The sequence below is a fragment of the Streptomyces sp. NPDC001902 genome (genome assembly GCF_042891295.1).
GTDB lineage: Bacteria > Actinomycetota > Actinomycetes > Streptomycetales > Streptomycetaceae > Actinacidiphila.
Genome location: NZ_JBIATA010000002.1, coordinates 91363 through 148442 on the forward strand (window position 1 = coordinate 91363; position 57080 = coordinate 148442).

The following is a 57080-nucleotide window of genomic DNA, read 5'->3' on the forward strand; positions in this document are numbered from 1 at the left end:
CTTCCAGATCCATCCCCGGCTCCAGCATCTCCGCCGGATAACCCGTCTTCTCCGCCACCACCTCAAGCAACGCCTCCAACACCGCAGTGTCGGCAACAGCGGGAGCAGGTGCGGGCGCAACGGTCTCCACAGGGGTGACCTCGGGCACGGCCTGGGGCGCGGGCGCGGCCGGCGGGGGTGCGGCGTCGCCGCGGAGGGTGTCGATCAACAGGCGCGTCGCGCGCTCGTGGGCGGTGGTGATGGAGCTGCCGTGCTGCTCGATGAGCCGCAGGGCGGCGTCCGTGTCGGGGTGGCCGCCCGCGCGGACGGTCCGTTCCAGGGACGTGATCGCCTCGCGGACGGTCGCGACGTGGGCTTCCAGGATCTCGGCCTGGAGCCCCAGGCCCTCACGGACGACGTCGCCCAGCGCGTCGGACGGGGCCGCCTCCGGAGCCGCGGCGGGCTCCGCCCTCCGCGGCGCGACGGTGACACCCGGCTCCGACAGGGCCTCCGCGTACGCCTCGCGCCGTGCGTCGGAGACGTAGTTGACGCCGCGCAGCGGGATCGTGAGCCCCTTGCGGACGGGTGCGTCCGGGAGCGGCTCGGCGTGGTCGTCGATGCCGGTGACCGGGAGGCCGAGGACGGCCAGTTCGACGGCGGCCCGCTTCAGCGAGATCTCGCCGTCCTTGCTGGGCCCGCCGTCGACCGCGACGCAGACCACGTCGCCGCGCCCGTCGAGGATGCGGTCGATGAGGTCGGACAGCACGCGTTTGGGCCCGAACTCGACGAAGACGCGGTAGCCGTCGGCGTACATCTCCTCGATGCGGGTCTGGAACGCGACGGGCTGCAGCAGCTGCTCGACGAGCGTGTCGCGGTTGGCGTCCGCGTCCGTGCCGTACGCGGCGCCCGGGGTGTTGGCGTAGACGGGGATGCCCGGCGCGCCGAGGCCGACGCGGTCGACGGCCTCGCGGAAGGCCTCGGCGGCGTGGGCGACGAAGCGGGTGTGGAAGGCGGCGGAGACCGGGAGCCGCTTGGCGGGGATCTTGCGGGCGGCGACATCGGCGACGAGGCGGTCGATCTCGGCGGTGGGGCCGCCGACGACGATCTGGCCGGGAGCGTTGATGTTGCAGATGGCGACACTGCGGTAGGTGGCGACGAGCCCCTGCACCTCACCGAGTTCGGCGCGTATCGCGGCCATGGCGCCCGGGTCGAAGTCGGCGGCGGCCGCGCGCGGCGGGGCCATGGCCAGGCCGCGGGCGCGGGCCAGTTCGGCGAAGCCGTCGTCGTCGAGGGCGCCGGCCGCCCACAGGGCGGTGAGCTCGCCGAAGGAGTGGCCGACGGCCCCGTCGGGGGCGAATCCGAGCTCGCGGAACCAGGCGAACTGCCCGGCCGACAGGGCGCCGATGGCGGGCTGCGCGAAGTCGGTGCGGCGCAGCGCCTCCTCCTGGGCCGCACGCGTGGCGTCGTCGAAGGCGGGCGGCGGGAAGACGACCCGGCCGAGGGTCTGCGGGCCGGTGCTGATGCGGTTGGCCCTGTCGTACGCGGCGAGGACGGGCGGCAGGGCGAGGGCGGCCCGGCGGCCCATGCCGACGTACTGGCTGCCCTGCCCGGCGAAGACGGCGGCCGTCTTCGTCCCGGACGGGAGCCCGGCGCGGCGGTAGGTGATGCCCTTGGGGTGCTGCCAGGAGGACGCCTCGGGCTTGGCGCGCAGCAGCTCCACGGCCGCGGCCCGCAGTTCCTCGAACTGGGCGTCGTCGCGGGCGACGATACCGAGCCGCGCGTCGCCCGTGGGCACCCGGCCGGCCGGGTCGGGGGCGGCGCCCTGCTCCAGGCGGCGGGCGAGCGCCTCGGGGTCGGCGGCGTGCCACAGGCCGGTGCGGGCCACCGGGCCGAGCACCGTGCGGGCCGCGGCGGGGTCGTGCTCCTCCAGCACCATGTGGAAGTTGGTGCCGCCGAAGCCGAAGGAGGAGACCGCGGCGCGCCGCTTGTCGCGTGAGGGGTCCAGGACCCAGGGGCGTGCCTGGGGGCTGACGTAGAAGGGGGTGCGCACGGGGTCGACGGCATCGCTGGGCCGGTCGACGTTGATGGTGGGCGGCAGCACCTTCTGGTGCAGGGAGAGCGCCAGCTTGATGAGGCCCGCCGCGCCCGCGGCGGCCTTGGTGTGCCCGATCTGGGACTTGACGCTGCCGATGGCGGCGTAGCCGAGCTGACCGGAACCGGGCTGCTCCGTGACGAACGACCCGAGGGCGGACAGCTCGGTGTGGTCGCCCACCGCCGTGCCGGTGCCGTGGGCCTCGAAGAGCTCCACGGAGCCGGCGGGCACGGCCGCGTCCTCGTAGGCGCGCCGCAGCGCGAGCTGCTGGCCCTCGGCGCGCGGGGCGTAGATGGACTTGAAGCGGCCGTCGCTGGAGGTGCCGATGCCGCGCAGCACGGCGTAGACCCGGTCGCCGTCGCGCTCGGCGTCGGCGAGCCGCTTGAGGGCGAGCATGCCGATGCCCTCGCCGATCAGCGTGCCGTCGGCGGACTCGTCGAACGGCTTGATGACCTGGCTCTTGGAGAACGCCGGGGTCTTGCTGAAGCACATGTACATGAGGATCGTGTTCTCGGCGTCGCAGCCGCCGGTGATCATCAGGTCGGCGCGGCCCTCGATCAGCTCGCTGACGGCGAGCTTGACGGCGGCCAGCGAGCTGGCGCAGGCGGCGTCGACGGTGCAGTTGGTGCCGCCGAGGTCGAAGCGGTTGGCGATGCGCCCGGCGACGACGTTGCCGAGCATGCCGGGGAAGGAGTTCTCCTCCCACGGGACGTACGCCTTCTTGAAGCGGCGGGCGATCTCCTCGGCGTCGGCCTCGCTCAGTCCGACGCTGCGCACGACCTCCTTCAGCACGGGCGTCTGCAGGCGCGCGGAGAGCGGCTGGGTGAGGGAGTTGGCGCCGGTGACGCCGAGGATGACGCCGGTCCGGCTCGCGTCGTACCAGTCCGCGCCGTCCGTGCCCGCGTCGCGCAGCACGTCGCGCGCGACGGTCAGCGACAGCAGCTGCAGGATGTCAGTGACCTCCAGGGTGTTCGGGGGCAGGCCGAACTCCATGGGGTTGAAGGCGACCTCCGGCAGGAAACCGCCGCGCCGGGCGTAGGTCTTGTCCTCGGCGGCGGGGTCCGGGTCGTAGTGGTCGTCCACGTTCCAGTGGCTCGCGGGGACGTCCTCGATGCAGTCGCGGGCGTCCACGATGTTGTGCCAGAACTCGCGCAGGTCGCGCGACTTGGGGAACAGGCCGGCCAACCCGACGATGGCGATCGGTGTCTCGGCCAGACGTGAGTGATGCACGACGGTCCTCTCGGTCATGGGCGCCGGGTGGCGGGGGCGCGGATCCACGAGTGCTCAGGCGACGGCCGGGTCGGCCAGCAGTCCGGCGAGCACGGCGACGGCGGTGGGTTCCCCGAGCATCGTGTAGTGGTCGCCGGGGACGCCCAGCTGCCGCACGGGGCGGGTGCTGAGCCGGCTCCAGCCGAGGTCACCGCGGTCCGGGAGCAGGGAGCGCTCCGGCTTGACGAGGGTGACCGTGCGGTCGAGCGGAGCGGGTTCGTACGGTGCGGTGCAGCGGTTGTTGCGCAGCAGCCCACCGTGGTACGCGGCGTAGAGCTTGCGCAGCCCGGCCAGTTCGGTGCCGGGGGGCAGTACGCCCTGGGCGGTGGCCGCGGCAAGCAGCGCGGGCAGGCCCTCGTCGGTGTCGGCGACCGGCGGGACGCGCAGGACGACCGGGCGGCCGCGCTTGGCGCCGAGGTACATGGCGAACCAGTCGAGGAGCATCGCGGGGTTGAGCAGTTCGTCGGCGCGCTTGAAGGCGGGGACGGGGGCGATGCTGTCGAGGAGGACGAGTTCCTCCAGCCGGGTGCCCTGTCCCGCGGCGTCGAGCCGGGCGGCGATCTCGAACCCGACGACGCCGCCGAAGGACCAGCCGACCAGGGAGAACGCCGCGTCCGCGGGCGCGGAGGCGGTGAGTTCGGACAGGCAGCGCTCCGCCAGGCCGGCGATGGAGACCGTGTCCGCGGCCGCGTCCGGGTCGAGGGCGGCGGCGAAGAACTCCGGGATGGTGCCGAGGTCGAGCAGCCACAGCGCGGTGTCCGCGGGCAGCCGGTCGGCGAGCGGCTGCCACGCCGTGGGCGCCAGTGCACCCGGGTGGACGGCGTAAAGGCGGCGGGCCGCCCCGCCGGCCGGTTCGCGCAGCGGCGTGAGGACCGGGCGGGGGGCGGTACGGTCAGGCCGCTGCGACATGGCGGGCGTTCTCCTCGGCGATGTGCTCCGACAGCGCGGCGATGGTGGGGTGGTACCAGAGCGCGGTCGCCTCCAGCTCGAAGCCGAGCCACTTCTCCAGCTCGCCGGCGAGGATCAGCGCCTCGGTGGAGTCGAGGTCGAACTCGTCGAAGTAGCGGTCGACGTCGATCTGGGCCGGCTCGACCTCCAGCCGGACCGCGAGCTTCTCGACCAGCCAGGCCTGCGCTTCCTCGGCGGTGACACGCTGCATGGGGATTCCCTCACTTCACTTCTTGATGTCGCGGGCGATGGACTCGGCGGCCTTGAGCCCGGAGACGTACCCGGCCTCGTGGGAGCCGATCAGGTCGTGGCCGATCCTGGGCGAGTGGAAGTACGAGCCGGCGAGCTTGATCCGGCCGGTGTCGTTGACGGCGTAGATGGTGCGCTGCATGGAGCGCACGTCCAGGTCGATCACCGGGTGGGTGAACGGCAGCTCGCGGATGACCAGTTCGTCGCGGGGGACGACCGGGCAGTCGAGGGTGACGAAGTAGTCCTCGCGGGCGGTGAAGCCCTGCAGGGAGTTCATGTAGTACGCGACCCAGGTGCGGGTGCGGCCGTCGACGGTCTTCAGGCCGTAGTTCCAGCTCTGCCAGCGGGCGCGCTCCGGCGGCATGCCCGACGGGTCGGTGTGCAGGACGGCCCGGGTGGAGCTGTAACGGACCTTGCCGAGGATGTCGGCCTGCAGCGCGGTCGGCCGCTCCAGCATCGCCAGGGTCTGGTCGGCGTGCGAGGCGAGCACCGCGTAGTCGTAGCGCTCCTCGCCGTCGGCGGTGCCGATGACGACGCCGCCGTCCGGGCCCGCCTCCTCCCGGACCCTGGTGACCGGGCTGCCGGTGCGGACCGTGCCGTTGACCGCGGCGACGACCCGGCGGACGTACTCGACGCTGCCGCCGGAGACGGTCTTCCACGCCACCGAGCGGCCGCCGAGGCCGCCCGGGTCGTGCGACATGAAGAAGGCGATGACGGTGGTGGCCGGCATCTCCCAGATCAGCTCGGCCGGCACCGACCAGACGGCGGTGGCGAGCAGCACCACGTAGCCGTACTTGAAGGCGTCGGAGTAGCCGCCCCGGTCCAGGTACTCGCCGAGGGCCATGTCGGTGCGCTTGCGCAGGAAGTCGCGGGGGGCCTCGCGGTGGAAGCGCTCGGCGTCCCGCCACAGGGGCAGGAAGTCGGCCGGGTAGCGCCGCGCGATCTCCTCCTCGGTGAGCTCGAACTCGGCGGTGCCGTAGTCGAGTCCGCGGTCGAGGTCGAAGAAGTCGAAGCCGCCGGTGTGGTCCAGGGCCGTGGCGCCGATCTCCTGGAAGAAGGCGCTCAGCTGCGGGTACGTCCGGGAGTTGAAGACCACGAAGGCGGTGTCGATCCCGATGGTGCGGCCGTCCTCCTCCACCTCGACGGTCAGGGCGTGGCCGCCGGGCCGGTCCTCCTTCTCGTAGACGGTGACTTCGACGTCGTCGGGCAGGTGGTACGCGGCGGACAGGCCGGATATGCCGGCCCCGACGACAGCGACACGGGTGGTCATGACAGGCAGCCCCTCGGCTCGAGCAGTTCTCAGGAACCGGTCGCGTTGGGCGACGGCGGCTGGAGCGCAGAGGGCTGGGACCTCTGAAGGCGTGAAGTCGTCCGTGTCCCGCGCGGATCGGCGCGGCGGGCGGCGCACTGGGAACGTAGGGCGGCCCGGGCCGGAGGGTCAAACACCGCATCATCGACGGTTTCCGGCCCATCGGGGCCGCCGATGCGCCCCGTCCCGGGTGTCCGGATCGGTGCCCGGGGGGCACCGGGGGCGCGAACAGGCCAACTGCCGCGCGGACCGGCCTATCGGCCTCCCGGAGGTGTCCGGAAGGCCCGCGGGAGGGACTCATGTGGGTGGCGGGGGTTCCCGCCGTGACGGCGCGCACCGGCCGCGCACCCGTACCGAAGAGGAGAGAGCTGCCATGCCCACCATTCCCTGGATGCCCGGGGCCGCCGCCAAGGAGTCCGCCGGCTCCGGTGAGGCCGTGGTCATGGCCTCCAAGCTCCAAGTGAAGTCGCTGCTGAGCGTGCCCCGTTTCTTCCTGCTGTCGCTGGTGGTGTGGAAGCAGGTGCGGTCGGCGCCCGGCGTGGTCGGTGCCTCGCTGCGGGCGGAGCCGCTGAAGAGGACCTTCTGGACGCTGTCGGCGTGGCGGGACCAGGAGGCGCTGGACACCTTCGCCCGCACCGACCCGCACGCGCGGATCGTGGCGCGGCTGCGGAAGGTGATGGACCGCTCGGTGTTCGTCTTCTACCCCACCGCCCGCGACGCCCTGCCCGTCGCCTGGGACGACGCCACCCGGCGCCTGGCGGAGAAGGAGCGCGCCCAGTGAGCACCGTGACGGGCGCCGCGTCCGCGCAGGCGCCGCAGAAGCCGGTGATCCCGCGCGGCCGGCTGGTGCTGCTCGCCGCCTGCCTCGGGCTGTTCATGTCGTTCATCGAGGTGACGGCGGCGATCTCCACGCTGCGCGCCTTGCAGGTCGACATGCAGGTCGCCCCCGCCGACCTGAGCTGGGTGTCCAGCACCTACACCCTGGTGGTGGCCGCGTGCGTGCTGTCGGGCGGCGCGCTCGGCGAACGCTACGGGCGGCGGCGGGTGTTCCTGACCGGCGTGGTCGCGCTGGCGGCCGGCTCGCTGGTCGTGGCCACCGCTGGCAGCTTCCCGCAGGTGCTGGTGGGGCGGGCGGTCAGCGGTGTCGGCGGGGCGCTGGTGCTGCCCACCTCGCTGGCGATCATCACCACCACCTTCTTCGTCGACCTGCCGCGCATGCTGCGCTCCATCACGGTGTGGGTGTCGGTGTCCGGACTCGGCCTGGCCCTCGGGCCGCTGCTCGGCGGCGCCCTGCTCGACCGCTTCGACTGGCCCGCGGTCTACCTGGTCAACACCCCGCTGGCGGTGGTCACGGTGGCCGTCACGCTGTACGCGGTGCGCGAGTCGAAGGTGCCCGACCGGCCGCTGGACCTGCCCGGCCAGGGCCTGTCCGTGCTGGGCCTGGGCACGCTGGTGTACGGGATCGCGGTCGGCGGCCGCGCCGGGTACGACGACCCGGTGGTGGTGGCGGCGCTGGCGGTGGGCGTCGTGTCGCTGGTGGCGCTGGTGCTGGTGGAGCGCCGTACGGACGTGCCGATGCTGGACGTGCGCATGATGGGCTCGGTGCGGGTGTCGGCGGCGCTGGTGGTGGCCGCGGCGGCGCTGTTCGCGTTCGTCGGCGTCATCTTCCTGCAGGTGCTGTTCCTGCAGCGGGTGCAGGCCGTGGCGCCGATGGCCACGGGCGTGCGGCTGCTGCCCGCGATGGTCTTCTTCGTGCTGTCCACCCTGGTCGCCCAGCGGATCGCCGGGCGGGTCGGCGCGGCCCGGCTGCTGGCGGCCGGTTCGCTGGTGACGGCCGCCGCCGCCGTGGTGCTGGTGCGGCAGCAGCCGGACAGCGCGTACGCGATCACGGCGGTGGGCCTGGCCCTGGTCGGTCTGGGCAGCGGGCTGGTCGTCGCGCCGTCGACGGCGGCCGCCTTCGCGGTGGTGCAGCCCGCGCAGATGGGTGCCGCGTCGAACGCCGTGACCGCGTTCCGGCAGATCGGTTCGGTGCTGGCGACCTCGGTGCTCGGTGCCGTCCTGGCGGTCCGTTTCATCGGTGCGCTCCCGGAGCGGCTGACGGCCGCCCATGTGCCGCCGCCGGTCGCCGACGCGGTCGTGGCGGTGGCGCGCAGCGGCGGAAGCGGCAGCGGCCGCTCCGCACCCGCGGTGACGGACGCGATCGGCGCGTCCTTCACGGTCGGCATCCACACCGGCCTGTGGGTCGTCGCCGGGGTGTCCTTCGCGGCGGCCGTGCTGGCCGCGGTGTTCCTGGCCCGCAAGCCGGCCGCGGCGTAGCGCGGACCCGGGCCCGCTGACGGCACACGGCGCGGTGGGGGCGGCGCCCCCACCGCGCCACCGGTCAGCGGCGGAAGCGCCGCACCGCCGCGACGAGCACCGCGCCGGCCACGAGGGCGACGCTCGCGACGCCGCCCACGCTGGTGAGGACCTCGTCCCGGGGGCCGGTGTCGGCGAGTGCGGGACCGCCTTCGGAACCGGACGCGGTGCTGTCGGCGGCCTCGCGGATCATGCGCACGACGGCGTCGGGGTGGGAGAGCATCGCGACGTGCGAGGAGTCGACCTCGACGGTGTGCGAGCCCGCGCGCTTGGCCTCGAAGCGTTCGAGGGCCGGGTTGATGGCGTGGTCGGCGGAGGCGACCAGCGCCCACGAGGGGATGGTCCGCCACGCCGCGCCGGGCGCCTTGTCGGTGAACGCCCGCAGGGCGATGGGCCGTTGCTCGGCGGACATCAGCCGGGTCGCCGCCACGGGCAGGTCCGCGGCGAAGACCTTGCGGAAGACGGAGTCGCGGATGTAGATGTCCGTGCCGCTGCCCGACCCGTCCCGGTACGGCACGGGACGCTGCGCCGAGGCGAGGTCGCTCGGTGCGAACTTGGCCGAGAGCGCGCCCAGGGTCTCCCCCGCGTCCGGCATGAACGCCGAGACGTAGACCAGTGCCTTGACGTTCGGGTTGCCCGCCGCGGCACCGCTGATCACCGCGCCGCCGTAGGAGTGGCCCGCGAGCACGATCGGGCCGTCGATGCTCTTCAGCACACTGGCCACGTAGGTGGAGTCGCCGACCAGGCCCCGTAGCGGGTTGGCGGGGGCGACGACCTTGTAGCCGGCGTTCTCGAGGCGCTCGACGACCGGGCTCCAGCTCGACGCGTCGGCGAAGGCGCCGTGCACCAGCACCACGGTCGGCCGGGCACCGCGGCCCGCGGCGGCGCCGTCGGCGACCGACGAGGCGAGGGCGGGGGCGGCGGCGAGCGCCGTCGAGGCGAGGGCCGCGACGAGCGCTCCCGCGCGGGCTATGTGGCGTCGGTGCAGCGGAGCGGGGGAGGACGGCCCAGCCATGCTGTTCTCTCTTCCGGCCGGAGGGGCTGCTGTCGCCTCCCAGCCTTGGCCCGCCGCGGCCGTCCCGCTCGTTCCCGGGGGACGGACGAGTGACGGCGGGTCGTCCCTCCTTCGCGTGCGCTCCGCGGACGTGAAACACCGGCGTCATCGAACACGGATATGATCCGCCTCACACAAGATCCCGGACGGCCGGAAAAGGTGCGCTCCCGCATGCCTTCCTGCCGCGCCGCATGCATGAGGGGAGCGTCCGATAGCCCTCCGAATATGGCTCAGCAGCGCGGGGGTGGCCACCACCCAGGTGATGCGGATGCTGCGCGGCAACCCCGACTCCGTGGACGTCCGCGTCTACGGGAGCAATGTCGATCCCTCGGCACCCGCCCTGGCCGCCTGCGACGTGGCCGAGGTGGAGCCCCGCCACGTCGGCGACGACGCGTACGCCGAATTCGCCCTCGACTTCTGCCGCAGGCACGGCATCGACGTCCTCGTCCCGCCGCGCCGGCTGACCGCGCTCGCCGGGCGGGCCGGCGACTTCGCCGCCGCGGGGACCCGGCTGATGTGCTCGCCACCGGCCTCGGTCAAGGTGCTGACCAGCAAGAGCCGCACGTACCAGGAGGCGCTCGCCGCCGGCATCCCCGTGCCGCCGTGGCGGGTGGTCCGGGACGCCGACGGCCTGCGGGACGCGGTGGACGAGCTCGCCGCGACCGGCGAGACCGTCTGCATCAAGCCCGCCGGCGAGTACTCGGCCTTCGGCTTCCGCATCCTGGAAGACCGGCCGATGGACATCCGTGACCTGCTCGCCCCCGCCAGGCCGATGGCCTCGGTCGAGGCGGTCGCCCAGGCGATGAAGCGGGCCGCCGACGAGGGCGAGCACGTGCCCAGCATGATCGTCATGCCGTACCTGGAGGGCCCCGAGGTCAGCGTCGACTGCCTGTCCGCCCCCGGCGGGGAGCTGCTCGCCGCGATCCCCAGGGCCAAGGAGGGCCGCTACCGGCTCCTGCTGGACGACCCCGCCATCACGGAGATCGCCCGTCGCCTCGTCAGGCACTTCGGCCTCGCCTACCTCTCCAATGTGCAGCTGCGCCACCGCAAGGGCGAGCCCGTGCTCCTGGAGGCGAACCCGCGCCCCTCCGCCGGGATCTTCCAGACCGCCTTCACCGGCGTGAACCTGCCCTGGGCCGCCGTCCGCCTGCTCACCCAGGGCGACGCCGGGCTCCGCGCCGCCCCCCGCCTCGGCGGCCGCGTCGCCGTGACGGAAGCGGTCACCGAGGTCCCGGACGTCCCTCGCCTCCCGGACGTCCCGGACGTCCCGGAGGTCAACGTGGCGTGAGCCGGGGCCGGGGGGCACGCTGGAGGGAGGAAGGCAGGTGGCAGCTCATGAGCAGACTCGAAGAGCAGATCGACCTGAACGTGCCGACCGAGGTGGCGTGGCAGCACCTGCACCGCCTGGAGGAGTACCCGCAGTTCGTCGCGGGTGTCCGGGAGGCCGGCGCCACCGGGGACGGCAAGGCCCGGCTCGGCGTGTCGGGGACCGGTGGCGGCTTGCTCGACGCGGAGTTCTCCGACCGCACCAAGGCCCGGAGCGACACCCGGGAGATGACCTGGCGCACCAGCGGCGGTGCCGAGATCACCGGGACGTGCTCGGTCCTCCCGATCGACGAGCAGCACAGCCGCGTCCAGGTGCGCATGGAGTACGACCCCGCCGAGATCCGCGACGCCTTCGGCGGCCCCAAGGGCTTCGCCCAGGTCAGCGCGATCGAGCGCACGGTCCGTGACGACCTCGAACGCTTCAAGGACCTCGTCGAGCGCGAGCACTAGCCGGCACTGCGCGCGGTCCGTGCGGCCCGCCACGCACGGACCGCGACGGGCCGCAGGCGTGTGGCGCTAGAGGCGGACCCCGTGCCGCCGCAGGTAGGCGACCGGGTCGACGTCGGAGCCGTAGCCCTCGCCGGTGCGCACCTCGAAGTGCAGGTGCGGGCCGGTGGTGTTGCCCGTGGAGCCCGAGCGGCCGACCTGGCGGCCCGCGGCCACGGTCTGGCCTGTCCGTACGGTCAGCGAGGACAGGTGGCCGTACTGGGTGTACATGCCGTCGTGGTGCCGGATCACGACCTGGTAGCCGTAGGCGCCGCCCCAGCCGGCCTCGACGACCGTGCCCGCGGCGACCGCCTTGACGGAGGTGCCGGTGGGCACGGCGAAGTCCTGGCCGGTGTGGTAACCGCTGGCCCAGTGGGATCCGCTGCGGTGGTACGGGGTGCCGAGCGCTCCGCCGACCGGTGCGACGAAGGTCCGCGCGGCGGAGGCGGGCGCGGCGTGCCGCTCGGCGGGCTTGGCGGTCTTCGCGGGCTTGGCGGTCTTCGCGGGCTTGGCCGGCTTGCCGGACTTGGCGGGCTTGGACGCCTTGGCCGGCTTGGGGTCCTTCGCGGGCTCCGCTCCCGGCACGGACAGTTCCTGTCCGGGGAGGATGAGGTCGGGGTCGGCTCCGACGACCCGGCGGTTCACGGCGTAGAGCCGCTGCCAGCCGCCGTGGACGTCCTGCTCGTCGGCGATCCCGGAGAGCGTGTCCCCGCTGACGACCGTGTAGGAGTCGTCCCGCGCCGCGGGGGCACGGTCCGTCCCGGGCTTCTCCTTGCGTTCGGTCTTCTTCGCCGGGGCCGCCGCACGTCGCGGCGGGTCCTGCGCCTGCGGTCCGCCCCGGGTGAGCCCGGCGCGCTGCGAGCAGACGGGCCACGCCCCGGGACCCTGCCCGTCCAGGACCCGCTCGGCTATCGCGATCTGCTCGGACCTGGTCGCCAGGTCGGCCCGGTCGGCGAACTTCCCACCGCCGTAGGCCTTCCACGTCGACTGGGCGAACTGCAGCCCGCCGTAGTAGCCGTTGCCGGTGTTGATGTGCCAGCGGCCGCTGCTCTCGCACTGGGCGACCTTGTCCCACGTGCCGGTCGTGGCCGCGCCCGCGCCCGTGGCCGCCACCAGCGGCAGTGCGAGTCCCGCTCCGGAGGCGGCGGTGACGGCGACCGACACCGGCGAGAGCCGGCTCGGCGGCTGGGGTCTGCGGTGGCGACCGCGCACGGGCCGTACGGGCATGGGGGGACCACCTCTCGGCTCCGGACACACGGCCGTACAAGTACGACAGAGGGATCTTGTCGCCGCAAGGGTGCTTTTGAGACTCTGTCGTCCCAAATCGTGCGGCCCGGAACCGGGTTGGCGCGGTGGCGCCCCGTCAGGACGTGCGGGGCGGCAGCGGGAGCGGCAGGCCCGGCAGCCCGTCGAGGCTGACCGCGACGTACGGCTTGCCCACGCAGTAGTCGCTGAAGGACTCCTCGGTCTCGCGGGAGAAGCGCTGGGTGTGCAGGGGCCGTTCCTCCCGGAAGTCCATGGAGGGGACGGCGAATCCGCAGCTGTCGCTGATGCGTTCGGCGCTGACGAGGATGACGGCGCGCAGGTCGGTGCGCGCCCGGATGTCGTCGGAGAAGTGCGGGAGCAGGTCGTCCCAGCGCGGGTCGTCGCGGAAGACGGGCTCGCCGCGCCCGTGCACCCGCACGATGGTCGGGGGCCCGGTGAAGGCGCACCACATCAGGGTGATGCGCCCGTTCTCCCGCAGGTGGGCGATGGTCTCGGCGCCGCTGCCGCCGAGGTCGGCGTAGGCGAAGGTGTGGTCGTCGAGGAGGGCGAAGGAACCGTCGAGGCCCTTGGGCGACACGTTGACGTGCCCGTCGCCGGACAGGGGCGCGGTGGCGGTGAAGAAGACCTTCTGCTCCTCGATGAACGCGCGCAGGCGCCCGTCGATGCGTTCGTACGTCTTTCCCATGCCTGTGATTCTGCGGCGGCGGCCCGGCTTCCGTCGCACCTTTTCGGCCGTGGACGGGTCAGCGCCGCCGGGGACGGCGGGGGCCGTCGTCCGCTCCGTCCCGGACGACGATGCCCAGCGCGGCGGCCAGCGCCGGGGCCAGGTCGAGCAACTGGGCGCTGCCGATGACGGCGCCGCGCAACGAGTCGTGCCCGTCGGCGAGGTCGAGGCGGGTGGCGCCGCGCAGGTCGGTGGCGTCGAGCTCGGCACGGCCGAGCCGCAGGCGTTCCAGGGCCGTGCCGGGGAAGGAGACGTCCTTCAGGCGGGCGCCGCCGAGGTCGACGTCGCGCAGCACGCAGTCCTCGAAGACGACCTCGTGCAGCCGGGCCGAGCGCAGGTTGACGGAGTCGAACTTGCAGCGCCGGAAGACCACCCGCCGCAGCACCGCGCCGAAGGCCTCGACACCGGCGAGCACGCAGGAGTCGGCGGTCGCGTCCATCCAGTTCGTCTCGGCCGCCGAGGTGCCGACGAAGCGGTCGCCCTGCAGCCAGACCTCATTGAAGCGCGCCCGGCGCAGGCTGCCGCCCTCGAAGACGGTGTCGGTGACCGCGCACTCCAGGAAGACGGCGCCGCCGGCGTCCTGTTCGCCGAAGGTGAGGCCGTCGAAGTGCACGGTGTCGTACCGCTCCTCGACGCCCAGCCCGGGCTCGTCGAACGGCTCCAGTGCCTGCGCGTACGGCAGCTCGGACAGGGACTGCGGCGCCTTGAAGGTCATGGCGGCCACGCTAGTGGCCCCCTGTGACAACGCCACCTCCCACGAATATGAACGATTTATCCGGGATGTCTTGCTACGTTGCGTCCCATGACCGCCCCCGCCCCCGGGACCTCGCCACCGGCCCTCGCCGTGCCCGCCGTCCGGCTGCCCCGGCGCCGTGGCGTCGAGCTGGCGCTGCTGGTCGGCGCGGTGCTGATCCCGGTGTACGGCTACTGCGCCGTGGGCCTCGCGCACGACGGCGCCGTACCGCAGGGGGCGGCCGGCTACGGCGCGGCGCTCGGCGGGCTGGCGCTGGTGGCCCATCTGGCGGTGCGCCTGCGCGCCCCGTACGCGGACCCGCTGCTGCTGCCGATCGGGGTGCTGCTCAACGGACTCGGCCTGGTCCTGATCTACCGCCTCGACCTGGAGACCCCCGACGCCGCCGCCCCGGCGCAGCTGGTCTGGTCCGGGCTGGGCGTCGCCCTGTTCATCGCGGTCGTCCTGCTGCTGCGCGACTACCGCGCCCTGGCCGGGTACGCGTACCTGGGCGTCGTGGCGGCCCTCGTGCTGATGATCGTGCCGAGCCTCTTCCCCGCCGTGAACGGCGCCAGGATCTGGATCCGGGTCGCGGGCTTCTCCTTCCAGCCCGGCGAGTTCGCGAAGGTGCTGCTGGCGGTCTTCTTCGCGGCGTACCTCGCGGACAACCGCGCCGCGCTCGCGTACGCCGGCCGGCAGGTCCGGCGGTTCCGCCGGCTGCAACTGCCGACCGGCCGGGTGCTGGGCCCGGTGCTGGCGGTCTGGACGATCAGCCTCGGCGTGCTGGTGGTGGAACGCGACCTGGGGACCTCGCTGTTGTTCTTCGGTCTCTTCGTGATCCTGCTCTACGTCGCCTCCGGCCGCACCGGCTGGATCGCGATCGGGCTGCTGCTGTCGGCGGCGGGTGCCTTCCTCGTCGGCTCGCTCGAACCGCACGTGCACTCCCGGGTAGCGGACTGGCTGCACCCCTTCGCCAGCATCGAGGCCGGGCAGGGGCCGGGGCAGCTGGCGCAGTCGCTGTTCGCGTTCTCCGCCGGAGGGCTGCTCGGCACGGGCCTGGGCGAGGGGCACTCGATCCTGATCGGCTTCGCGGCCAAGTCCGACTTCATCCTGGCCACGGCGGGCGAGGAGCTGGGACTGACGGGGCTGACCGCGCTGTTCCTGCTGTACGGACTGCTGGTGGCCCGGGGCTACCGGACGGGGCTGGCGGTCCGCGAGCCGTTCGGCAGACTGCTGGCCGTGGGGCTGGCCTCGATCGTCGCGCTGCAGGTCTTCGTGATCGCGGGCGGGGTGACGGACCTGATCCCGCTGACCGGGATGGCGATGCCGTTCCTGGCGCAGGGCGGTTCGTCGGTCGTCACCAACTGGGTGATCGTCGCGCTGCTGATCCTGCTCAGCGACACCGCCCGCCGCCCGCCGCCCGGCCCGGACACCGGGCGGACCGCCTGCCGGGCCACCAGCGGCGGGCCGGCCGCGGCGTGACCCCGTACGCCCGCCGGTCCGCGGCACTGTGCCTGCTGCTCCTCGTCGCCCTGCTGGTGAACGCCATCCGGGTCCAGGTGGTGCGGGCCCCCGCGTACGACGCCAACCCCGCCAACCGGCGGGTGCCGATCGACCGTTACGCACAGCCGCGCGGCGACATCCTCGTCGGCAGCCGGCCCGTGACCGGCTCCCGGTCCACCGGCGCCCAGCTGGACTGGGTCCGCACCTACGCCGACGGCCCGCTCTACGCGCCCGTGACCGGCTTCTCCTCCCAGACGTACGGCACGGCCCTGCTGGAGGCCGCCGCGGACGACGTCCTGTCCGGCTCCGCCCCCGGGCTGTCGGCGCTCCCGCTGTGGAACGCGATCAGCAGGGCGCCGCAGCGCCCGGGCGACGTCCGCACCACCATCGACCCGGCCGCCCAGCAGGCCGCGTACAAGGCGCTGGGCGGCAAGAAGGGCGCGGTCGCCGCCCTCGATCCGGCGACCGGCCGGATCCTGGCGCTGGTCAGCACGCCCTCCTACGACCCTGCGACGATCGCCGGCACCGGCCCGGAGGCGCTCGGCGCCTGGCACCGGCTCGTCACCGCCGAGGACCAGCCGATGCTCAACCGGGCGCTGCGCCAGACGTACCCCCCGGGTTCGACCTTCAAGACGGTGACGGCGGTCGCGGCGCTCGCCTCCGGGGTGGTCACCGACGTCGGGAAGCCCACCGACTCCCCGGACCCCTATCGCCTGCCGGGCACGACGACGACGCTGGGCAACGAGTCGGCGTCGGCGGGCTGTGAGGACGCGCCGCTGCTCCACGCGTACGTCGTCTCCTGCAACACCGTCTTCGGCAAGCTCGGCGACGACGTGGGGCTGCGGGCTATGCGCGAGACGGCCGAGGCCTTCGGCTTCAACGACCCCTCCATCGGGGTCCCGTCGCACCCCGCGGTCAGCGTCTTCGACCGCCGCATGGACCGGGCGCAGCTGGCGCTGTCGTCCATCGGGCAGTACGACACCCGGGCCACCCCGCTGCAGATGGCGATGGTCGCTGCGGCCGTGGCCAACGACGGCACGCTGATGTACCCGCACCTGGTGGACCGGACCACCGACGGCGCCGGCCTCCCGCTGGAGATCACCGGTGAACGGGCCTACCGGCAGGTGATGGACGCGACCGTGGCCTTCGTGATGCAGGACATGATGGTCGCCGTGGTGCGGCACGGCACGGGCCGCAACGCCGCCCTGCCCGGCGCGGTGGTGGGCGGCAAGACGGGCACGGCGCAGCACGGTGAGGACAACCGCGGGAACCCGTTCGCCTGGTTCATCTCCTGGGCGAAGGAGGGCCGGGGGGCCCCGGCGAAGGTCGCCGTCGCCGTCGTCGTGGAGGACGCCGCCGCGGACCGCGCCGACATCAGCGGCGGCGGCAAGGCGGCCCCGGTCGCCCGCGCCGTGATGCGCGCGGTGCTGGGACGCTGATCCCGTGCCCGGCCGCGGTCAGTCCTGGGCGCCCAGCGCGATCGCCTGCTCGACCTCGGCGGCCCGCTCGGTCTCCTCCTGGGCGAAGCGCTCGGCGTCGAGCTTCTCGGCGATCTCCTCGTCCTGCGCCATCAGCAGGTCGAGGTTGGAGTCGCCCATCTCCAGGACGCCCATGTCGACGTAGGCGCGCTGCAGCCGCTCGCCCCACAGCCCGATGTCCTTCACGCACGGCACGATGCGGCTGAACAGCAGCTTGCGGAAGAGCTGCAGGTACTCCGAGCGCTCACTCAGCTCCTCGGCCTCCTGCCGCGGGATGCCGAAGTCCTCCAGCACCTCGGCGCCGCGCAGCCGGTCGCGCATGAGGTAGCAGCCCTCGATGACGAACTCCTCGCGCTCGCGCAGTTCGGCGTCGGACAGCTGCTTGTAGTGGTCGCGCAGCGCCATCCGCCCGAAGGCGACGTGCCGGGCCTCGTCCTGCATGACGTAGGCAAGGATCTGCTTGGGCAGCGGCTTGTCGGTGGTGTCGCGCAGCATGCCGAAGGCGGCCAGCGCCAGCCCCTCGATGAGCACCTGCATCCCCAGGTACGGCATGTCCCAGCGGGAGTCGCGCAGGGTGTCGCCGAGCAGGGCCTGCAGCGAGTCGTTGATCGGGTAGACCATGCCGACCTTCTCGCGCAGGAAGCGGGAGTAGATCTCGGCGTGCCGGGCCTCGTCCATGGTCTGGGTCGCGGAGTAGAACTTGGCGTCGAGGTCGGGCACCGACTCCACGATGCGGGCGGCGCAGACCATGGCGCCCTGTTCCCCGTGGAGGAACTGGCTGAACTGCCAGGAGGCGTAGGCACGGCGCATGTCGCGCTTGTTCCGCTCGGACATCTTGTCCCAGTAGGGGGTGCCGTAGACGGTCATGTTCTGGTCCGGCACGCCGAGCGGGTCGTACGGGTCGACCTCGATGTCCCAGTCGATGCGGGTGACCGCGTCCCACTGCTTGTCCTTGCCCTTCTGGTAGAGGGCGAGCAGCCGGTCGCGCCCGTCGTCGTACTCCCAGGAGAAGCGGGCGGCTCCGGAAGCCGGGATCTCCCACAAGTTGTCCTGCGACGGCATTGGCGTCTCCTCGACTCTTGACGGGCTTGCTGACACACAGTCTCATAAGAGCATGACCGCTGGCACCCCTCTTGCAACGCGTGAAAAAGTGGCGGAGCGGCTGCTCGACGCCTCCGCGAAGCACTCCTTCGACCCCGACACCGAGCTGGACTGGGACGCCCCGTTCGAGGACGGCACGTGGTTCTGGCCGCCCGAGCTGTGCTCCCTGTACGACACCCCGCTGTGGAAACACATGTCGCAGGAACAGCGGATCGAGCTGAGCCGGCACGAGGCGGCGTCGCTGGCCTCGATCGGCATCTGGTTCGAGATCATCCTCATGCAGCTGCTGCTGCGGCACTCCTACGACCTGGACCCCACCAGCGGGCACGTCCGCTACGCGCTCACCGAGATCGCCGACGAGTGCCGCCACTCGAAGATGTTCGCGCGGCTGGTGACCCGGCTCGGCACACCCGTCTACAAGCCCTCGCGCACGGACCACAACCTCGGGCGGGTGCTGAAGACCGTCTCCACCACACCCGGTTCCTTCACGGGCACCCTGCTCGCCGAGGAGATCCTCGACTGGATGCAGCGGCTGACCTTCCCGGACGAGCGCGTGCAGCCGCTGACCCGTGGCGTCACCCGCATCCACGTGGTCGAGGAGGCCCGGCACATCCGCTACGCCCGTGAGGAGCTGCGCCGCCAGATGAGCTCGGCTCCGCGCTGGGAGATCGCCTTCACCCGGATCTCCTCCGCCGAGGCCGCACGGGTGATCGCCCGGTCGCTGATCAGCCCCCAGGTGTACGCCTCGGTCGGGCTCGACCCCCGGCACGCCGCCGAGCTGGCCCGCACCAGCCCGCACCGCCGCGACGTGATGCGGCAGGCGGCGCGGAAGCTGATGGACTTCCTGGAGGAGATCGGCATGTTCGAGGGTCCGGGCGTACGGCGCATGTGGCGCAGCTCGGGACTTCTCGGGTAGCACGGCGCGCGGGCGGATACGCTGACGTTCATGAACGGCAGTTCGACGCCGGCGCCCGCCGCCGCCCCCGCCTACCGCCGGCTGAGCGTCGAGCAGCGCCGTACCCAGTTGCTCGCCGCCGCCGTGGACCTGTTCGGGCACCGCAGGCCCGAGGACGTCTCGGTCGACGACGTGGCCGCGGCCGCCGGGGTCTCGCGTCCCCTGGTCTACCGCTACTTCCCCGGCGGGAAGCAGCAGCTGTACGAGGCCGCCATGCGCAACGCCGCCGAGGAACTGCGGACCTGTTTCGTTGAGCCCGCGGAGGGCGAGATGACCCAGCGCCTGTCCAACGCGCTGGACCGCTACCTCTCCTACGTGGACGAGCACGACGCGGCGTACTCCGCCCTGCTGCGCGGCGGCAGCGTCGCGGAGACCAGCCGGACCGACGCCATCGTGGACGGTGTCCGGCGCGGCGCGGCCGAGCAGATCCTGATGCACCTGGGCGCGCCGCACCCCGGACCGCGGCTGGCGATGATGGTGCGCTCCTGGATCGCCAGCGTCGAGGCCGTCTCGCTGACCTGGCTGGACGAGGGCAAGCAGCCCCCCGCCCAGGAGCTGCGGCGGTGGCTGGTGGACCACTTCATCGCGCTGCTGCTGGTCAGCTCCACCACCGACCAGGAGACCGCCGAGGTCGCACTGGCCGCCCTGGAGCGGGAGAGCGCGGGCAGCCCCGCCGGGGACCTGGCCCGCCGGGTGACCCCGCTGGCCCAGGCAGTCGCACATCTGCTCCCACCTGCCGTTTCCTGAACGTGGCCCCCTCCCCAGGGCCTACCCTGACCCCGTGAGGCATGAGGACACGGAATTCGTCGGCGGGCCGCTGGACGGCCGGGTGCTGGGGGTGCTGACCGGCATCACCGGCCAGCCCCCGAAGGTGTACGAGGTACCGGTGCCGCAGGAGGACGGCGCACCCCCCGTCGTGCACGTCTATCATCGCGAGCCCAGTCCCGGCCCGCGCGCGCAGCGCCGTACGCGCTGGGTCTTCGTCTACGACCCGGAGGGGAACCGGCCGGAGAAGCCGCGCTGGCCCTGGTCGAAACCGCGGACGTGAGCCGCCGGGGCGGTCGCGCGGGCGGACCGCCGCCGGACGGGTGATCCGGGTGACCGGCCACGGGGATGGTCCGGACCATTGACAGGATTGGTCCAGACCTGTTTGCTGCGAGTTGTCATGCGCACTTCTTCTCGCCCCCGAAGGAGCGGCCCCCATGAGACACCTCGTCGCCGCGACGGCGACCCTCGCCTGCACCGCCGTCCTCGGCGGGCTGGTCGCCCTCGCCCCCACGGCGCACGCCGGTGAGTTCCTGGTCAACGGAGGCTTCGAGTCGGGCAACCTGTCCGGCTGGAGCTGCGACTCCGGCACCACCCAGGTGGTGACCGGGCAGGCGAAGAGCGGCAGTCGCGCCCTCGCCGGCACCCCGAGCGGCACCGGGACCGCGCAGTGCAAGCAGACGGTGGGCGTCGCCCCGAACACGGCGTACACCTTCTCGGCGCAGGTCAAGGGGAGTTACGTCTACATCGGCGTGGACGGCGGCACCAGCACCTGGACCCCGGGCACCGGCGGTGCCTACCAGCAGCTGAACGTCAGCTTCACCACCGGCCCGACCCAGACCAGCGCGACGGTCTACGTCCACGGCTGGTACGCGCAGCCCACGTACTACGCCGACGACCTGTCGCTGACCGGGCCCGGCGGCCCGACGCCCAGCCCGACCCCCACCGACCCGACGCCGACCCCCACGCCCACTCCCACTCCCACGCCGACCCCCACGCCGACCGATCCGACGCCGTCCTCCCACGCCCTCGTGGGCTACCTGCACTCCAGCTTCGCCAACGGCTCCGGCTACGTCCGCATGGCAGACGTCCCCGCCAGCTGGGACTACATCGACCTCGCCTTCGGTGAGCCCACCTCCACCACCTCCGGCGACATCCGCTTCAACCGCTGCCCGGTCGCCGAGTGCCCGAACGTGGAGTCCGACGCGGAGTTCAAGGCCGCGATCAAGGCCAAGCAGGCGCAGGGCAAGAAGGTGCTGATCTCCATCGGCGGCCAGAACGGCCAGGTCCAGCTCACCACCACCGGCGCCCGCGACGCCTTCGTCAGCTCCGTCGGCAAGATCATCGACACCTGGGGACTGGACGGCCTCGACATCGACTTCGAGGGCCACTCGCTCTCCCTCAACGCCGGTGACACCGACTTCAGGAACCCGACGACCCCGGTCGTGGTCAACCTGATCTCCGCGCTGAAGACCCTCAAGGCCAGGTACGGCGGCGCCTTCGTGCTGACCATGGCCCCCGAGACCTTCTTCGTCCAGCTCGGGTACCAATTCTACGGCCCCGGCCCGAACGGCGCCCAGGACCCGCGGGCCGGCGCGTACCTGCCGGTGATCCACGCCCTGCGCGGCGATCTGACGCTCCTTCACGTCCAGGACTACAACTCCGGGCCGATCATGGGACTGGACAACCAGTACCACCAGATGGGCGGCGCCGACTTCCACATCGCCATGACCGACATGCTGCTCACCGGCTTCCCGGTCGCGGGCAACACCTCCCGGGTGTTCCCGCCGCTCTCCCCGTCGCAGGTGGCCGTCGGTCTGCCCGCCAGCAGCAACGCGGGCAACGGCTGGACCACCCCGGCCGAGGTGAACAAGGCGCTCGACTGCCTTACCCGGAAGGTCAACTGCGGCGGCTACGCCACCCACGGCACCTGGCCCGCGCTGCGCGGCCTGATGACCTGGTCCGTGAACTGGGACAAGTACAGCAACTGGGAATTCCAGCGGAACTTCGACACCTATTTCGGATGACGCCGGACGAACGGGTGGCTCCGCGACCGGCGGAGCCGCCCGTTCCGGCCCGTCCCTCTGTCGTAGCCGACCCGATCATGTAAGGATCTACCCGCAGGTATCGGTGGAACAGGCGGAGGTGACGGGATGTCAGCAGCACACCGGCCCAAGGAGTGGGTGCGCAGGGCACTCGTCTGCGGGACGCTGCTGGCCGCCGCGGCGCTCGGGATCCCCGCCCAGGCCTACGCCGCTCCCGACGATCCGGCGCCGGACGACCGGACGCTCGTCGTGCTGCTGGAGCAGCTGCAGGACCTCTACCACAAGGCCGAGCAGGCCACCGAGACCTACGACCAGGCCAAGGCCGAGCTCGAGGAGAACCAGAGCAAGGCCGACCGCCTCGACCACCAGCTCGCCGAGGAGCGCACCGCGCTCAGTGACGCCCGCGCCCTGGCCGGGCAGCTGGCGCGGGAACAGTACAAGTCCGGTGGCGTCTCCCCGTACCTCAACCTGCTGCTCAGCAACGACCCGCAGGACGCCTTCACCCAGGGGCACATGCTCGACCGCGCCGCCGGCAGCCAGGCCGAGCTCGTCGCCCAGCTGGAGAACGGCGAGAAGCGGATCGCCGCGCTCAACCGGGCCCAGCAGCACGCGCTGGACGGCTCGGAGCAGCTGGAGGAGAAGCAGCGCGAGGCCAAGGAGGACATCGAGCGGCAGCTGGCCGACGTCGAACGGATCCTCGCCGGACTGACCGGCGCCCAGATCGAGGACCTCCAGCAGCTGGAGCAGCAGGGCATCGACCAGGCGCAGGCGGCCTTCCTGCGGTCCGGCCGGCTCGGCAGCACGGCTCTCGCGCCGTCGAAAGCCGGCAACCGGGCGCTGAGCTTCGCCTACGCCCAGATCGGCAAGCCCTACGTCTGGGGTGCCGAGGGCCCGAAGGCGTACGACTGCTCGGGCCTGACCTCACAGGCCTGGGAGCACGCGGGCACCACCATCCCGCGCACCAGCCAGGAGCAGTGGAAGCAGCTGCCGCACGTCCCGCTGAACCTGCTGCGCCCCGGCGACCTGGTGGTCTACTTCCCCGGCGCCACCCACGTGGCGATGTACATCGGCAACGGCATGGTCATCCAGGCCCCTCGCCCGGGTGGCTTCGTCAAGATCTCCCCGATCGCCGCCAACCCGGTCCTCGGTGCCGTCCGGCCGGACTCCGACGACCCGTCGATGAAGCACTACGTCTCCCCCGTCGCCCCCAAGTCGGCCCACGACCCGACCCCGCTCGGCGGCGCCTCGAACTCCTGAGGCCGCGGTGTGACCAGGACCTCAGCGGCATCGGACAGACCTGTCTGTTAGTTTTGCCGTGAGGGGCCCGCCGGGCCCCGGCGAGGACCACGGTGAGCACCATGCCCACGACGGCGAAGCGCCCCCCGGCGCGCGAGCGCATACTGACCACGGCCGAGGCGCTGTTCGCCGCGCACGGCCTGCGCGGGGTGGGGATCGACCGGATCATCGCCGAGTCGGACGTGGCCAAGTCCACGCTCTACGTCCACTTCCCCTCCAAGGACGAACTGGCCGCCGCGTACCTGCGCAGGGTCGACGACTCCTGGCGGGGCAGGCTGCGCGCCGCCGCGCTGGCGGCCGGGGACGATCCCCGCGAGCAGCTGGTGGGCCTGTTCGACGCCGTCTCGGCCTCGTACGAGCGCCACGGCTTCCACGGCTGCCCCTTCATCAACGCCGCCGCGGAGAGCGAGCCGGGCAGCCTGCCGCACGAGGTGACCTTGACGCACAAGCGGGCCGTGCGGGCATGGGTGCGCGGGCTGGCCGAGGCGGCCGGCGCCGCGGACCCCGACGAGCTGGCACTGCAGCTGACCCTGCTCGTCGACGGCACCCTGGCCGCGGGCAAGCTCGAACAGGACCCGGCGATGCCGGCCGCAGCCAAGGCCGCGGCGCGGGCCGCGGTCGAGCGGGCCTGCCCGCCCACCGTCTGATCCCGGCCCCGCCCTCGTCCGCGCCATGAGGACGAGGGCGTTCCTTCGACCCGAATCAAACAGACCTGTCTGTTCGAAAGGACATCCGATGACCTCCTCCCGCCCCCCGGTGGCCACCACCATGCGCGCGGTCCTGCTGGAAGAGTTCGGCAGCCCCCTCGTCCTCGGCGCGATCCGCACCCCCGCACCCGGCCCCGGCCAGGCGCTGGTCCGGATCGCGGCCTCCGGGGTGAACCCCCTGGACACCAAGATCAGTGCCGGGAAGGCCGCCCACGCCCGCATCCGGCCGCCCGCCGTGCTCGGCCTCGACCTGGCCGGTGTCGTCGAGGAGGTCGGGGCGGACGTCACCGGCCTCGCACCCGGGGACGAGGTCTTCGGCATGACCGGCGGGGTCGGCGACCTCCAGGGGTCACTGGCCGAGTACGCGGCCGTGGACGCCCGGCTGCTGGCCCGCAAGCCCGCCGCGCTGACGATGCGTCAGGCAGCGGCGCTCCCGCTGGTCTTCATCACCGCCTGGGAGGGGCTGGTGGACCGGGCGGGCGTGCACGGCGGACAGAAGGTGCTCGTCCACGGCGGGGCCGGCGGCATCGGGCACGTGGCCGTCCAGCTCGCCCGGGCCCGCGGCGCCGAGGTCTTCGCCACCGGCTCGCCGCGCAGCCTGGAGACCATCGCCGCCCTCGGGGCGACCCCGATCGACCGCACCGCCACCCCGGTCGACGCCTACGTCGCCGAGCACACCGGCGGCGAGGGCTTCGACGTCGTCGTCGACACCGTCGGCGGGGAGACGCTCGACGCCTCCTTCACCGCGGTGCGCACCTACACCGGCCATGTGGTGAGCGCCCTCGGCTGGGGCAGCCACAGCCTCGCGCCGCTGTCCTTCCGCGGTGCCAGCTACTCCGGGGTCTTCACACTGCTGCCGATGCTCACCGGCCGCGGGCGCGAGCACCACGGCGGGATCCTGCGCGAGGCCGCCGCCCTCGCCGAGGCCGGGGCGCTGCGGCCGCTGGTCGACCCGCGCCGCTTCACCCTGGCCACGGCCGCCGAGGCGCACGGCGTGGTCGAGCGCGGCGAGGGCCGGGGCAAGGTCGTCGTGGACGTCGCCGGGTGACGGTGCCCGGCGGTCAGCGGCGGTAGCAGTACGAGTCCGAGGAGGCGTCGCCGCCTTCCAGGCGCGTCTGGTGCACCCGAAGTCCCCGGAAGTCCGGGCCGTGCGGGAAGAAGCCGCTGTCGACGCGGAGCCCGCCGCGTGAGGTGTCGGCGTCGAGCTTGACCATCCACGGGTCGATGCCCTCGGGGTAGAACTGCGCGTCCCAGGCGGCGTAGAGGGAGTTCGTCACGTACACCCGCCGGCCGTCGCGGCTGAGCTCGACCATCTGCGCTCCGCCGGTCAGCGGGACGTCCGGCTCGGCGGGGTGCGTCTGCCGGCCGGTGATGCCGCCCAGCCGCACGGACGCGGTCCGCCTCGGCCGGAGCGGGTCGCCCACGTCGTACTGGTGGAGGTCACCGGTCCCCCACGCGGAGACGTACAGCCAGCGGTCGTCCACCGACAGGTCGATGTCGGTGATCAACGGGGGCACGGCGCCGAACGGCCGCAGCGCGGGGGGCAGGTCCTCCGCGCGGGCGGGCTCGGCGGGCAGGCTGATCACCTTGCGGACCGTGAAGTCGCCGCCCTCCCGGGTCCACAGCCACACCGACGCCGACAGGTCCTCGACGTCGACGACGGTGTTCACGAACCCCCAGGTGGCTTCGGGGTCGTGCGAGAGACGCAGCTCCAGCACCATCTGGTTCTCGTCCCCCAGGTCGACGCGCTGCAGGTGCCGGCCCGTGTCCAGGTCCCAGAAGTGCACCGCGTGCCCGTAGCGGCGGTCCAGCAGCAGTTCGGGCACGAGCCCGCCCTCGATCATCGAGGGGCTGCCCCACTCGCTGGTCACGGCGATGGTCTCGCGCAGGTGCCACCAGACGTCGTAGGCGAGCGACTGCGGTCCGCGCTCGCTCTCCCAGGCCCGCAGCACGTCGAAGGTCTCGTGGTCCAGCAGTGCGACGCCGCCGGGCCCGTCCGCGCCGTCCGCGCCGCCGAGGCAGGACAGGAACACCCCGTCGGGGCCGCAGTGGAGGGTGTGCGGCCGCGAGTAACCGGCCCTGGCGGCGAGCTCCCCGGCCTCGACCACCTTGACCAGGCGCGGGCGGGTGGGATCGGGGCCGGTGTCGAGGACGTGCAGCCGGGAGGAGCGCAGACCCGGGACGATCAGGTAGCGCCGCGCCGCGTGGTGGTGGCCGGCGTGGGCCAGCGCGCTCGAGCACGCGTTCCAGCCGAAGTGGTGCAGTTCGTTGCCCCGGCCGGGCATCTCCACATGGGCGGCCACCTGGCCGTACACCGGTGATCCCGGATCGGTGACGACGGTGAACAGCGCGTCCGGGCGCTCCCCGGCCGGGTCGAAACCGACGACGTAGGCGAGCTTCTCGGCGGGCGCGGCGACGGCGTCCGCCGGGGTGCGGTACAGGGTGGGGTCACGGTGGCCGTCGCGGTCGTGCTCGGTCGTCGTCATGGCTGTTCCCTCTCCCGTACGGGAGCCCGGACCAGGGGCCTTGCGGCGGACGACCGGGCCCGGCCGTGCGGGATCTGTGTGCGGACGCCGGACAGATGTCCCGTACGACGAGCGTTTCACAGCCCCGCAGAGGTGCCAAGGCGGGACCCCGGGCGCCCGGACGGCCCGCCCCGCACCGGGCCCGGTTGCCGGGACGCGGGCGGCACTGGACCGGACGGCGGGGCCGGCAATAGGTTGCGGCCTCGTGACCTACGACGACGCCACCGTCATGTCCCCACCCGTGCGGCCGGCCGAGGGCGAGCCGGTCTTCGTCCCGAAGGCGACGACCGTCCTCGTCGTGGCCGCGCTCGGGGCCTGCGTACTGGTGAACGCCGCGCTGCTCGTCGCCCGGTTGCTCCTCGACCGCGCCGCCGGCGGCTCGGCCGCCGCCCTTGCGCGTGGCGACGAGGTCGTCACCCTCACCGGTCTGAGCCATCTCGCCTTCGTGCTCACCGGAGTCGTCTTCCTGCGCTGGCTGTGGCAGATGCGGGTGAACGCCGAGGCGCTGGCCCCCGGCGGCCACCGGATGCGACGCGGCTGGACCACGGGCGCGTGGCTGATACCGCTGGTCGGTTTCGTCCTGCCCAAGCGGATCATCAACGACATCTGGGCCGCCAGTTCCCCGCCCGGACGCCCCCGGCGCACCAGTGTGCTGCTGACCTCGTGGTGGCTGCTCTTCGTGGCGGCGCAGCTCCTCGCCTCCCCCTCCGCCACCACGGGCCCGTCCGCGGCGCAGACGGCCGGCGCCGCGCTCTACGTCCTGGCCGGGGCGCTGTGCATCGCCGTGGTGCTGCGGCTCGCCGCGATGCAGCGGACGCGCCTGCGGGGCTGAGGGCGGCGGGCCGTCCGGCGCCGGCGGCGTGCACCGCCGGCGCCCCTGGGGCCTGCCGTCACATTGACGTCGGCCGCCCGGAGGGCGGGCCCCGCGGTTCCCCAGCTCCGCTGGGAGGCACCCCCAAGTGCGGTGCATCGCAAGGCGGAGAGTCGTCCTCGTAGTGGGCTACCCGGACGACTCGACAACTCCCCCTGGCCGAAGGCTGGGGGGGGTGGCGTGCCTGGGGGCACCTCCCAGCGCCAGCCGGGGGAGCGGCGCGGGGCAGGCGGCAATGTGAGGACGGGCCCCAGGCCGTCAGGCCCCGGCGGCCGAGGCCAGGTAGGCGGAGGTGGCCCCGGGGTCGTAGAAGTACGACTCGTAGTCCGACGGATCGTCGAAGCCGTTGGCGAAGCGGTTCGCGACCGCCGGCAGTTGCCCGGCGGCACCGATCAGGCCCAGGACGTGCTCCGGCGGCGGGCCGAGGAGGGCGTTGGTCCACTTGGTCACCGGCTCGGCGGTGGCCCAGAAGCGGGCGAAGGCGGACTCCATCCAGTCCCGGTCGAAGGGCTTGTCGCCGTGCTCGACGATGGCGTCGAGGTAGGCGGCCGCGCACTTGGAGGCGCTGTTGGAGCCCTGCCCGGTGATCGGGTCGTTGGCCACGACGACGTCGGCGACGCCCAGCACCAGCCCGCCGGAGGGCAGTTCCGCCACGGGGTGCCGGACCACCGGCGCGAAACGCCCGGCCAGGGTGCCGCCGGCGTCCGTCAGCTCGACGTCACGGGCGCGGTCGTGCTCCCACGGCAGGTGACGCTCCATCAGCTCCAGGGTGATGTGCAGGTGTTCCTGCGGGTCCTTGACGCCGCCGAAGACGTCGAGCGGACCGCCCGGGAGCCCCTCCCAGAAGAGGATGTCGCAGGGGCCGGAGGTGGTGAACGCCGGGATCACGATCAGTTCGCCGGCGCCGGGCACCATGTTGAGCCGCACCGCGTGGAAGTCGGGGTGCTCCGGACGCGGGCCGAGGCCGTGCACGTAGGCGACGGCCAGCGCACGTTGCGGGCTGTCGTACGGGGAACGCTCGGCGTCCCGGCCGAACATGGAGACCAGCTCGCCCTTGCCCGCCGCGACCATCACCAGGTCGTAGGCGCGGGAGAAGTAGTCCAGGTCGCCGACGGTCACGCCGTGCACGACCAGCTTGCCGCCGCGCTCGACGAAGGTCTCCAGCCAGCCGGCCATCTTCACCCGCTGGTCGACGGACTGCGCGTACGCGTCGAGCCGTCCCACCCAGTCGACGGGCCGTGATCCGTCGGGGGCGGCGACGGAGACCCCCAGGCCCTCGATCCGCGGGGTCTGGTCCTCCCAGAAGCCGAGGCCGAGGTCGCGCTCGTGGCCCAGCGCCGTGCCGAACATGCACTGGGTGGACATGACACGCCCCTGGCGTATCTCGTCCGCCGTGCGGTTGGACATGACGGTGACCTCGTATCCCCGGGACTGCAGGCCCAGGGCCAGTTGGAGCCCGGACTGGCCGGCTCCCACGATCAGTATCTTGCGCAAGGCGGCATGCTCTCTCGTACGGTGCGGCTGGGATGCGTCCGGCGGGCGTCCCCACGACCCCGCCGGAAGACTGCTACTCCGGCTGGGCGACGAGGGCCTGCTTGACCAGGGCCAGCAGTACCTGGATCACCGACTGTCGGTCGCGGGCGTCGCATATCACCACCGGGATCTCGTCCGGCACGGCGAGCGCCTCGCGGACGTCGATCTCGTCGTAGGCGGTGGTGCCCTCGAAGCGGTTGACCGCCACGGCGTAGGGCAGGCCGCTGCTCTCGAAGTAGTCCAGTGCCGGGAAGGCGTCGGCCAGCCGGCGGGTGTCGGCGAGGACGACGGCGCCGATCGCCCCGCGCACCAGGTCGTCCCACATGAACCAGAAACGCTGCTGGCCGGGGGTGCCGAACAGGTAGAGCACGAGCTCCCGGTCGAGGGTGATCCGGCCGAAGTCCATCGCCACCGTGGTGGTGGTCTTGTCCGGGGTGGAACCGAGGTCGTCGATGTCCTCACTGGCACTGGTCATCACCGCCTCGGTGGTGAGCGGGGTGATCTCCGAGACCGTGCCGACGAAGGTGGTCTTGCCCACGCCGAAGCCGCCCGCCACCACGATCTTGGTCGAGGTGGGGGCCTGGCTCACGTCCAGCTGCCACTCCTGCAGGCCGTCTTCTTCCGCGAGGGACGACATGTCAGAGCCTGCGAAGTCCACCGAGAACCCTCTCCAGCAGTGCGCGATCGGGGGCGCCGGGCCCGTGCCCGGTCCCGTACACGCGGATCCTTCCCTGATCGGCCAGGTCGCTGAGCAGCACCCGGACGACCCCGAGCGGCATGCGCAGCAGCGCCGAGATCTCCGCCACCGAGCGCATCCGGCGGCACAGCTCCACGATGGCCCGCATCTCCGGCATGACGCGCTCGGCCCAGCTGCCCGAGGTCAGCTCCCTGCGTTCGGTGGAGGCGTCGATCGTCGCGACGAAGGTCTCCACCAGCAGCACGTGGCCGAAGGACGTACGGCCGCCGGTCAGCGCGTACGGGCGTACCCGGGCGGCCCTGCGCCCGGCACCCCGTACGGGGAGGACGGCGGCCGCCCGGGCCGCGGCGATCACCGGACGGCGCATCAGCGGCCCCCCTCGATCGCCTGGCGCAGCTCCGTGCGGAGCGCCGGGGTGAGCACGTGGCCGGCCCGGCCCACGAACAGGGCCATGTGGTAGGCCACCACGCTCATGTCGCACTCGGCGTCCGCGTGGACGCCGAGCAGCGAACCGTCCCCGATCGTCATCACGAACACGCTGCCGTTCTCCATCGCCACCCCCGTCTGGCGCACGCCGCCACCTTCCATCAGGCGCGCGGCGCCGTCGGTCAGCGAGGCGATGCCGGAGACCACCGTGGCCAGGTCGGCGGAGGTGCCCGCCGGGCCCTTGGGGCGTCCGGCCGCGCCGTCCTCCGCGCCTTCGTCAGCCGCGTCGGCCTCGTCCTCGGGCTCCGAGGTCAGCAGCAGCAGTCCGTCCGAGGACACGACGGCCACGGAGCGGACCCCGGGCACGTCCTCCACGAAATTGCTCAGCAGCCACTGGAGGCTACGTGCCTCGTGGCTCAGGCCCCGTTCACTCTGGGTGTCCGTACCGGCCGACATCAACCGCGTGCCTCCTCGACGCCTTCGGCTTCGACTTGTTGGTGTCCCCCCGAACTGCCTTCTGCCGCGGCCGCGTCCGCGGCCGTCCTCGGCGCGGGCACACCGCGCCGGATCTCCTGCGTCTCGGCCTCGGCCTCCGCCCGGCCGTCGCGCAGACCCCGGGCGAAGCCGCCGAGCTTGCGCCGCAGCTCCTCCGGGTCCACCCCGCCGCCCTGCCGGGCCCGCCCACGGAGCTGCGGTTCACCCGACAGCCCCGTGGACCGCGGCACCCGCTGCGGGAGCCCCTTGGCGGTCAGCGCCACGCCGTCCTGCATCTCCACGGAGGCCGGAGCCGGTGCCGCGGGCGGCGCAGCGGGCGCCTCTGCGGCTCCGCCCGGTGCCGACGCGGTATCCGGGGCCGGTGTCGGGGCGGGGGCGGGCTGGTCGGCGCGGGCGTGCTCGATGGCGTCGCCCCCGGGACCGGGCGCCTCATCGGGCGCCGGCTCCGCCACGGGCTCCACGGCCGCCGGTGCCGTCCGCTCCGCCTTCCCGGCCTGCTCGTCGCGTGCGCTCCGCAGCGCCGTGCCCGGCTGCCACGGCTCGCCCGCGACGGCCGCCTCCACGGGGGTCTGCGGGCCGTCCGGGTCTTCCGCCGGCGCGGTGAGCGCCGCGGGGACGACCACCACTGCGGTGGTGCCGCCGCGCTTGGCGTCGCGGAGCTGGACGCGGATGCCGTGCCGGGCGGCGAGCCGGGCGACGACGTAGACGCCCATGCCGGTGGCCTCGCCGCCGGAGGCCTGCTCCGGGGGATCGGCCTGCGTCAGCAGCGCGTTGAGCTCATCCAGCCGGGCCGTGGGGATGCCGATGCCCTGGTCCTCGACCGACAGCATCAGCTCGCCGCTCTCCAGCATCCAGCCGGACAGCTCCACCTCGGTCTCCGGCGGGGAGAACGCGGCCGCGTTCTCCAGGAGCTCGGCGACCAGGTGGCTCAGGTCGTCGGAGGCGAAGCCGGCGATGCGTCCCGCGGGCAGCTGCTGGATGCGGACGCGCTCGTACTTGTCGATCTCGGAGACCGCGGCGCGCGCCACGTCGACCAGCGGGACGGGCTTGGGCTGCGCGTGACCGTGTTCGGCTCCGGCGAGCAGCAGCAGGTTCTCGCTGTTGCGGCGCATGCGGGTGGCCAGGTGGTCCAGCTTGAACAGCTGGGCGAGCTCGTCCGGGTCGTGGACCAGTTCCTCCAGCCGCTCGATCAGCGTGAGCTGGCGCTCGACCAGACCTAGGGTGCGCAGCGTCAGGTTGACGTAGGTGCCGTGGACGTTGCCCTGCAGGTCGCCCAGGCGCGTGGTGAGCGCCTCCTGCCGGCCGTGCAGCAGGTCGCGTTCCGCGGCGAGGGCGTCCCGTACGCCCTGGAGCTTGGTGTGTTCGGCGTCCTGCGCGGCGACGCGCTCGCGCAGCCCGGCGACCTCGGCGCGGAGCGCGTTGACCGCCCGGGCCGTCGCCGCGAACTCGTCGGAGCCGACGATCCTGACCTGCTCGCCCGCGGGGACGTCCCCGCGGGCGAAGCGGCCCAGCGCGGCGGCCGGCCGGGTGATGGAGCGGGCCGTGGAGACGCCGACGCCGAGGACGAGCAGGAAGCACACGGAGGCGAGGGCGACGTGGAGTTCGAGGGCCGTCACGTCGTCGTCCCGCAGCGCGGCGAGCCGGTCGGCGGCGGCGGCGGCGAGCGAGGACTCGACGCCGCGCATCATGTCGATCCGCGCGGAGAGCGCCGCCTGGACCGCTCGCGGCTTGAGCGCGCGGTCGGCGGCGGACAGCGAGGAGCTGTTCAGCAGCTGCTTCAGGCGCTTGTCGGCCTGGTTGACGTCGGAGCCGGTGACCGTCTGGTCGTACTGCTCGACCGCGGCCTGCGAGGCCCCGCCGCGGAAGTCGGCGAGCGCGGACCGCTCGCTGACGGCGGCGGTCTGCGCGGCAGTGACCAGGGCGGACTCCTCGCCGCCCGCGGTGAGCGCGCCGACCAGCAGGCCGCGCTGGACGGAAGCCTGGTCGACGGCGCGGGCGAGTCCGGGCAGCGCGGTGGTGTCGGCGGAGGCGCCGCGGGCGGGCAGCGAGCGGGCGACGGCGGCGCCGACCCCGTTCAGCGCCCGGATCGCCGGGTCGTAGGCCGCGACGGCCGCCTCGGCGGAGCCGGGGCCGGAGAGCACCTTCTGCCGGACGGCGGGGAGTTCCCCGAGCTGCCGGACGACCTCGGCGGTCGCGTCGGCGAAGGCCGGGGCGTCGTCGGTGTCGGTGTCGGCCGCCGCCGTCAGCACCTCCTGGACCTGGCGGTCGACCCGCTCCCGCTGGGCCTCGGAGACGCCCGTGCCGCCCTCGGTGGAGCGGCCGCCGGCCACGAAGACGGCCATGCCGTCGCGTTCGTCGGCCAGGGCGTGGGACAACGAGACCGCCTGGGCCTCCAGCCGCGCCATGCCGACCAGCCGCTGGGACTCGGCCAGATCGCGCACGCCCGTGGCCACGCCCGGGGCGGAGGCGGCCAGGACCGTGACGGCGCAGATCAGCAGGGCGCCCAGCAGTCTCTGCCGTACGCGCTTGGTCCGCGGGTTACGTCGTGTTCGCACCGGTGCTCGCTATCCCGTCTCGCCTGGTCCACTGGTCCCGAGATGACGACACATCGGCCGAGCGCCGAGCACGGCAACGTCTGGCCTCATCCCGGCATCGTCCCGACCTTCTCAGGCCGACCCGGAATGCAGATGTGCGTCCCCCGCCCCGACACTCGAACGAGTGAATCGCAACGACAAGTTGACGTTCAACTCCCCGGCTGGATCGTTACGCGCACGCCCCCCGGACGTCCGGGACCGGAACTGGCATCGGAGCCGCCGCCCTGGCAGGATGCGCACCTTCACTGGCCGGTAACCCCCGGCGAGCGCCTCCGGGGTTCGAACAGCTCCCCCGGGCGGCTGCTGCAGACTGGCCGCATGCGCATCGAGACGGCGACCGAGCCCGGCAGCCCCGGACGCCCCAACGAGGACTTCGTCGCGGTGGCCATGCCCGCGTCAGGCGGCGGCGGTTCACTGGTCCTGCTGGACGGCGTCACCCCTCCCGACGGCCCCACGGGATGCCGTCACGACGTCCCCTGGTACGTCGCCGAGCTGGGCGGATCCATGATCGAACTGTCCGTTTCGCCCGCGGCCCCGAGCCTGGCGCAGTGTCTCGCGGAATCCGTCCTGCGCACCGCCGACGCGCACCGCGGCACCTGTGACCTTTCTCACCGCCGCACCCCGCAGGCGACCGTGGTGGCGGTCCGGTGGAATGCGGACACCGTGGAGCATCTGGTGCTATCCGACTCGGTGTTGCTCATCGAGGACACCACAGGTCACGTCGGTGCCGTGCGCGACGACCGGCTGGGCCGGCTGCCCGGTCCGGTGCCCGCGCTGCGCGCCGCGGTGCGTGCCCTGCCGCGCGGCACGGCCGCCCGTGCCGAGGCCGCCGCGGAGTACGGGCGGGCGGTGGAGGCCCTGCGCAACGCCGAGGGCGGCTTCTTCACCGCTGCGGCGGACCCCGCGGTCGCCGAGCGCGCCGTCACGGGCACCCGGCCGCGCTCGCGGGTCCGCGCGGTCGCGGCCCTGACGGACGGCGCCGCCCGGCTGGTCGAGGTCTTCCACGAGCAGGACTGGCAGGGCACGTTCGCACTGCTGCGCAAGGCCGGCCCCGAGGAGCTCCTGCGGCGCGTGCGCGCCGCGGAGTCCGCCGACCCGGACGGCACCCGCTTCCCCCGCGGCAAGGCGCGCGACGACGCGACCGCGGTGTTCGCGCAGTGGTGACGGCGGCGTGGCCGCGCGCCGGGGCGGAGGACCGCGCGGGTCAGGCGCCGTCCTGCTCCTGCGAGTCGTTCAGCTGGCCCAGCAGCCGGGCCAGTTCGCGCAGTTCGTCCCGGTCCCAGCCGCTGAGCCGGCTGACGTAACGCGCCCGGCGCGCCGTGCGGACGCGTGAGAAGCGCTCGGCGCCCCCCGTGGTGAGCTGCACCAGGTAGGCCCGGCCGTCGGCGGGGTCCGGTTCGCGCCGGATGAGTCCGAGCACCTCCAGGGCGCGCAGTTGACGGCTCATCGTGGCCTTGCCGACGCCGAAGTAGCCGGCGAGCACGGTGGCCCGCTCGGGACCGGTCTCGGCGAGCCTGGCGAGGATCCCGTACGCCGCGGGCTCCAGGTCCGGATGGACCTCGCGGGCCATCTCGCCGGAGGAGGCTCGGGCGCGCCGCAACAGGACGGTGAGCTCGCGTTCGAGCGCCTCCATCACGGGGTCCGCCTCCCCGGGGGAGCCGGCGGTTCCGGCCACCTCGTCACCCGCTTTCCGTCGTGAAACCTGTCATATCCGGCCGCCGTGTACACAGCGTCCCCAGTATTTCGCAGACGCCGACGCACGGCGTGACCAGGGCCCCTTCCCCACTTGGTGTCCCCGCCCCGCACGGCCCGGCCACGCGGCCGCCGCCGCGTGGGCCGGCTGCGGCACGCACGGGAGCGGCCCCTCCTCAGGCCGTGGGAGGGGCCGCTCTCCATTCACCCGGTCAGGGCCTGACTCAGGCCGCGACGGGGGCTTCCAGCCCGGAGTCCGCACCGGTGACGGCGGGCTCCAGGGCCAGCTTGAGCACGTGCCGGACGTCCGAGACCGCGTGGACCTCCAGCTTCTCCAGGACCTCGGCGGGGACGTCGTCCAGGTCCGCCTCGTTCCTCTTGGGGATCACCACGGTGGTGATCCCGGCGCGGTGCGCCGCCAGCAGCTTCTGCTTGACACCGCCGATCGGCAGCACGCGCCCGGTCAGCGACACCTCGCCGGTCATCGCCACGTCGGTGCGGACCCGCCGCCCCGACAGGAGCGAGGCCAGCGCGGTGGTCATGGTGACACCCGCGCTCGGGCCGTCCTTGGGCACCGCGCCCGCGGGGACGTGGAGGTGGACGCCGCGCTCCTTCAGGTCGCCGACCGGCAGCTCCAGTTCGGCGCCGTGCGAGCGCAGGAAGGAGAGCGCGATCTGCGCGGACTCCTTCATCACGTCGCCCAGCTGCCCGGTGAGCTGCAGCCCGCTGCCGCCGGTCTCCGGGTCGGCCAGCGACGCCTCGATGTAGAGGACGTCGCCGCCCGCGCCGGTCACCGCCAGGCCGGTGGACACGCCGGGCACCGCCGTGCGCCGCTCCTGCGGGTCCTGCGCCGACTCCGGCACGTGGTGCGGCCGCCCGATGAGGTCGCGCAGGTCCTGCGGGGTCACCGTGAACGGCAGCTCGCGCTCGCCGAGTTCGTGCTTGGCCGCGACCTTCCGCAGGATGCGGGCGATCGAACGCTCCAGGGTGCGCACGCCCGCCTCGCGGGTGTACTCCCCGGCCAGCTTGCGCAGGGCCGCGTCGTCGACCGTCACCTCGTCCTCGCCGAGCCCGGCCAGCTCGCGCTGGCGCGGCAGCAGGTGGTCACGGGCGATGACGACCTTCTCGTCCTCGGTGTAGCCGTCCAGCCGCACCAGTTCCATGCGGTCCAGCAGCGGCTCCGGGATGGCCTCCAGGACGTTGGCGGTGGCGAGGAACACCACGTCGCTCAGGTCCAGCTCGACCTCCAGGTAGTGGTCCCGGAAGGTGTGGTTCTGGGCCGGGTCCAGGACCTCCAGCAGGGCCGCGGCCGGGTCGCCGCGGTAGTCGGAGCCCACCTTGTCGATCTCGTCCAGCAGGACCACCGGGTTCATGGACCCGGCCTCCTTGATGGCGCGCACCAGGCGGCCGGGCAGCGCGCCGACGTAGGTGCGCCGGTGGCCGCGGATCTCCGCCTCGTCGCGGACGCCGCCGAGCGAGACCCGCACGAACTTCCGCCCCATGGCGCGGGCCACGGACTCGCCGAGCGAGGTCTTGCCGACGCCGGGCGGGCCCACCAGGGCCAGCACCGCGCCTCCGCGGCGGCCGCCGACGACCCCGAGACCGCGGTCGTTGCGCCGCTTGCGCACGGCCAGGTACTCGGTGATGCGCTCCTTCACGTCCTCCAGGCCCGCGTGGTCGGCGTCCAGCACCGCGCGCGCGCCGGGGATGTCGTAGGCGTCCTGGGTCGTGGTGTTCCACGGCAGCTCCAGGACGGTGTCGAGCCAGGTGCGGATCCAGCTGCCCTCGGGGGACGCGTCACTGGACCGCTCCAGCTTCTCGACCTCCTTCAGGGCGGCCTCGCGCGCCTTCTCGGGCAGGTCGGCGGCCTCGACGCGGGAACGGTAGTCGTCCGCCTCGTCCTCAGGGTCGCCGTTCAGCTCGGCCAGCTCCTTGCGGACGGCCTGCAGCTGCTGCCGCAGCAGGAACTCGCGCTGCTGCTTCTCCATGCCCTCCTGGACGTCCTTGCGGATGGTCTCCGCGACGTCCTGCTCGGCCAGGTGGTCACGCAGCCACTGCGTGGCCAGCTTCAGCCGGGCGACCGGGTCCAGGGTCTCCAGCAGCTCGATGCGCTGGCTGGTGGTGAGGAAGCCGGAGTAGCCGGCGTTGTCCGCGAGCTGCGAGACGTCCTCGATCTGCTGGACGCGGTCCACGACCTGCCAGGCGCCGCGCTTGCGCAGCCAGCTGGTGGCCAGGGCCTTGTACTCCTTCATGAGCTCCGCGACGGTGCCCGGGGCCTCGGCCGGTGCGGTCTCGGAGAGCTCGGTGCCCTCCACCCACAGGGCGCCGCCGGGGCCGGTCGTGCCGGCGCCGATGCGCACGCGGCTCACCGCGCGGATCACGGCACCGGGATCGCCGTCCGACAGGCGTCCCACCTGCTCGACGGTGCCCAGCGTGCCCACGCCCGCGTAGTCCCCGTCCACCCGGGGAACGAGCAGCACCCGCGGCTTGTTGCCGAGTCCGGGCCGACCGGACCGCTGGGCGGCCTGCGCCGCCTCGACCGCGGCGCGCGCCTCGGCGTCGGTCAGGTCCACCGGCACGACCATGCCGGGCAGGACCACCGAGTCGTCGAGGGGCAGCACGGGCAGGGTGAGCGGCGCGAACGCCGACGAAGACGATTGAGCCATTATCTCTCCCTAAGCAATCAAGTTGAGCTATGCAGACTCAATGCATCTGATGCCCCTGGTGTTCCCCGAGCCGTGTTCGCTCTGAGCGATCGGCCGCGCCGCACGGTGCGCGCCTCCGCCGCCGCCCCCGAGAACCGTTCGCGGGGGCGGCGGCGATAGAGGGGCGTGAGACTCTTCCGCCCCATGAGCCATGAGCCGCCCGGGGACGACGCGCTGATGCGCGCGATCGCCCGGGGCGACACCCAGGCCCTCGCCGATCTGTACGACCGCCATTCCGGATGGCTGCACGCCCGGCTCACGCGGCGCTGCCCGGACCCGGAGACCGTCCGGGAGGTGCTGCAGGACACCTTCGTGGCGGCCTGGCGCTCGGCGGGCACCCACGGCGGCGGAGCCGCGGGCGGCTGGTTGTGGGTGATCGCCGCCCGGCGGCTGGCGGACGCCCGCCGCGCCGCGGTGCGGGCCGGCACCCGCGACCTCCTGGCCGCGGAGGAGCCCGGCACCACCCCCTCCGCCGAGGAGCACGTCCTCGCCGGCCTGGAGTACGGCGACGTCGGCGCCGCGCTCGACCGGATCTCCCCCGAACTGCGGGCCGTCCTGCGGGCGACCGTGATCGACGGCCTCACCACGCGGGAGGCCGCGCGCCTGCTCGGGATACCCGAAGGCACCGTCAAGACCCGGGCCTCGCGGGCGCGCCGCGAACTGCGCGCCGCCCTCGCCGCCCTCGGCACCGCAGGAGGAGCCGCATGCTGACCCCCGCCCGGGGACGCCTCGCGTGGCGCACCCCCGGAACCCCGCAGGCGGACCGGACCGGCTGGCACGTGCCGGACGGCACGGCCGCCGCCTACGCCGACGGCACGCTCGCCGACCCCGCCGCCTGGTCGGTGGACAAGCACCTGGAGTCCTGTGCGGCCTGCGCCGCCCGGATCTCCTCGCTGGCCAGGGCGGGCGAGGGCGGAGCGGTCCTCTCCGGGGTCCGGGCCGCGGTGCTCACCGCGGCCACGGGCAGCGTGCCCGCCCCGGCCCCGCCGCTCGCGCGGGCGGCCGGGGCCCGGCCCTGGCGCGCCGCCGTCCGGTCCGCGCGCACGCTGCCTCCGGCCTGGGTGGCGTCGGTGCTGCTGACGCTGGCGGTGGCCGTGGCCCTGACGCGTCTGGGCGGGGCGCCGCAGGGACGCCCCTGGCTTCTGCTGCTCGCCCCGGCGCTGCCGCCGGTGGGCGTGGCCCTCGCGTACGGGAGGTACGGCGACCCGGCCCACGAACTGGCCGCGTCGACGCCCTCCGGGGGGCTGCGGCTGCTGCTCACGCGCACCGCAGCCGTGCTGGCGGTGTCCGTGCCGCTGCTGACCGCCGCCGGAGGCGTCCTGGCGGGCACGGGCGCCGCGGTGGCGTGGCTGCTGCCGGGGCTCGTGCTGACCGGGGCCACGCTCGCGCTGGGCAGCTGGACCGGCTGCCACCGGGCCGCCGCCGTGGTGACGGCCGGCTGGCTGTGCGCCGTCGTCCTCTGCGGGCTCCCGACCGGGTCCGCGCCCCTGCTGCTCTCCCCCGCCGCGCAGCCCGCCTGGGCCGCGGCCGGCGCCGCCTGCGCCCTTCTCCTGACCCTTCGCCGTACCGCTTTCGACCACCTGGAGCGCCCATGACGACCGAGCCGACCGTCTCCCTCGACGGTCTGACCGTGAGACATCGCCGGACCACCGCCCTGGACGCCCTCGACCTGCGCGTCGGGCGCGGGGTCCACGGACTGCTCGGGCCCAACGGCGCCGGGAAGACCTCGCTGATCCGGGTGCTCGCCACCGTGGCCGGGTACCGGTCGGGCCGCCTGGAGCTGCTGGGCCACGACCCGGCGACGCAGGCCGGACGCACCGCGATCCGGCGGCGCCTGGGCTACCTGCCGCAGGAGTTCGGCTACTACCCGGGCTTCACGGTGCGCGAGTTCGTGGCGTACGTGGCCTGGCTGAAGGAGATGCCCAAGGCCGCGGTTCCGGCGGCCGTCGACCGCGCGATGGAGCGGGTCGGCGTCGCCGAGCGCGCCGACGTGAGGATCAGGACCCTGTCCGGCGGCATGGTGCGCCGGGTCGGCATCGCCCAGGCCATCGTCAACGACCCCGACCTGCTGCTGCTCGACGAGCCGACCGCCGGTCTCGACCCGGAACAGCGGGTGCAGTTCCGCGCCCTGCTCAGGGAAGTGGGCACCACGGCGACCGTCCTGGTCTCCACCCATCTCGTCGAGGACGTGGCCACCGCCTGCACGGAGGTGACGCTGCTCGACAGCGGACGGACCGCCTTCCGCGGCACCGCGGCGGAGCTGGCCGCGGCCGGGGACGACGACGCGGCCGGGGACAGCCCGATCGAACGCGGCTACACGGCGGCGCTGCGCCGTCACCGCGGTGCGGTCTCCGGCGTCCGGGAGGCCGCCGTATGAGCGCCCCGGGCACCCTGGCCACCGCTCCCCCGGCGCCTCCCGCCGCGCCCCGTGTCCACCGCGTTCACCGTGTCCACCGCACCGAGCTGCTGCGCGGCTTCGGGGCGTGGACGGGGGCCGCCGTGGCCGGCGGCGTCCTCGTCACCGTCCTGGCCAGGCGGTACTCGCTGGGTGACGACTGGGCGGTGCTCCACGGCGCGCTGCGTGAGGCGGGCCTGCTCCTCGGCGGTCCGCTCGCCCTCGCCGCCGGCTGCTGGCAGGGCGGCCGCGAGCGGCGGCGCGGCACCGGCGACCTGCTCGCCTCGGCCGCGCGGCCGCCGCTGCGCAGGGCGCTGGTCGCGGCCCTGCCGTCGATGGCCTGGCCGGTGCTGGGCTATCTGGCGGCGGTCGGCGTGTGCCTGGTGCTGGTCCTTCCCTACGCGTCCCACGGGCACCCCGCGTGGGACCGGCCGGCCGCGGACGCGGTGGCGCTCGGGGCCCTGGGCGCGCTCGGCTTCGCGGCGGGGCGGGCACTGCCCTGGCGCTTCGCGGCACCGCTGCTCGCGGTCGCCGGGTATTTGCTGCTCGGCATCGGCGCCTACGGCGAGTCGGGGGCCACGGTACTCAGCCCCGCGTACGCCGGCCCCTCCGGTGACGCCCCGGTGTGGTGGGCCGCCCACCTCGCGGCGGTGTGGTTCGCCGGAACGGCCGCCGCCGCGCTGCTGGCCGGTCACGCCAGGCGGCGGGTGCTCGCCGTCCTGCCGCTGGTCGTCGCCGTCGCGGCCGCGTCCCTCCTGTACCGGAGCGGCGCGGACCTGTGGCGGCCCGACCCCGCCGCGTCCGCGCTCGTCTGCGACCGGGGCACCCCCACGGTGTGCGTCCGCGCGGCGCACGGCTCGGCCCTGCCTGCGGTGCGCGCGGTGGTGGACCGCGTCGACGCCCGGCTGAACGGCGCCCCGGGGGCGCCCGTCCGGTACCGCGAGGGGGGATCGTCGGAGACGGCGCCGCCCGGGGAGGTCCGGTTCCAGCTGTACGGCGGCGTCTTCCGAGGCCGCCTGGGCGACGACGGCATGCTCTACCGGGACCTCGTGTACGCGGTCTCCTCCTCGGCCGCATGCGAGGGGGACCGAGCCGGAGACCGCGCCTACGCCAACGAGTACGCCGCCCAGGAGTGGCTGCGCCTCGGGCGTCCCCTCTTCCCCGCCGGCCAGGACGAGAACCGCCTCGCGCGGGCGGCGGCGCAGCGCCTGCGCGCCATGACGGCCGCCGACCGCCGTGCCTGGTTCGGCCGCTACCTGGCCGGCGTCCGGGCCTGCGACGTCGGCGGGGTCCCGGCGCCGTGACCCCCACCGGACCCGTCGAGGAGCCCTCACGATGACGCCAACCCTTCTGCCCCTCTATGTCCGCTCACGCGGTCTGCCCGGCGCCGCCGCCGCGCTGGCCGTCCTCTTCGCCGCCTCCCGCTGGGGCGCGGACTGGCTGGTCAGCCGGCCGTTCTTCGACACCGGCGCCCGCGTCCCGGTGGTCGTCCTCGCCCCGGTCCTCGCGGCGGCCGTCACCGGGATCTCCCTCCACACCCACTCCGGGGAAGTGGACCGTGGCGCCCCGCTGCCCTGGTGGCGGTGGCGGGCCGTGCACCTGCTCGCCCTCACCGGGTCTGCGGTGCTCTGGCTGGGCGCAGCGGTCCCCGGGGACCCGGACCGCTTCGGTTCCCCGACGATGGTCCGGGGCGTCCTCGGCTTCACCGGTCTCGCGGCCGCGGGCGCCGCCCTCCTGGGTGCCCGGCTGAGCTGGCTGCCGCCCGTGCTCTACGGCGGCAGCGTCTACCTCGCGGCTCCCCGCACCCCGGGCGGGGCGGCCGCGGTGTGGGCCTGGTCGATGCAGCCGGGCGCCCAGCCCGCGGCCTGGGCGACCGCCGCCGCCCTCTTCGCGGGCGGCGTCGCGCTGGTGGCCGTCCGGGGACCGGCCCCGGGCGGCTGCGGGTGAAAAACCCCGTCCGGCCCGGAGGGGTCATCTCATTACCCTGGGTCCATGGACGCGAACGAAGAGGAACGGCCCGTCACGCTCGACCGTCGTGACGGGCCGTACGGGGAGGTCGCGCTCCGGCGCAGGGGCGGCCGCTACGAGATCATCGCCAACGGCACCTTCCTGATGGACACCTCCGACGGACGCTCGGAACGGCTGCTGGTCGACGCGGCGCTGGACGCCCTACCGGCGGACCGGGCGGAACTGTCGGTGCTGATCGGCGGCCTCGGGGTGGGCTTCTCGCTCGCGCGGGCGGCGGCCGAGCCGCGCTGGGCGCGGATCGCGGTGGCCGAAAGGGAGCGGGCGGTGATCGACTGGCATCACGCGGGCCCGCTGGCGGACTTCTCCGAGCACGCGCTGGAGGACCCGCGGGTGAGCGTCGTCGAGGGCGATCTGGTGGCGTACGTGCGGGAGGCGGACGTGACGTACGACGCGCTGTGCCTGGACATCGACAACGGCCCCGACTGGACGGTCACCGAGGGCAACGGGGGGCTGTACGGACCGGAGGGTCTGGCGGCCTGCAGGGAGCGGCTCGAACCCGGCGGCGTACTGGCGGTATGGTCTGCGCAGCCGTCCGCCGCGTTCGACGACGCCTTGAGGTCGGCGCAGTTCACGCAGGTCCGGACCATCGAGATCCCGGTGAATCGGGGCGTTCCGGATGTCGTGCACCTGGCAATCAAACCCGCATAGCCGCGTCGCCGTCCCGCCCCGTACGCTGCTGCGCAACGCAAACGACCATGGGGGACCCCACATGGACAGCACACAGCCGACGACCGCCGACGCCGCAGCGGTGGCGGCCACCCCCGGTGCGCAGCGCCGCGTGCTGGTGGTGGAGGACGACGCGACGATCGCCGACGCCATCGCGGCACGCCTGCGGGCCGAGGGCTTCCAGGTCCGCACCGCGGGCGACGGACCCGCCGCCGTGGAGACCGCCGCCTCCTGGCAGCCCGACCTCCTCGTCCTCGACGTCATGCTCCCCGGGTACGACGGCCTGGAGGTCTGCCGCCGCGTGCAGGCCTCGCGGCCGGTCCCGGTGCTGATGCTGACCGCCCGCGACGACGAGACCGACATGCTGGTCGGGCTCGGCGTGGGCGCCGACGACTACATGACCAAGCCCTTCTCGCTGCGCGAGCTGGTCGCCCGGGTGCACGTGCTGCTGCGCCGCGTGGAGCGCGCCACGATCGCCGCCCGCGACCCGCGCGGCGCCAACATGCAGCTCGGCGACCTGGAGATCGACAACGCCCAGCGGCGGGTCCGGGTCCGGGGCGCCGACGTGCACCTCACCCCGACCGAGTTCGACCTGCTGGTCTGCCTGGCCCAGCAGCCGCGCGCGGTGCTCTCCCGGGAGCAGCTGCTCGCCGAGGTCTGGGACTGGGCGGACGCCTCCGGCACCCGCACCGTCGACAGCCACGTCAAGGCGCTGCGGCGGAAGATCGGGGCGGAGCGCATCCGTACCGTGCACGGCGTCGGCTACGCGCTCGAGACGCCCACGCCGTGAGCCCCTACAGCGCGCCGCGCCCGCCGAAGCTGCGGGAACGTGCCTGGGCCGCGCTGAGGCCGTACGACCCCTTCCGGTCGATCAAGGCGGCGCTGCAGTACCTGGTGCTCGCCTCCGTGCTGATCACCACGGGCCTGATCTTCGTGGCGATGCACTCCGCGACCGAGATCCGGATCATCACCATCTTCTCGATCATCGCCTCGCTGCTGATCTCGCAGCTGGTGGCGCACGGGCTGACCGCGCCGCTGCGCGAGATGACCTCGGTCGCCAGCGCCATGGTGCGCGGCGACTACAGCCGGCGGGTCACCGCGGTGCGCCGCGACGAGGTCGGCGAACTGGCCGAGACCTTCAACCGGATGGCCGCCGACCTGGAGGCCGTCGACCGGCACCGCAAGGAGCTGGTAGCGAACGTCTCACACGAGCTGCGCACCCCGATCGCGGCGCTCCGCGCGGTCCTGGAGAACGTCGTCGACGGGGTCTCCGAGGCCGACACGGAGACGATGCGCACCGCGCTGCAGCAGGCGGAGCGGCTGAGCCTGCTCGTCGCCCACCTTCTGGACCTCTCCCGCCTGGACAACGGCATCGTGCCGCTGGACGCCAAGCGCTTCGAGGTCTGGCCGTACCTGTCGGCCGTGATCAAGACGGCCGGCCTCGGCCTGAAGGACGCCAGGGCGCACGGCGGCCGGGCGCGCAAGGACGTCCACCTCCACCTGGACGTCTCACCGCCGGAGCTGACCGCGTACGCGGACGCGGAGCGGCTGCACCAGGTGGTCGCCAACCTGATCGACAACGCCGTCAAGCACAGCCCGCCCAGTGGCCGGGTCACCGTCCGGGCCCGGCGCGGCACCGGTCCGGGCAGCCTCGACCTGGAGGTCCTGGACGAGGGCCCCGGCATACCCGAGGCCGAGCGCACCCGTGTCTTCGAGCGGTTCAACCGCGGCACCGCGGGACCGGGCGACGGCGGGACGGGGCTGGGACTGGCGATCGCGCGCTGGGCGGTGGACCTCCACGGCGGACGCATCGCGGTGGCCGAGTCCCCCCGCGGCTGCCGGATCCGCGTCACCCTCCCGGGGTCGGCGCCGGCGTCGGCTTGACGCTCCCGCCAGGGCGGACGTTGCCAGAGGCAACCGGACCAGTCGATTCAGGTCCCCATTCCCGCCAAACTCCGCCCCGAAACCGCCTTTCCGATGTGACTTAGGCGACGACTGGCCTCCCCGCCTGCGGGAAACGCTCAGGTAGGCGTAGCCTTTATTTCCGCTGTCCATCACCTTGTGAAGCGGAAGAGGGCGGTTGCCGCCGTGTCGCCACACCCCAGTAGCTCGAGCGTCCCGACCGAAACCGATGGGCAGGGCCAGGGCCCTGCCGCGGGCTTCGGGCCTAACGAGTGGCTTGTCGATGAGATCTACCAGCAGTACCTCCAGGACCCGAACTCGGTGGACCGAGCCTGGTGGGACTTCTTCGCCGATTACAAGCCGGGAGCGGATACGGGTTCCGCAGTCGCCTCGGGCCAGCCTCAGGCGGCCCCCGCAGCGCCTCCGGCCGCTCCGGCCGCGCCCGCTGCCCCCGCACCGGCGGCTCCGGCCCCGGCGCCCGTGACGCCCGCCGCCGCGCCGGCCCCGGCCGCCCAGGCCCCGGCCCCCGCACCGGCCGCTCCGGCCCCGGTCGCCCCGGCCCCCGCGAAGCCCGCCGTCGAGAAGCCCACTCCGGCGCAGCCGCAGCCGACGGCCAAGGCCGCCCCGGCCACCGAGGCGGCCCAGGGACCCGAGTACGTGACGCTGCGCGGCCCGTCCGCGGCCGTGGCGAAGAACATGCACGCCTCGCTGGAGCTGCCCACGGCCACGTCCGTGCGCGCCGTCCCGGTGAAGCTGCTGTTCGACAACCGCATCGTCATCAACAACCACCTCAAGCGCGCCCGTGGCGGCAAGGTCTCCTTCACGCACATCATCGGCTACGCCATGGTGCAGGCGCTGAAGATCATGCCCGCGATGAACTGGTCGTTCGCGGAGAAGGACGGCAAGCCGACGCTGGTCAAGCCCGACCACGTCAACCTGGGCCTCGCCATCGACCTGGTCAAGCCCAACGGCGACCGCCAGCTGGTCGTCGCGGCCATCAAGAAGGCCGAGACCCTCAACTTCTTCGAGTTCTGGCAGGCCTACGAGGACATCGTCCGCCGCGCCCGCATCGGCAAGCTGACGATGGACGACTTCTCCGGCGTCACCGTCTCGCTCACCAACCCCGGCGGCATCGGCACCGTCCACTCGGTGCCGCGCCTGATGCCCGGCCAGTCGGTGATCCTCGGCGTCGGCTCCATGGACTACCCCGCCGAGTTCCAGGGCACCTCGCAGGACACCCTGAACAAGCTGGGCATCTCCAAGGTCATGACGCTGACCAGCACCTACGACCACCGGGTCATCCAGGGTGCGGCGTCGGGCGAGTTCCTGCGCATCATGAACCAGCTCCTGCTGGGCGAGAACAACTTCTTCGACGACATCTTCAAGGCGCTGCGCATCCCCTACGAGCCGGTCCGCTGGCTCAAGGACATCGACGCCAGCCACGACGACGACGTCACCAAGGCCGCCCGCGTCTTCGAGCTGATCCACTCCTACCGGGTCCGCGGCCACGTCATGGCCGACACCGACCCGCTGGAGTACAAGCAGCGCAAGCACCCCGACCTGGACATCACCGAGCACGGCCTCACCCTGTGGGACCTGGAGCGTGACTTCGCCGTCGGCGGTTTCGCCGGCAAGTCGCTGATGAAGCTGCGCGACATCCTCGGTGTGCTGCGCGACTCGTACTGCCGCACCGTCGGCATCGAGTTCATGCACATCCAGGACCCGCTGCAGCGCAAGTGGATCCAGGACCGCGTCGAGCGCCCGCACACCAAGCCCGAGCGCGACGAGCAGCTGCGCATCCTGCGCCGCCTCAACGCCGCGGAGGCCTTCGAGACCTTCCTGCAGACGAAGTACGTCGGCCAGAAGCGCTTCTCCCTGGAGGGCGGCGAGTCCGTCATCCCGCTGCTCGACGCCGTCATCGACGCCGCCGCCGAATCGCGGCTGGACGAGGTCGTCATCGGCATGGCCCACCGCGGCCGGCTGAACGTGCTGGCCAACATCGTCGGCAAGTCGTACGCGCAGATCTTCCGCGAGTTCGAGGGCAACCTCGACCCGAAGTCGATGCACGGCTCCGGCGACGTGAAGTACCACCTGGGCGCCCAGGGCACCTTCACCGGCCTGGACGGCGAGCAGATCACCGTCTCGCTGGCCGCGAACCCCTCGCACCTGGAGGCGGTCGACCCGATCGTCGAGGGCATCGCCCGTGCCAAGCAGGACGTCATCGGCAAGGGCGGCACGGACTTCACCGTCATGCCGGTCGTGCTCCACGGCGACGCGGCCTTCGCCGGCCAGGGCGTCGTCGCGGAGACCCTGAACATGTCGCAGCTGCGCGGCTACCGCACCGGCGGCACCGTGCACGTGGTGATCAACAACCAGGTCGGCTTCACCGCCGCCCCGGAGTCCTCGCGCTCGTCGATGTACTCCACCGACGTCGCGCGCATGATCGAGGCGCCGATCTTCCACGTGAACGGCGACGACCCGGAGGCCGTGGTCCGCGTCGCGCGGCTCGCCTTCGAGTTCCGCCAGGCGTTCAACAAGGACGTCGTCATCGACCTCATCTGCTACCGCCGCCGCGGTCACAACGAGGCCGACAACCCGTCCTTCACCCAGCCGCTGATGTACGACCTGATCGACAAGAAGCGCTCGGTGCGCAAGCTCTACACCGAGTCCCTCATCGGTCGCGGCGACATCACCCTGGAGGAGGCCGAGCAGGTCCTGCAGGACTACCAGGGCCAGCTGGAGAAGGTCTTCACCGAGGTCCGCGAGGCGACCGCGCCGGCCGCCCCGCAGGAGGAGGAGAACCAGGCCACCGGCCCGGAGTTCCCCGTCCCGGCGGACACCGCGATCAGCCAGGAGACCGTCAAGCGGATCGCGGCCTCCCAGGTCAACATCCCCGAGCGGATCACCGTCCACCCGCGTCTGATGCCGCAGCTGCAGCGCCGCGCGGCCATGGTCGAGGACGACACCATCGACTGGGCCATGGGCGAGACCCTCGCCATCGGCTCCCTGCTGATGGAGGGCACCCCGGTCCGGCTCGCCGGCCAGGACTCCCGCCGCGGCACCTTCGGCCAGCGGCACGCCGTCCTGGTCGACCGGGAGACCGGCGAGGACTACACCCCGCTGCTCTACCTCGCCGAGGACCAGGCGCGCTACAACGTCTACGACTCGCTGCTCAGCGAGTACGCGGCGATGGGCTTCGAGTACGGCTACTCGCTGGCCCGCCCGGACGCGCTGGTCGCCTGGGAGGCCCAGTTCGGTGACTTCGTCAACGGCGCCCAGACCGTCGTCGACGAGTTCATCTCCTCCGCCGAGCAGAAGTGGGGCCAGACCTCCGGCGTCACCCTCCTGCTGCCGCACGGCTACGAGGGCCAGGGCCCGGACCACTCCTCCGCCCGCATCGAGCGCTTCCTGCAGCTGTGCGCGCAGAACAACATGACGGTCGCGGTCCCGACCACCCCGGCGAACTACTTCCACCTTCTGCGGTGGCAGGTCCACAACCCGCACCACAAGCCGCTCATCGTCTTCACCCCGAAGTCGATGCTGCGCCTGAAGGCGGCGACCTCGAAGACGGAGGAGTTCACCTCCGGCCAGTTCCAGCCGGTCATCGGTGACAGCACCGTCAAGCCCGAGGACGTCCGCAAGGTCGTCTTCTGCTCCGGCAAGGTCTACTACGACCTCGTCGCCGAGCGCGAGAAGCGTGGTGCCTTCGACACCGCCCTCATCCGCATCGAGCGTCTCTACCCGCTGCCGGGCCTGGAGATCCAGGCCGCCCTGGCCCCGTTCACCAAGGCCCAGAAGTACGTCTGGGCCCAGGACGAGCCGGCCAACCAGGGTGCCTGGCCGTTCATCGCCCTCAACCTGATCGACCACCTCGACCTGGTGCTCGGCGCCGCGCCCGACAACGCCGACCGGCTGCGTCGTGTGTCGCGTCCGTCCTCCTCGTCGCCGGCGGTCGGTTCCGCCAAGCGGCACCAGCAGGAGCAGGAGCAGCTGGTGCACGAGGTCTTCGAGCTCTGAGGCCCGTAGTCCCCGGTACGACGCGCAGGGGCCCCGCACTCGTCGAGTGCGGGGCCCCTGCGCGTACGCCGGCAGGAGGGGGAGCCCCGGGCCCGGGCGGCGGGAGTACCTATCCTGGCCTGGTACGTCATCCTTCGACCCTGATCCGGAGCACCCCTTGTACTTCACCGACCGCGGCATCGAGGAGCTGGAGAACCGGCGCGGCCAGGAGGAGGTCACCTTCGAGTGGCTCGCCGAGCGGCTGCGGGAGTTCGTCGACCTCAACCCCGAGTTCGAGATCCCGGTTGAGCGGCTGGCGACGTGGCTGGCCCGGCTGGACGACGACGAGGACGAGTAGCCGCGAGCGGCGGGACCGCCGGGCTCAGGTGCGGAAGGCGCCGAACCGGACCCCGCCGCCGCAGACGCTGAAGACCGCCGGGGTGCCGTCGGCCGTGGTGACCTCGACCGTACGGGCCACGTCGTCGGGGAGCGCGACCTGCACGCGGGAGGCCTGGACGGGGCAGACCTCGCGCGCCGAGGGGGTCCCCTCGACGTTGAGGTCGGTGTAGCGGACGTCGGCGACGGCCGTGGTGCCCCCGCGGAGCTCCACGGCTCCGGTGCCGGCCGCGGAGTTGTCCGCCTCGACGGGGGCGGCCTTGTCCTGGTCGTCCCTCGCGGTGAGGGTCGCCGCGTGACCGGCCGCGTCCGGGCGCCGTTCCGCCGCGAACCGCCACCGGGGCGCGCACGGCGCTCCCTTGACTTCCGATCCACGCGATATATCGTGTCTATCGGAGAGACGCGATATGTTGCGTTGTCGGCGTTGACCCGGCGTGCCCGGGTGACCCCAAGGAGGGGCGAAATGAGCGGAACCCCCGGCTCACGGGAGTGGACGGTCACCGAGCCGCACAAGATGGTCTTCGACGCGAGCGTCGACACCCTGCACGTCCGGATCGTCAACGGTGCCGTCAACGTGGTCGGCGTCGACGAGGGCCCGGCCCGGCTGGAGGTGAGCGAGCTCGACGGCCCCCCGCTGATCGTGTCGCACGAGGGCGGCACGCTCACCGTCACCTACGAGGACCTGCCCTGGAAAGGCCTGCTCAAGTGGCTCGACCGCAAGGGCTGGCGGCGGCACGCCGTCGTCTCGCTCGCCGTCCCGCAGCGCACCAGCGTGTCGGTGGGGGTGGTCGGGGCGAACGCCGTGATCTCGGGGATCTCGGACCGCACCGCCGTACGGGGCGTCAACGGCGACATCACGCTGGTCGGCCAGGCCGGCCCGGTGACCGCCGAGACGGTCGCGGGGAACGTGGAGGCCCAGGCGGTCTCCGGCGACCTGCGGGTCAACACCGTCTCGGGCGACCTGACCGTGGTCGAGGGCAGCGGCGCCGCCGTCAAGGCCGACTCGGTCAGCGGCAACATGGTGCTCGACCTGGACCCGCGCAGCGGCGCGGACGTCCGCCTGACCTCGGTCTCCGGTGAGATCGCGATCCGCATCCCGGAGCCCGGGGACGCCGAGGTGGACGCCAACACCACCAGCGGCGACGTCTCCTGCGCCTTCGACGAGCTGCGGGTCAGCGGGCAGTGGGGCGCCAAGCGGATCTCCGGCCGGATGGGGTCCGGCGGCTCCCGGCTGAAGGCCACCACGGTGTCGGGCGCCATCGCGCTGCTGCGCCGCCCGCCCCAGGAGGACCACGGACCCGCGGACGCCGATCCGTTCCGGAAGGACGTCTGAGATGGCCCCCGTCTTCGCCCACGGCCGGCTCCGCCTCTACCTGCTCAAGCTGCTGGACGAGGCCCCCCGTCACGGTTACGAGGTGATCCGGCTGCTGGAGGAGCGCTTCCACGGCCTGTACGCCCCCTCCGCCGGCACCGTCTACCCGCGGCTGGCCAAGCTGGAGAAGGAGGGCCTGGTCACCCACTCCACGGAAGGCGGCCGCAAGGTGTACTCGATCACCGACGCAGGCCGCGCGGAACTCGCCTCCCGCAGCGACGAGATCGCCGACCTGGAGAACGAGATCCGCGACTCCGTCTCCACGCTCGCCGCCGAGATCCGCGAGGACGTCCGCGGCGCCGCGGGCGACCTGCGCCGCGAGATCCGGGCGGCCGCCCAGCAGGCGGCGCACACCCATCCGAAGTCCTCCCCGGCGGACTGGAAGGAGCAGATGCGCCGCTCCAAGGAGGAGATCCGGCAGGCCCGCGAGGAGGCCCGCACCGCCAAGCGCGCCGCCAAGGAGGCCCAGGACGCCGCACGGGACGAGGTGCAGCGCATCGCGCGCCGCGTCCAGGAGGAGGTCCAGGACCACGTCCGGCGCGGCGACTGGCAGACCGGCGTCCGCGAGGGGCTGGCGGAACTCACCCGGGAGCTCGGCCAGTTCGGCCGCACCTCCACCTCCTGGCCGCCGTATGTGAAGCCCGAGCCCGCCGAGGCGCCCGAGTGGGGCGCGGAGGACGCCGCCGTGACCGAGGACCCTGCCCGCGACCTGGAGCGCCTGCTGGACCGCTTCCGCGACGACGTCCGCGACGCCGCCCGCGACAACGGCGTGGACGCCGAGCAGTTGCGCGAGGTCCGCCGCCATCTGTCCACGGCGGCCGCCCACATCGGCGTCGTGCTGCGCGGCAAGCACAAGGGCCGGGACTAGGGCGTGTCCGACAAGTAGCGCCGTCCGCCCGGAGGGCGGGGCTCGTGGCGGCTGGTGCTATCGCAAGGCGGAGGATCGGCCTCGTACTGGACGTACATGGACGACTCCGACGACGCAGCGTGGGGGCACCCCGGCCGAAGGCTGGGGGAGCGCCGTGCCCGGGGGCACCTCCCAGCGCCAGCTGGGGGAGCGTCACGAGCCAGGCGCGATTCATCAGACACGCCCCGGCCGCAGGGCCCGGACGGGGTCGTCTCCGATGCGTCCGGGCCCCGCCGGCGGGGCGGAAGTCCGGACGTCCGGACCCGAGCGGGACCCGTAGCGGAGGACGTAGGGAGTTCCCCGATGCCGCGGCCCCCGCCGGCTGGCAGGCTCTCCGATGCGACGGCACCGGCTCCGGCCGGGCGCCGTTGGGTGCGCGCAGGCCGGCCCAGGGGGAGCCGTGCCCGCGGCCCGGCGGTGGCCCGGCCGGTCGACTGCCCGGTGGCCACGGTGCCGCGGGCCGGGGTGTCCGAGCCGCGGGAATCCCGGTGACCCGATGACGACGGCCGTCCCGCACGGTGCGGGGCGCAGTTCCTGCCCGATCGGACGGAGGCGGTGCCCGTGACCCCCAGGAACGCCCGCGAACCCCGGAGGACCCAGGGCCGCACCCGGAACGGCGGACGCGAGACGGCCACCGCCGGAACCGGCTCGGGCACGCTCCGCGGGACCGTCGTCCGGCTCGTCGGCATGGTCGCCGAAAGCCTCAGGGGGGCGGCAGCCGAGGCACCCGAGGTCGTCGACCTCGACCGGCCGCCCTGCTCCCGCGCGGAGGTCGCCTTGCGCAGGTCCGCCGTCGAGGAATCCCCCCGGGGCAGGATCGCCGGGCGCATGGTGACTCCCCCGACGCTCCCCCGGCGGGGCGCACCCGCGGCTCCGCCCGTGCCCCCGCCCGTGCCCCCGAAGGCGACCGGGACGCACGTCCCCCTCCCCGACGGCATACGCCTGACGGCGTGGGTCACCGGCGACGGGCACGGGGTCACGGTGATCATCCGCAATCCCCACCCGGCCCGTTCCCTGGCCGGGGCCGCGTGGCGGTCCGCCTTCACCGCGGACGGGTCCGCGTCACCGGTGCTCCGCGTCACCGTCCACGGGGTGCCGTACGCCTGGGAGCCGTCCGCCGGGGAGAGCGCCTTCCCCGAGGACGCCGAACTGTCGTGCCGCGCGCAGGGCGGCGACCCCGTCCCGGGGCCCCCCGAGGCCGGGCAGCCGGTGGAGGTCACACTGCGGGAGGGGCGGCCACCGGTCACCAAGACGCTGTGGACACCGCTGAGCTGACCGCCCGGAGCCTGCTCACCGCACCATGCCGGCCGCCGCCAGCGTACGGGCGAGGTCCGAGCGCGACCGGATGCCGAGCTTGCGGTACACCCGCGTGAGGTGCGCCTCCACGGTCTTGCGGGACAGGAACAGGGTCGAGGCGGTCTCCAGGTTGCTCAGCCCGCCGGCGACGGCGCGGGCTATCTGGAGTTCCTGGGCGGTCAGCAGGTCGGCGAGGGAGACCTGCGCCCGCTGCGGCGCGACGCGGTGTCCGGCCGCCGCCAGTTCGGCCTCCGCCCTCGCGGCCCAGGGACGCGCGCCCAGCGCGCTGAAGGTGGTGAGGGCCGCGAGGAGCGGGACGCGGGCCTCCGCGGGGCGGCGCAACCGCCGCATCACCTCCCCGTGCACCAGAGCCGTCCGCGCCTGGTCGAAGGGCATCTCCCGGCGGGCGTGCGCCCGGTCCGCCGCGGCGAACAGCCGTACCGCCTCGTCCGCGTCGGTCGCCAGCAGACCGCGGCAGCGTGCCGTCGCCGCCTCGGGCCAGGCCAGGCCGGTGGCCCGGGCCCGCTCGTCGAGCCAGTCGGCCAGTCCGGCCGCCCGGTCGCGGTTCCCGCCGCGGACGTGCGCCTCCGCGAGGTCGGCCACGAAGGTCAGCATGTTGGGATTGCCCAGCCCGCAGTCCTCGGCGAGCGCGAAGGCCCGCTCCAGATGGCGAACGCACTCGTCCGGGTCACCCGCGGTGAGTGCGGCCGAGCCGAGGGCCCCGAGAGCCAGGACTTCCAGGCCGTGCGTCACCGGCCAGCCGTTCCGCTCCCGATAGGCCGCGATGTGCCGCTCGCAGCCCTGGCGGTCGCCGCGGCGCCCGTCGATACGGGCGAGCAGGATGGCGGCGTAGCTGCCCATGGTGACCTGGCCCAGCTCGCGTGCCCAGCGGACGGCCTCGACGGCGTCGGCCCTCGCCGCCGCCCAGTTCCGCCGGCTCTCGGCCTCGCACCGGCCGGCCAGGGCGTAGGCGAGCAGTCCCACCGAGGCGCCGCGCCGGATCCGCTCGACGACCTCGCCGAGCAGGGAGGCCGCGGCAGCGTCCTCGTCGGCCCAGGAGAGGGCCTCGCCTATCTGCACCGTCAGTTGCTGCAGCTCGGGGGTGACGGCCTCGGGAAGGGCCGCCCGCTCCCGCAGCAGCAGTTCCCTGCCTTCCCGCACCTGGCCGGCCAGCGCCATGGTGGCACCGAGCAGGGCACCGCCCAGTCGTGGCCGCCGTCCCGGTGCGCCGTGCCCGTCACCGCCGGTTCCGGAGGGGGCCGTCCCGGCCGTCCCCTCGGTGAACTCCGCGCAACGGCGGGCGAGATCGAGCGCGAGGCCGGTCTGCCCGGACATGGCGGTGGGCAAGGTGGCCGCGCCGTACAGCACACCGGCGCGGTGCGGGTCGACGGCGCGCACGCTCTCGGCGGCCGACACCAGGACGCGGTGCGCGCGCCCGGGATCGCCCAGCCAGGCGTGCGCCTGTCCGCGGACCAGGTCGATGTCCGCGGTGAGGCGGAGGTCCGGACTCCACCGCAGCGCCTCCTCGCACCAGTGGACGGTCTTGCGCGCGGCGCCGCTGTGGAAACCGTCGACCGCCGCGTTGAGCAGGCGCACCGCCCGGTCGGACGGCGCCGGAGACAGCTCGGCGGCCCGGTGCCAGGTCTCCGCCGCGCTGCCCGGCGCACCACGCCGCCTCGCCTGTTCGGCCGCGTCCGCCAGTGCCCTGGCCACCTGTTCGTCGGGCCCCGTGGCGGCCGCCGCGAGATACCAGGCCCGGAGCTCGGGAGGAGCGCAGTCGGCCAGGACCCGGTACACCCGCAGTCGTCGCGCCGGGGGGCATCCGTGCAGCACCAGCCCCCGCAGCACGGGGTGGCGTAGGCGGTACCCGGATCCCGGTTCGAGGACGACGAGGCCGGCGGCCTCGGCCGGCTGCAGCGCTGCCGTCGACAGACCCACCGAGGCCAGCACCGTCTCGAAGACGGTGCCCTCCCCCGAGCGGCTCGCCGCCAGGTAGGTCAGCGCCTCCCGGGCGGCCGGGGGGAGTGCCCGCAAGGGTCCCCGCCAGGCGCGTTCGACCAGCGGGCGGGGGCTGGACCAGGCACCGGACAAGGGGTCCTCCGCCTCGTCCGCCGACGGATCCGGAGCGTGCCTCCTGTCCCGCAGCAACGCGGCGTACTCGACCAGTACGAGGGGGTTCCCGAGGCTCAGCTCCACGAGCCGGGCCACGGCGGCGTCCTCCGGATCGAGCCCCATGCCCAGGAGCAGCTCCGCGCAGGCGGCGCCGTCCAGGCCGGACAGTGCCAGCCCGGGCACGCCGGCCCAGCCCGTCTCCGGTTCGGCGCCGTGCCGGGTCGCCATGGCCAGCAGCACGCGCTCCCGCTCCAGCCGGCGGGCCACGAACTGCAGCACGTGCCGGGAGGACGAGTCCGCCCACTGCAGGTCGTCCACGAGGACGAGCAGCGGTTCGGCATCCCCGGCCGCGGCCAGGACGCCGAGGGCACCCGAGCACACCGCGTACAGGGTGGGCTCCGCCGGCTCCGCCAGCGCCAGGCAGCCCTCGAGCGCGCGCCGCTGAGGCGGCGGCAGCTCCGCGAAGTGTGCGCGCAGCGGGAGCAGGACGTCGGCGAGTACGGAGTACGGAAGCACCGCCTCGGACTCCACGCCGCGCGCCCGCAGGACCCGCCCTGCGTGACCGCGCGCCGCGTAGGCCAGCAACTCGCTCTTGCCGACCCCCGGCTCGCCGGTCAGCAGGACGGCCCCGCCCCGTTCCGGGAGCCCGGCCAGCAGACCGTCCAGCTCCGCGCGCTCCCGCGCCCGGCCGAACAGCCGCAGTCCACCCCCTGCGTCATCCGCACCGGTCCCCCCGGCACTTCCGGTCCCCACCGCGTTCTCCGTGTCCATCGCCCCACCCCGAAGTCTCCGGCCACCACGTCGCGGACCAGATTGCCGCAGTCCTTGTGATGCCGCAGCCACCGGGAAGGTGGGCCCTGGCGTGCGGTGACGATCGGGGACGTCCCGGGCGGCGCCGCGCCGGTGTGGCTGCCGGCGCACGTACTGCTCTCCCGGCGTTCCCAACGGCCTTGGGCCCGAGGCCCGCTGAGGCCCCTGACCCACGCGCCGGGCCTCAGACCGTCAGGACGACCTTCCCGAACAGGTCCCCGCCCGCCATCTTCTCGAAGCCCTCGCGGGCCCGGTCCAGCGGCAGCACGGTGTCGATGACCGGGCGCACCCCGGTGACGGCGCAGAAGCTCAGCAGGTCCTCCAGCTCGTCCTTGGTGCCCATGGTCGAGCCGACGACTTTCAGTTCCAGGAAGAAGATCCGGTTGAGCTCCGCGGCCTTCGGGTTGGGCCCGGAGGTCGCGCCGGAGATCACCAGCGTGCCGCCGGGGCGCAGCGACTTGACCGAGTGGGACCAGGTCGCGGCGCCGACGGTCTCGATGACCGCGTCCACGCGCTGCGGCAGCCGGGCGCCCGGCTCGAAGGCGGCGTCGGCGCCGAGGTCCTCGGCGCGTCCCCGCTTGGCCTCGTCGCGGCTGGTGGCGAAGACCCGCAGGCCCGCGGCCTTGGCCAGCACGATGGCGGCGGTGGCGACGCCGCCGCCCGCGCCCTGGACCAGGACGGAGTCACCGGGGCGCACACCCGCGTTGGTGAAGAGCATCCGGTAGGCGGTCAGCCAGGCCGTGGGCAGGCAGGCGGCCTCCTCGAAGGAGAGCTCCTTCGGCTTGGGCAGCAGGTTCCAGGTGGGCACGGAGACCTTCTCGGCGAAGGTGCCCTGGTACTTCTCGGTGAGGATGCTGCGCGGCTCGTCGGGGCCCACCCCGTGCCCGCTCAGGCCGACGACGGGGTAGACGACGACTTCGTTGCCGTGCTCGTCGATCCCGGCGGCGTCGCAGCCGAGGATCATCGGCAGGCTCTCCTCGCCGAGCCCCACCCCGCGCAGCGACCACAGGTCGTGGTGGTTCAGGGAGGCGGCCTTGACGGTGACGGTGCTCCAGCCGGGCCGTGCCTCCGGCTCGGGGCGCTCCCCGAGTTCGAGGCCGCTCAGCGGCTGGTCGCGGTCGATTCGGGCGGCGTAGGCAGCGAACATGACCTTGACGCTAGCGCCGCGCGGTGCCCCGGCGTAACCGCACGGGGATGTGACACGCGCCGCGCGGCACGGTGCCCCCGACCGGCGGGCACCGCGCCGCGCGGGCGGCGTGGTCTGCGGGCGTACGGCGCGCTCAGCGCCGGGCGACGCCCTCGGCACGGGCGGCCGCGGCCACGGCGGCGGAGACCGCGGGGGCCACGCGCTCGTCGAAGGGCGAGGGGATCACGCAGTCGGCGGACAGTTGGCCGTCCACGACGGCGGCCAGCGCCTCGGCGGCGGCGATCTTCATGCCCTCGGTGATCCGGGAGGCCCGCACCTGCAGCGCGCCCGCGAAGATGCCGGGGAAGGCGAGCACGTTGTTGATCTGGTTCGGGAAGTCGCTGCGCCCGGTGGCGACGACGGCCGCGTACCTGTGCGCCACCTCGGGGTGGATCTCCGGCGTGGGGTTGGCCATCGCGAAGATGAAGCAGCCCTTCGCCATGGTGGCCACGGCCTCCTCCGCCACGGTGCCGCCGGAGACGCCGATGAAGACGTCCGCACCCGCGAGCGCCTCCTCCAGGGTCCCGGTGAGCCCGGCCCGGTTGGTGTACGTGGTGAGCTCGCGCTTGGCGGGGTTCAGGTCCTCGCGGCCCGCGTGCACCACGCCCTTGCGGTCGGTGACGGCGACGTCCCCGATGCCGGCCTCGACGAGGATCTTGGCGATGGCGACGCCCGCGGCACCGGCCCCGGAGATCACCGCGCGCAGTTCGCCCAGCGCGCGGCCGGTCAGCCGGGTGGCGTTGCGGAGCGCGGCGAGCGTGACGACGGCCGTGCCGTGCTGGTCGTCGTGGAAGACCGGGATGTCCAGGCGCTCCTGCAGCTTGCGCTCGATCTCGAAG

General features: G+C 73.6%; 49 protein-coding genes (1 of these 49 running past the window's edge). 28 read left to right on the forward strand and 21 right to left on the reverse strand.

Annotated elements, in window-relative coordinates; translation table 11 throughout:
- The 4 genes from ACFYYN_RS03650 to ACFYYN_RS03665 form a co-directional block, all read right to left on the reverse strand.
- Positions 1-3319: beta-ketoacyl synthase N-terminal-like domain-containing protein (locus tag ACFYYN_RS03650; protein ID WP_500544544.1), on the reverse strand; the 3319-nt coding region annotated here is incomplete at its 3' end.
- 36 nt (positions 3320-3355) lie between these two features.
- Positions 3356-4249: a thioesterase domain-containing protein gene (locus ACFYYN_RS03655; protein ID WP_500544545.1), complete on the reverse strand. Its 894-nt coding sequence runs from the start codon at positions 4247-4249 to the stop codon at positions 3356-3358.
- Positions 4233-4499, reverse strand: a complete 267-nt coding sequence (locus ACFYYN_RS03660) for an acyl carrier protein (RefSeq protein WP_499513958.1) — start codon at positions 4497-4499, stop codon at positions 4233-4235. Before ACFYYN_RS03660 ends, ACFYYN_RS03655 begins: the two co-directional genes overlap by 17 nt.
- A 15-nt stretch (positions 4500-4514) precedes the next feature.
- On the reverse strand, positions 4515-5807 hold the full coding sequence (locus tag ACFYYN_RS03665; protein WP_500325494.1) for an NAD(P)/FAD-dependent oxidoreductase: 1293 nt from the start codon (positions 5805-5807) through the stop codon (positions 4515-4517).
- A gap of 412 nt (positions 5808-6219) precedes the next feature.
- On the opposite strand from ACFYYN_RS03665, the gene ACFYYN_RS03670 reads away from it, so the two are divergent.
- Together ACFYYN_RS03670 and ACFYYN_RS03675 are read left to right on the forward strand one after the other, a co-directional pair.
- Positions 6220-6627 (forward strand): DUF3291 domain-containing protein, encoded by a 408-nt coding sequence (locus ACFYYN_RS03670; RefSeq protein ID WP_500544546.1) that lies wholly within the window; start codon positions 6220-6222, stop codon positions 6625-6627.
- Positions 6624-8162, forward strand: a complete 1539-nt coding sequence (locus tag ACFYYN_RS03675) for an MFS transporter (RefSeq protein WP_500544547.1) — start codon at positions 6624-6626, stop codon at positions 8160-8162. The genes ACFYYN_RS03670 and ACFYYN_RS03675 overlap by 4 nt, the downstream gene beginning before the upstream one ends.
- 64 nt (positions 8163-8226) lie before the next feature.
- Here ACFYYN_RS03675 and ACFYYN_RS03680 read toward each other — a convergent pair whose 3' ends face one another.
- Positions 8227-9216, reverse strand: coding sequence for an alpha/beta fold hydrolase (locus ACFYYN_RS03680; RefSeq protein ID WP_500325500.1), 990 nt, complete (start codon positions 9214-9216; stop codon positions 8227-8229).
- 283 nt (positions 9217-9499) lie between these two features.
- On the opposite strand from ACFYYN_RS03680, the gene ACFYYN_RS03685 reads away from it, so the two are divergent.
- Positions 9500-10543, forward strand: coding sequence for an ATP-grasp domain-containing protein (locus ACFYYN_RS03685; protein ID WP_500544548.1), 1044 nt, complete (start codon positions 9500-9502; stop codon positions 10541-10543).
- A 47-nt stretch (positions 10544-10590) separates the two neighbouring features.
- Positions 10591-11031, forward strand: coding sequence for an SRPBCC family protein (locus ACFYYN_RS03690; RefSeq protein ID WP_499513952.1), 441 nt, complete (start codon positions 10591-10593; stop codon positions 11029-11031).
- 66 nt (positions 11032-11097) lie between these two features.
- Here the strand turns inward: ACFYYN_RS03690 and ACFYYN_RS03695 are convergent, their stop codons facing one another.
- The 3 genes from ACFYYN_RS03695 to ACFYYN_RS03705 form a co-directional block, all read right to left on the reverse strand.
- Positions 11098-12294, reverse strand: a complete 1197-nt coding sequence (locus ACFYYN_RS03695) for a transglycosylase family protein (RefSeq protein ID WP_500544549.1) — start codon at positions 12292-12294, stop codon at positions 11098-11100.
- A gap of 136 nt (positions 12295-12430) precedes the next feature.
- Positions 12431-13018 carry a pyridoxamine 5'-phosphate oxidase family protein gene (locus ACFYYN_RS03700; RefSeq protein WP_500544550.1) on the reverse strand — a complete coding sequence of 196 codons (588 nt, stop codon included), beginning with the start codon at positions 13016-13018 and terminating at the stop codon, positions 12431-12433.
- A gap of 58 nt (positions 13019-13076) precedes the next feature.
- Positions 13077-13772 (reverse strand): pentapeptide repeat-containing protein, encoded by a 696-nt coding sequence (locus ACFYYN_RS03705; protein ID WP_500325508.1) that lies wholly within the window; start codon positions 13770-13772, stop codon positions 13077-13079.
- 87 nt (positions 13773-13859) lie between these two features.
- Here ACFYYN_RS03705 and ACFYYN_RS03710 point away from each other — a divergent pair, with 87 nt between their 5' ends.
- On the forward strand, positions 13860-15269 hold the full coding sequence (locus ACFYYN_RS03710; protein ID WP_500544551.1) for an FtsW/RodA/SpoVE family cell cycle protein: 1410 nt from the start codon (positions 13860-13862) through the stop codon (positions 15267-15269).
- A complete protein-coding gene (locus tag ACFYYN_RS03715) occupies positions 15266-16729 on the forward strand; it encodes a penicillin-binding transpeptidase domain-containing protein (protein ID WP_500544552.1) in 1464 nt (487 codons plus the stop codon). The genes ACFYYN_RS03710 and ACFYYN_RS03715 overlap by 4 nt, the downstream gene beginning before the upstream one ends.
- A gap of 18 nt (positions 16730-16747) precedes the next feature.
- Here the strand turns inward: ACFYYN_RS03715 and ACFYYN_RS03720 are convergent, their stop codons facing one another.
- The gene (locus tag ACFYYN_RS03720) at positions 16748-17830 is read right to left on the reverse strand and encodes a ferritin-like domain-containing protein (RefSeq protein WP_499513946.1); all 1083 of its coding nucleotides are present in this window, start codon (positions 17828-17830) and stop codon (positions 16748-16750) included.
- 52 nt (positions 17831-17882) lie between these two features.
- Here ACFYYN_RS03720 and ACFYYN_RS03725 point away from each other — a divergent pair, with 52 nt between their 5' ends.
- From ACFYYN_RS03725 to ACFYYN_RS03755, 7 genes are all read left to right on the forward strand, one after another.
- The gene (locus ACFYYN_RS03725) at positions 17883-18785 is read left to right on the forward strand and encodes an AurF N-oxygenase family protein (RefSeq protein ID WP_500325516.1); all 903 of its coding nucleotides are present in this window, start codon (positions 17883-17885) and stop codon (positions 18783-18785) included.
- Between the two features lie 30 nt (positions 18786-18815).
- Positions 18816-19571, forward strand: coding sequence for a TetR/AcrR family transcriptional regulator (locus tag ACFYYN_RS03730; RefSeq protein ID WP_499513944.1), 756 nt, complete (start codon positions 18816-18818; stop codon positions 19569-19571).
- 34 nt (positions 19572-19605) lie between these two features.
- Positions 19606-19872: a DUF8847 domain-containing protein gene (locus ACFYYN_RS03735; protein ID WP_499513943.1), complete on the forward strand. Its 267-nt coding sequence runs from the start codon at positions 19606-19608 to the stop codon at positions 19870-19872.
- A gap of 154 nt (positions 19873-20026) precedes the next feature.
- A complete protein-coding gene (locus tag ACFYYN_RS03740) occupies positions 20027-21616 on the forward strand; it encodes a chitinase (RefSeq protein WP_500544553.1) in 1590 nt (529 codons plus the stop codon).
- 126 nt (positions 21617-21742) lie between these two features.
- Positions 21743-22891 (forward strand): C40 family peptidase, encoded by a 1149-nt coding sequence (locus ACFYYN_RS03745; protein WP_500325522.1) that lies wholly within the window; start codon positions 21743-21745, stop codon positions 22889-22891.
- A gap of 101 nt (positions 22892-22992) precedes the next feature.
- Positions 22993-23577 (forward strand): TetR/AcrR family transcriptional regulator, encoded by a 585-nt coding sequence (locus ACFYYN_RS03750; protein WP_500544555.1) that lies wholly within the window; start codon positions 22993-22995, stop codon positions 23575-23577.
- An 88-nt stretch (positions 23578-23665) separates the two neighbouring features.
- Positions 23666-24685 carry a zinc-dependent alcohol dehydrogenase family protein gene (locus ACFYYN_RS03755; protein WP_500544556.1) on the forward strand — a complete coding sequence of 340 codons (1020 nt, stop codon included), beginning with the start codon at positions 23666-23668 and terminating at the stop codon, positions 24683-24685.
- 13 nt (positions 24686-24698) lie between these two features.
- Here ACFYYN_RS03755 and ACFYYN_RS03760 read toward each other — a convergent pair whose 3' ends face one another.
- Positions 24699-26123, reverse strand: a complete 1425-nt coding sequence (locus ACFYYN_RS03760) for a selenium-binding protein SBP56-related protein (protein ID WP_500544557.1) — start codon at positions 26121-26123, stop codon at positions 24699-24701.
- A gap of 244 nt (positions 26124-26367) precedes the next feature.
- On the opposite strand from ACFYYN_RS03760, the gene ACFYYN_RS03765 reads away from it, so the two are divergent.
- Positions 26368-26994: a DUF4328 domain-containing protein gene (locus ACFYYN_RS03765; RefSeq protein WP_500544559.1), complete on the forward strand. Its 627-nt coding sequence runs from the start codon at positions 26368-26370 to the stop codon at positions 26992-26994.
- Between the two features lie 297 nt (positions 26995-27291).
- Here the strand turns inward: ACFYYN_RS03765 and ACFYYN_RS03770 are convergent, their stop codons facing one another.
- The 5 genes from ACFYYN_RS03770 to ACFYYN_RS03790 form a co-directional block, all read right to left on the reverse strand.
- The gene (locus ACFYYN_RS03770; RefSeq protein WP_500544560.1) at positions 27292-28527 is read right to left on the reverse strand and encodes a styrene monooxygenase/indole monooxygenase family protein; all 1236 of its coding nucleotides are present in this window, start codon (positions 28525-28527) and stop codon (positions 27292-27294) included.
- A gap of 73 nt (positions 28528-28600) precedes the next feature.
- Positions 28601-29203, reverse strand: coding sequence for a GTP-binding protein (locus tag ACFYYN_RS03775; protein ID WP_499513935.1), 603 nt, complete (start codon positions 29201-29203; stop codon positions 28601-28603).
- Position 29204: 1 nt separating this feature from the next.
- Positions 29205-29630, reverse strand: coding sequence for a DUF742 domain-containing protein (locus tag ACFYYN_RS03780; protein ID WP_499513934.1), 426 nt, complete (start codon positions 29628-29630; stop codon positions 29205-29207).
- Positions 29630-30145 carry a roadblock/LC7 domain-containing protein gene (locus ACFYYN_RS03785; RefSeq protein ID WP_500544562.1) on the reverse strand — a complete coding sequence of 172 codons (516 nt, stop codon included), beginning with the start codon at positions 30143-30145 and terminating at the stop codon, positions 29630-29632. The genes ACFYYN_RS03780 and ACFYYN_RS03785 overlap by 1 nt, the downstream gene beginning before the upstream one ends.
- Positions 30145-32739: a sensor histidine kinase gene (locus ACFYYN_RS03790; RefSeq protein WP_500544563.1), complete on the reverse strand. Its 2595-nt coding sequence runs from the start codon at positions 32737-32739 to the stop codon at positions 30145-30147. Before ACFYYN_RS03790 ends, ACFYYN_RS03785 begins: the two co-directional genes overlap by 1 nt.
- 357 nt (positions 32740-33096) lie before the next feature.
- Here ACFYYN_RS03790 and ACFYYN_RS03795 point away from each other — a divergent pair, with 357 nt between their 5' ends.
- The gene (locus tag ACFYYN_RS03795) at positions 33097-33942 is read left to right on the forward strand and encodes a hypothetical protein (protein ID WP_500544564.1); all 846 of its coding nucleotides are present in this window, start codon (positions 33097-33099) and stop codon (positions 33940-33942) included.
- 40 nt (positions 33943-33982) lie between these two features.
- On the opposite strand, the gene ACFYYN_RS03800 is transcribed toward ACFYYN_RS03795, so the two are convergent.
- A complete protein-coding gene (locus tag ACFYYN_RS03800) occupies positions 33983-34411 on the reverse strand; it encodes a MarR family winged helix-turn-helix transcriptional regulator (protein ID WP_499516945.1) in 429 nt (142 codons plus the stop codon).
- Between the two features lie 283 nt (positions 34412-34694).
- Positions 34695-37136, reverse strand: coding sequence for an endopeptidase La (gene lon, locus ACFYYN_RS03805; RefSeq protein WP_500544565.1), 2442 nt, complete (start codon positions 37134-37136; stop codon positions 34695-34697).
- Positions 37137-37319: 183 nt separating this feature from the next.
- Between lon and ACFYYN_RS03810 the strand changes: the two genes are divergently transcribed.
- The 10 genes from ACFYYN_RS03810 to ACFYYN_RS03855 all read left to right on the forward strand — a co-directional run bounded on the left by ACFYYN_RS03810 (position 37320) and on the right by ACFYYN_RS03855 (position 48520).
- Entirely contained in the window at positions 37320-37886 is a 567-nt protein-coding gene (locus ACFYYN_RS03810) for an RNA polymerase sigma factor (protein WP_500544566.1), read from the forward strand.
- A complete protein-coding gene (locus ACFYYN_RS03815; RefSeq protein ID WP_500544567.1) occupies positions 37880-38770 on the forward strand; it encodes a zf-HC2 domain-containing protein in 891 nt (296 codons plus the stop codon). The genes ACFYYN_RS03810 and ACFYYN_RS03815 overlap by 7 nt, the downstream gene beginning before the upstream one ends.
- Positions 38767-39552, forward strand: a complete 786-nt coding sequence (locus tag ACFYYN_RS03820) for an ABC transporter ATP-binding protein (protein WP_500544568.1) — start codon at positions 38767-38769, stop codon at positions 39550-39552. Before ACFYYN_RS03815 ends, ACFYYN_RS03820 begins: the two co-directional genes overlap by 4 nt.
- The gene (locus ACFYYN_RS03825; protein WP_500544569.1) at positions 39549-40874 is read left to right on the forward strand and encodes a hypothetical protein; all 1326 of its coding nucleotides are present in this window, start codon (positions 39549-39551) and stop codon (positions 40872-40874) included. Before ACFYYN_RS03820 ends, ACFYYN_RS03825 begins: the two co-directional genes overlap by 4 nt.
- A gap of 31 nt (positions 40875-40905) precedes the next feature.
- Positions 40906-41517 carry a hypothetical protein gene (locus ACFYYN_RS03830; protein ID WP_500544570.1) on the forward strand — a complete coding sequence of 204 codons (612 nt, stop codon included), beginning with the start codon at positions 40906-40908 and terminating at the stop codon, positions 41515-41517.
- Positions 41518-41562: 45 nt separating this feature from the next.
- On the forward strand, positions 41563-42246 hold the full coding sequence (locus tag ACFYYN_RS03835; RefSeq protein WP_500325553.1) for a spermidine synthase family protein: 684 nt from the start codon (positions 41563-41565) through the stop codon (positions 42244-42246).
- A 61-nt stretch (positions 42247-42307) separates the two neighbouring features.
- Positions 42308-43054, forward strand: a complete 747-nt coding sequence (locus ACFYYN_RS03840; RefSeq protein WP_500325555.1) for a response regulator transcription factor — start codon at positions 42308-42310, stop codon at positions 43052-43054.
- Complete coding sequence (locus ACFYYN_RS03845) at positions 43051-44148, forward strand: HAMP domain-containing sensor histidine kinase (protein WP_500544571.1); 1098 nt, start codon at positions 43051-43053, stop codon at positions 44146-44148. Before ACFYYN_RS03840 ends, ACFYYN_RS03845 begins: the two co-directional genes overlap by 4 nt.
- Positions 44149-44352: 204 nt before the next feature.
- The gene (locus ACFYYN_RS03850; protein ID WP_500544572.1) at positions 44353-48183 is read left to right on the forward strand and encodes a multifunctional oxoglutarate decarboxylase/oxoglutarate dehydrogenase thiamine pyrophosphate-binding subunit/dihydrolipoyllysine-residue succinyltransferase subunit; all 3831 of its coding nucleotides are present in this window, start codon (positions 44353-44355) and stop codon (positions 48181-48183) included.
- A gap of 157 nt (positions 48184-48340) precedes the next feature.
- Positions 48341-48520 (forward strand): DUF6104 family protein, encoded by a 180-nt coding sequence (locus ACFYYN_RS03855; protein ID WP_431967379.1) that lies wholly within the window; start codon positions 48341-48343, stop codon positions 48518-48520.
- Between the two features lie 24 nt (positions 48521-48544).
- Here ACFYYN_RS03855 and ACFYYN_RS03860 read toward each other — a convergent pair whose 3' ends face one another.
- On the reverse strand, positions 48545-48772 hold the full coding sequence (locus tag ACFYYN_RS03860) for a hypothetical protein (RefSeq protein WP_500544573.1): 228 nt from the start codon (positions 48770-48772) through the stop codon (positions 48545-48547).
- Positions 48773-49021: 249 nt separating this feature from the next.
- Between ACFYYN_RS03860 and ACFYYN_RS03865 the strand changes: the two genes are divergently transcribed.
- The 3 genes from ACFYYN_RS03865 (at position 49022) to ACFYYN_RS03875 (ending at position 52112) form a co-directional block, all read left to right on the forward strand.
- A complete protein-coding gene (locus tag ACFYYN_RS03865) occupies positions 49022-49891 on the forward strand; it encodes a DUF4097 family beta strand repeat-containing protein (protein ID WP_500331173.1) in 870 nt (289 codons plus the stop codon).
- 1 nt (position 49892) lies between these two features.
- Positions 49893-50798 carry a PadR family transcriptional regulator gene (locus ACFYYN_RS03870; protein ID WP_500544574.1) on the forward strand — a complete coding sequence of 302 codons (906 nt, stop codon included), beginning with the start codon at positions 49893-49895 and terminating at the stop codon, positions 50796-50798.
- Positions 50799-51398: 600 nt separating this feature from the next.
- On the forward strand, positions 51399-52112 hold the full coding sequence (locus ACFYYN_RS03875; protein WP_500544575.1) for a hypothetical protein: 714 nt from the start codon (positions 51399-51401) through the stop codon (positions 52110-52112).
- 15 nt (positions 52113-52127) lie between these two features.
- On the opposite strand, the gene ACFYYN_RS03880 is transcribed toward ACFYYN_RS03875, so the two are convergent.
- The 3 genes from ACFYYN_RS03880 to ACFYYN_RS03890 all read right to left on the reverse strand — a co-directional run.
- A complete protein-coding gene (locus tag ACFYYN_RS03880; protein WP_500544576.1) occupies positions 52128-55016 on the reverse strand; it encodes a helix-turn-helix transcriptional regulator in 2889 nt (962 codons plus the stop codon).
- A 223-nt stretch (positions 55017-55239) separates the two neighbouring features.
- Complete coding sequence (locus ACFYYN_RS03885; RefSeq protein ID WP_500331168.1) at positions 55240-56202, reverse strand: zinc-binding dehydrogenase; 963 nt, start codon at positions 56200-56202, stop codon at positions 55240-55242.
- A 133-nt stretch (positions 56203-56335) separates the two neighbouring features.
- Positions 56336-57080, reverse strand: partial view of an NAD(P)-dependent malic enzyme gene (locus ACFYYN_RS03890; RefSeq protein WP_500544577.1) — the 3' portion only. It continues 503 nt past the right edge of the window; the window shows 745 of its 1248 coding nt (coding positions 504-1248); its start codon lies off the right edge, out of view; its stop codon occupies positions 56336-56338.

Bases quoted from the DNA above. Each gene is read 5' to 3' on its own strand.
- ACFYYN_RS03870 (WP_500544574.1), top strand. From the start codon at position 49,893: ATGGCCCCCGTCTTCGCCCACGGCCGGCTCCGCCTCTACCTGCTCAAG.
- ACFYYN_RS03720 (WP_499513946.1), bottom strand. From the start codon at position 17,830: ATGCCGTCGCAGGACAACTTGTGGGAGATCCCGGCTTCCGGAGCCGCC.
- ACFYYN_RS03830 (WP_500544570.1), top strand. From the start codon at position 40,906: ATGACGCCAACCCTTCTGCCCCTCTATGTCCGCTCACGCGGTCTGCCC.
- ACFYYN_RS03740 (WP_500544553.1), top strand. From the start codon at position 20,027: ATGAGACACCTCGTCGCCGCGACGGCGACCCTCGCCTGCACCGCCGTC.
- ACFYYN_RS03785 (WP_500544562.1), bottom strand. From the start codon at position 30,145: ATGTCGGCCGGTACGGACACCCAGAGTGAACGGGGCCTGAGCCACGAG.
- ACFYYN_RS03660 (WP_499513958.1), bottom strand. From the start codon at position 4,499: ATGCAGCGTGTCACCGCCGAGGAAGCGCAGGCCTGGCTGGTCGAGAAG.
- ACFYYN_RS03760 (WP_500544557.1), bottom strand. From the start codon at position 26,123: ATGACGACGACCGAGCACGACCGCGACGGCCACCGTGACCCCACCCTG.
- ACFYYN_RS03795 (WP_500544564.1), top strand. From the start codon at position 33,097: ATGCGCATCGAGACGGCGACCGAGCCCGGCAGCCCCGGACGCCCCAAC.
- ACFYYN_RS03800 (WP_499516945.1), bottom strand. From the start codon at position 34,411: ATGGAGGCGCTCGAACGCGAGCTCACCGTCCTGTTGCGGCGCGCCCGA.
- ACFYYN_RS03745 (WP_500325522.1), top strand. From the start codon at position 21,743: ATGTCAGCAGCACACCGGCCCAAGGAGTGGGTGCGCAGGGCACTCGTC.
- ACFYYN_RS03810 (WP_500544566.1), top strand. From the start codon at position 37,320: ATGAGCCATGAGCCGCCCGGGGACGACGCGCTGATGCGCGCGATCGCC.
- ACFYYN_RS03775 (WP_499513935.1), bottom strand. From the start codon at position 29,203: ATGTCGTCCCTCGCGGAAGAAGACGGCCTGCAGGAGTGGCAGCTGGAC.
- ACFYYN_RS03780 (WP_499513934.1), bottom strand. From the start codon at position 29,630: ATGCGCCGTCCGGTGATCGCCGCGGCCCGGGCGGCCGCCGTCCTCCCC.
- ACFYYN_RS03655 (WP_500544545.1), bottom strand. From the start codon at position 4,249: ATGTCGCAGCGGCCTGACCGTACCGCCCCCCGCCCGGTCCTCACGCCG.
- ACFYYN_RS03680 (WP_500325500.1), bottom strand. From the start codon at position 9,216: ATGGCTGGGCCGTCCTCCCCCGCTCCGCTGCACCGACGCCACATAGCC.
- ACFYYN_RS03820 (WP_500544568.1), top strand. From the start codon at position 38,767: ATGACGACCGAGCCGACCGTCTCCCTCGACGGTCTGACCGTGAGACAT.
- ACFYYN_RS03690 (WP_499513952.1), top strand. From the start codon at position 10,591: ATGAGCAGACTCGAAGAGCAGATCGACCTGAACGTGCCGACCGAGGTG.
- ACFYYN_RS03665 (WP_500325494.1), bottom strand. From the start codon at position 5,807: ATGACCACCCGTGTCGCTGTCGTCGGGGCCGGCATATCCGGCCTGTCC.
- ACFYYN_RS03705 (WP_500325508.1), bottom strand. From the start codon at position 13,772: ATGACCTTCAAGGCGCCGCAGTCCCTGTCCGAGCTGCCGTACGCGCAG.
- ACFYYN_RS03880 (WP_500544576.1), bottom strand. From the start codon at position 55,016: ATGGACACGGAGAACGCGGTGGGGACCGGAAGTGCCGGGGGGACCGGT.
- ACFYYN_RS03700 (WP_500544550.1), bottom strand. From the start codon at position 13,018: ATGGGAAAGACGTACGAACGCATCGACGGGCGCCTGCGCGCGTTCATC.
- ACFYYN_RS03835 (WP_500325553.1), top strand. From the start codon at position 41,563: ATGGACGCGAACGAAGAGGAACGGCCCGTCACGCTCGACCGTCGTGAC.
- ACFYYN_RS03750 (WP_500544555.1), top strand. From the start codon at position 22,993: ATGCCCACGACGGCGAAGCGCCCCCCGGCGCGCGAGCGCATACTGACC.
- ACFYYN_RS03825 (WP_500544569.1), top strand. From the start codon at position 39,549: ATGAGCGCCCCGGGCACCCTGGCCACCGCTCCCCCGGCGCCTCCCGCC.
- ACFYYN_RS03730 (WP_499513944.1), top strand. From the start codon at position 18,816: ATGAACGGCAGTTCGACGCCGGCGCCCGCCGCCGCCCCCGCCTACCGC.
- ACFYYN_RS03865 (WP_500331173.1), top strand. From the start codon at position 49,022: ATGAGCGGAACCCCCGGCTCACGGGAGTGGACGGTCACCGAGCCGCAC.
- lon (WP_500544565.1), bottom strand. From the start codon at position 37,136: ATGGCTCAATCGTCTTCGTCGGCGTTCGCGCCGCTCACCCTGCCCGTG.
- ACFYYN_RS03755 (WP_500544556.1), top strand. From the start codon at position 23,666: ATGACCTCCTCCCGCCCCCCGGTGGCCACCACCATGCGCGCGGTCCTG.
- ACFYYN_RS03725 (WP_500325516.1), top strand. From the start codon at position 17,883: ATGACCGCTGGCACCCCTCTTGCAACGCGTGAAAAAGTGGCGGAGCGG.
- ACFYYN_RS03885 (WP_500331168.1), bottom strand. From the start codon at position 56,202: ATGTTCGCTGCCTACGCCGCCCGAATCGACCGCGACCAGCCGCTGAGC.
- ACFYYN_RS03670 (WP_500544546.1), top strand. From the start codon at position 6,220: ATGCCCACCATTCCCTGGATGCCCGGGGCCGCCGCCAAGGAGTCCGCC.
- ACFYYN_RS03840 (WP_500325555.1), top strand. From the start codon at position 42,308: ATGGACAGCACACAGCCGACGACCGCCGACGCCGCAGCGGTGGCGGCC.
- ACFYYN_RS03695 (WP_500544549.1), bottom strand. From the start codon at position 12,294: ATGCCCGTACGGCCCGTGCGCGGTCGCCACCGCAGACCCCAGCCGCCG.
- ACFYYN_RS03815 (WP_500544567.1), top strand. From the start codon at position 37,880: ATGCTGACCCCCGCCCGGGGACGCCTCGCGTGGCGCACCCCCGGAACC.
- ACFYYN_RS03710 (WP_500544551.1), top strand. From the start codon at position 13,860: ATGACCGCCCCCGCCCCCGGGACCTCGCCACCGGCCCTCGCCGTGCCC.